The sequence below is a fragment of the Alsobacter sp. P4_H11 genome (genome assembly GCF_056400925.1).
Genome location: NZ_JBFUKI010000008.1, coordinates 220940 through 275939, shown reverse-complemented (window position 1 = coordinate 275939; position 55000 = coordinate 220940). Strand labels below are relative to the sequence as shown.

General features: G+C 69.2%; 52 protein-coding genes and 1 tRNA gene (2 of these 53 cut by a window edge). 27 read left to right on the top strand and 26 right to left on the bottom strand.

Annotation, left to right across the window (positions count from 1 at the left end):
• The 4 genes in view from argH to AC1DSZ_RS16445 are tightly spaced (at most 32 nt apart) and all read left to right on the top strand, a layout consistent with a single transcriptional unit that may run on beyond the window.
• Positions 1-1395, top strand: the 3' portion of a protein-coding gene (gene argH, locus AC1DSZ_RS16460) for an argininosuccinate lyase (protein WP_476839420.1). It extends 51 nt beyond the left edge of the window; only the last 1395 of its 1446 coding nucleotides appear in the window; the start codon falls outside the window, past its left edge; the stop codon is at positions 1393-1395.
• Positions 1392-2285 (top strand): amino acid ABC transporter permease, encoded by an 894-nt coding sequence (locus tag AC1DSZ_RS16455; protein ID WP_476839419.1) that lies wholly within the window; start codon positions 1392-1394, stop codon positions 2283-2285. Before argH ends, AC1DSZ_RS16455 begins: the two co-directional genes overlap by 4 nt.
• The gene (locus AC1DSZ_RS16450; protein ID WP_476839418.1) at positions 2282-3046 is read left to right on the top strand and encodes an amino acid ABC transporter ATP-binding protein; all 765 of its coding nucleotides are present in this window, start codon (positions 2282-2284) and stop codon (positions 3044-3046) included. Before AC1DSZ_RS16455 ends, AC1DSZ_RS16450 begins: the two co-directional genes overlap by 4 nt.
• 32 nt (positions 3047-3078) lie before the next feature.
• Positions 3079-3924, top strand: coding sequence for an ABC transporter substrate-binding protein (locus AC1DSZ_RS16445; RefSeq protein WP_476839417.1), 846 nt, complete (start codon positions 3079-3081; stop codon positions 3922-3924).
• A 187-nt stretch (positions 3925-4111) separates the two neighbouring features.
• On the opposite strand, the gene AC1DSZ_RS16440 is transcribed toward AC1DSZ_RS16445, so the two are convergent.
• From AC1DSZ_RS16440 to AC1DSZ_RS16395, 10 genes are all read right to left on the bottom strand, one after another.
• Positions 4112-5305, bottom strand: a complete 1194-nt coding sequence (locus AC1DSZ_RS16440; protein ID WP_476839416.1) for an NAD(P)/FAD-dependent oxidoreductase — start codon at positions 5303-5305, stop codon at positions 4112-4114.
• Between the two features lie 4 nt (positions 5306-5309).
• Positions 5310-6284, bottom strand: a complete 975-nt coding sequence (locus tag AC1DSZ_RS16435; RefSeq protein ID WP_476839415.1) for an ABC transporter ATP-binding protein — start codon at positions 6282-6284, stop codon at positions 5310-5312.
• Complete coding sequence (locus AC1DSZ_RS16430) at positions 6281-7297, bottom strand: ABC transporter ATP-binding protein (RefSeq protein WP_476839414.1); 1017 nt, start codon at positions 7295-7297, stop codon at positions 6281-6283. Before AC1DSZ_RS16430 ends, AC1DSZ_RS16435 begins: the two co-directional genes overlap by 4 nt.
• On the bottom strand, positions 7294-8163 hold the full coding sequence (locus AC1DSZ_RS16425) for an ABC transporter permease (protein WP_476839413.1): 870 nt from the start codon (positions 8161-8163) through the stop codon (positions 7294-7296). The genes AC1DSZ_RS16430 and AC1DSZ_RS16425 overlap by 4 nt, the downstream gene beginning before the upstream one ends.
• On the bottom strand, positions 8160-9101 hold the full coding sequence (locus AC1DSZ_RS16420; protein ID WP_476839412.1) for an ABC transporter permease: 942 nt from the start codon (positions 9099-9101) through the stop codon (positions 8160-8162). The genes AC1DSZ_RS16425 and AC1DSZ_RS16420 overlap by 4 nt, the downstream gene beginning before the upstream one ends.
• Positions 9102-9107: 6 nt before the next feature.
• A complete protein-coding gene (locus tag AC1DSZ_RS16415) occupies positions 9108-10649 on the bottom strand; it encodes an ABC transporter substrate-binding protein (protein ID WP_476839411.1) in 1542 nt (513 codons plus the stop codon).
• A 144-nt stretch (positions 10650-10793) separates the two neighbouring features.
• Positions 10794-11951, bottom strand: coding sequence for an NAD(P)/FAD-dependent oxidoreductase (locus AC1DSZ_RS16410; RefSeq protein ID WP_476839410.1), 1158 nt, complete (start codon positions 11949-11951; stop codon positions 10794-10796).
• Entirely contained in the window at positions 11948-13318 is a 1371-nt protein-coding gene (locus AC1DSZ_RS16405) for an FAD/NAD(P)-dependent oxidoreductase (RefSeq protein ID WP_476839409.1), read from the bottom strand. The genes AC1DSZ_RS16410 and AC1DSZ_RS16405 overlap by 4 nt, the downstream gene beginning before the upstream one ends.
• Complete coding sequence (locus AC1DSZ_RS16400; protein WP_476839408.1) at positions 13305-13616, bottom strand: (2Fe-2S)-binding protein; 312 nt, start codon at positions 13614-13616, stop codon at positions 13305-13307. Before AC1DSZ_RS16400 ends, AC1DSZ_RS16405 begins: the two co-directional genes overlap by 14 nt.
• Position 13617: 1 nt before the next feature.
• Complete coding sequence (locus AC1DSZ_RS16395; RefSeq protein ID WP_476839407.1) at positions 13618-14310, bottom strand: SDR family NAD(P)-dependent oxidoreductase; 693 nt, start codon at positions 14308-14310, stop codon at positions 13618-13620.
• Between the two features lie 172 nt (positions 14311-14482).
• Between AC1DSZ_RS16395 and AC1DSZ_RS16390 the strand changes: the two genes are divergently transcribed.
• From AC1DSZ_RS16390 to AC1DSZ_RS16325, 14 genes are all read left to right on the top strand, one after another.
• Positions 14483-15421, top strand: coding sequence for a LysR substrate-binding domain-containing protein (locus AC1DSZ_RS16390; protein ID WP_476839406.1), 939 nt, complete (start codon positions 14483-14485; stop codon positions 15419-15421).
• Positions 15422-15560: 139 nt separating this feature from the next.
• Positions 15561-17075: an FAD-dependent oxidoreductase gene (locus AC1DSZ_RS16385; protein WP_476839405.1), complete on the top strand. Its 1515-nt coding sequence runs from the start codon at positions 15561-15563 to the stop codon at positions 17073-17075.
• A gap of 28 nt (positions 17076-17103) precedes the next feature.
• Positions 17104-18660 (top strand): ABC transporter substrate-binding protein, encoded by a 1557-nt coding sequence (locus tag AC1DSZ_RS16380; RefSeq protein ID WP_476839404.1) that lies wholly within the window; start codon positions 17104-17106, stop codon positions 18658-18660.
• 4 nt (positions 18661-18664) lie between these two features.
• The gene (locus AC1DSZ_RS16375) at positions 18665-19624 is read left to right on the top strand and encodes an ABC transporter permease (RefSeq protein WP_476839403.1); all 960 of its coding nucleotides are present in this window, start codon (positions 18665-18667) and stop codon (positions 19622-19624) included.
• 10 nt (positions 19625-19634) lie between these two features.
• Complete coding sequence (locus AC1DSZ_RS16370) at positions 19635-20459, top strand: ABC transporter permease (protein ID WP_476839402.1); 825 nt, start codon at positions 19635-19637, stop codon at positions 20457-20459.
• A 26-nt stretch (positions 20460-20485) separates the two neighbouring features.
• Positions 20486-21427 carry an ABC transporter ATP-binding protein gene (locus tag AC1DSZ_RS16365; protein ID WP_476839401.1) on the top strand — a complete coding sequence of 314 codons (942 nt, stop codon included), beginning with the start codon at positions 20486-20488 and terminating at the stop codon, positions 21425-21427.
• A complete protein-coding gene (locus AC1DSZ_RS16360) occupies positions 21417-22442 on the top strand; it encodes an oligopeptide/dipeptide ABC transporter ATP-binding protein (protein WP_476839400.1) in 1026 nt (341 codons plus the stop codon). Before AC1DSZ_RS16365 ends, AC1DSZ_RS16360 begins: the two co-directional genes overlap by 11 nt.
• Before the next feature lie 3 nt (positions 22443-22445).
• Positions 22446-23318, top strand: a complete 873-nt coding sequence (locus AC1DSZ_RS16355; RefSeq protein WP_476839399.1) for a pyrroline-5-carboxylate reductase family protein — start codon at positions 22446-22448, stop codon at positions 23316-23318.
• A 28-nt stretch (positions 23319-23346) separates the two neighbouring features.
• Complete coding sequence (locus tag AC1DSZ_RS16350; RefSeq protein ID WP_476839398.1) at positions 23347-25407, top strand: oxidoreductase; 2061 nt, start codon at positions 23347-23349, stop codon at positions 25405-25407.
• Positions 25408-25417: 10 nt separating this feature from the next.
• Positions 25418-26341 (top strand): 2-hydroxyacid dehydrogenase, encoded by a 924-nt coding sequence (locus AC1DSZ_RS16345; protein ID WP_476839397.1) that lies wholly within the window; start codon positions 25418-25420, stop codon positions 26339-26341.
• A gap of 121 nt (positions 26342-26462) precedes the next feature.
• Positions 26463-27218, top strand: coding sequence for an ABC transporter substrate-binding protein (locus AC1DSZ_RS16340; RefSeq protein ID WP_476839396.1), 756 nt, complete (start codon positions 26463-26465; stop codon positions 27216-27218).
• Between the two features lie 72 nt (positions 27219-27290).
• On the top strand, positions 27291-27947 hold the full coding sequence (locus tag AC1DSZ_RS16335; RefSeq protein WP_188517215.1) for an amino acid ABC transporter permease: 657 nt from the start codon (positions 27291-27293) through the stop codon (positions 27945-27947).
• Positions 27944-28675, top strand: coding sequence for an amino acid ABC transporter ATP-binding protein (locus AC1DSZ_RS16330; protein WP_476839395.1), 732 nt, complete (start codon positions 27944-27946; stop codon positions 28673-28675). Before AC1DSZ_RS16335 ends, AC1DSZ_RS16330 begins: the two co-directional genes overlap by 4 nt.
• Before the next feature lie 7 nt (positions 28676-28682).
• Positions 28683-29975 carry an NAD(P)/FAD-dependent oxidoreductase gene (locus AC1DSZ_RS16325; protein WP_476839394.1) on the top strand — a complete coding sequence of 431 codons (1293 nt, stop codon included), beginning with the start codon at positions 28683-28685 and terminating at the stop codon, positions 29973-29975.
• 282 nt (positions 29976-30257) lie between these two features.
• On the opposite strand, the gene AC1DSZ_RS16320 is transcribed toward AC1DSZ_RS16325, so the two are convergent.
• Together AC1DSZ_RS16320 and AC1DSZ_RS16315 are read right to left on the bottom strand one after the other, a co-directional pair.
• On the bottom strand, positions 30258-30467 hold the full coding sequence (locus AC1DSZ_RS16320) for a cold-shock protein (RefSeq protein WP_188517705.1): 210 nt from the start codon (positions 30465-30467) through the stop codon (positions 30258-30260).
• Between the two features lie 328 nt (positions 30468-30795).
• Positions 30796-31425 (bottom strand): hypothetical protein, encoded by a 630-nt coding sequence (locus tag AC1DSZ_RS16315; RefSeq protein ID WP_476839393.1) that lies wholly within the window; start codon positions 31423-31425, stop codon positions 30796-30798.
• A gap of 251 nt (positions 31426-31676) precedes the next feature.
• Between AC1DSZ_RS16315 and AC1DSZ_RS16310 the strand changes: the two genes are divergently transcribed.
• Positions 31677-32096, top strand: coding sequence for a DUF1236 domain-containing protein (locus AC1DSZ_RS16310; protein WP_476839392.1), 420 nt, complete (start codon positions 31677-31679; stop codon positions 32094-32096).
• Between the two features lie 154 nt (positions 32097-32250).
• On the opposite strand, the gene AC1DSZ_RS16305 is transcribed toward AC1DSZ_RS16310, so the two are convergent.
• A tRNA-Glu gene (locus tag AC1DSZ_RS16305) sits at positions 32251-32326 on the bottom strand.
• 111 nt (positions 32327-32437) lie between these two features.
• On the opposite strand from AC1DSZ_RS16305, the gene AC1DSZ_RS16300 reads away from it, so the two are divergent.
• Positions 32438-33481 carry a DMT family transporter gene (locus AC1DSZ_RS16300; RefSeq protein WP_476839391.1) on the top strand — a complete coding sequence of 348 codons (1044 nt, stop codon included), beginning with the start codon at positions 32438-32440 and terminating at the stop codon, positions 33479-33481.
• 4 nt (positions 33482-33485) lie between these two features.
• Here AC1DSZ_RS16300 and recJ read toward each other — a convergent pair whose 3' ends face one another.
• The gene (recJ, locus tag AC1DSZ_RS16295; protein WP_476839390.1) at positions 33486-35282 is read right to left on the bottom strand and encodes a single-stranded-DNA-specific exonuclease RecJ; all 1797 of its coding nucleotides are present in this window, start codon (positions 35280-35282) and stop codon (positions 33486-33488) included.
• Between the two features lie 155 nt (positions 35283-35437).
• Positions 35438-38899 (bottom strand): DNA polymerase III subunit alpha, encoded by a 3462-nt coding sequence (gene dnaE / locus AC1DSZ_RS16290; protein ID WP_476839448.1) that lies wholly within the window; start codon positions 38897-38899, stop codon positions 35438-35440.
• A gap of 350 nt (positions 38900-39249) precedes the next feature.
• Here dnaE and AC1DSZ_RS16285 point away from each other — a divergent pair, with 350 nt between their 5' ends.
• The gene (locus AC1DSZ_RS16285; protein WP_476839389.1) at positions 39250-39825 is read left to right on the top strand and encodes an RBBP9/YdeN family alpha/beta hydrolase; all 576 of its coding nucleotides are present in this window, start codon (positions 39250-39252) and stop codon (positions 39823-39825) included.
• Here AC1DSZ_RS16285 and AC1DSZ_RS16280 read toward each other — a convergent pair.
• The 8 genes from AC1DSZ_RS16280 to queA form a co-directional block, all read right to left on the bottom strand.
• Positions 39822-40526: an ABC transporter ATP-binding protein gene (locus tag AC1DSZ_RS16280; RefSeq protein WP_476839388.1), complete on the bottom strand. Its 705-nt coding sequence runs from the start codon at positions 40524-40526 to the stop codon at positions 39822-39824. The genes AC1DSZ_RS16285 and AC1DSZ_RS16280 overlap by 4 nt on opposite strands.
• Before the next feature lie 4 nt (positions 40527-40530).
• The gene (locus AC1DSZ_RS16275) at positions 40531-41808 is read right to left on the bottom strand and encodes a lipoprotein-releasing ABC transporter permease subunit (RefSeq protein WP_476839387.1); all 1278 of its coding nucleotides are present in this window, start codon (positions 41806-41808) and stop codon (positions 40531-40533) included.
• 10 nt (positions 41809-41818) lie between these two features.
• Entirely contained in the window at positions 41819-43141 is a 1323-nt protein-coding gene (proS, locus tag AC1DSZ_RS16270) for a proline--tRNA ligase (RefSeq protein WP_476839447.1), read from the bottom strand.
• Between the two features lie 680 nt (positions 43142-43821).
• Complete coding sequence (locus AC1DSZ_RS16265; RefSeq protein WP_188517134.1) at positions 43822-44052, bottom strand: DUF1467 family protein; 231 nt, start codon at positions 44050-44052, stop codon at positions 43822-43824.
• 36 nt (positions 44053-44088) lie between these two features.
• Positions 44089-44493 carry a methylmalonyl-CoA epimerase gene (gene mce, locus AC1DSZ_RS16260; RefSeq protein WP_476839386.1) on the bottom strand — a complete coding sequence of 135 codons (405 nt, stop codon included), beginning with the start codon at positions 44491-44493 and terminating at the stop codon, positions 44089-44091.
• 31 nt (positions 44494-44524) lie between these two features.
• Complete coding sequence (locus AC1DSZ_RS16255) at positions 44525-44821, bottom strand: FAD assembly factor SdhE (RefSeq protein ID WP_476839385.1); 297 nt, start codon at positions 44819-44821, stop codon at positions 44525-44527.
• 200 nt (positions 44822-45021) lie between these two features.
• Entirely contained in the window at positions 45022-46176 is a 1155-nt protein-coding gene (tgt, locus tag AC1DSZ_RS16250; RefSeq protein ID WP_476839384.1) for a tRNA guanosine(34) transglycosylase Tgt, read from the bottom strand.
• Positions 46173-47267: a tRNA preQ1(34) S-adenosylmethionine ribosyltransferase-isomerase QueA gene (gene queA, locus AC1DSZ_RS16245; protein WP_476839383.1), complete on the bottom strand. Its 1095-nt coding sequence runs from the start codon at positions 47265-47267 to the stop codon at positions 46173-46175. Before queA ends, tgt begins: the two co-directional genes overlap by 4 nt.
• Before the next feature lie 89 nt (positions 47268-47356).
• Here queA and AC1DSZ_RS16240 point away from each other — a divergent pair, with 89 nt between their 5' ends.
• On the top strand, positions 47357-47608 hold the full coding sequence (locus AC1DSZ_RS16240) for a ribbon-helix-helix domain-containing protein (RefSeq protein WP_476839382.1): 252 nt from the start codon (positions 47357-47359) through the stop codon (positions 47606-47608).
• Position 47609: 1 nt separating this feature from the next.
• Positions 47610-47828 carry a type II toxin-antitoxin system RelE/ParE family toxin gene (locus AC1DSZ_RS16235; protein WP_476839381.1) on the top strand — a complete coding sequence of 73 codons (219 nt, stop codon included), beginning with the start codon at positions 47610-47612 and terminating at the stop codon, positions 47826-47828.
• An 87-nt stretch (positions 47829-47915) separates the two neighbouring features.
• Here the strand turns inward: AC1DSZ_RS16235 and AC1DSZ_RS16230 are convergent, their stop codons facing one another.
• The 3 genes from AC1DSZ_RS16230 to coaD are packed head-to-tail and all read right to left on the bottom strand — an operon-like array spanning position 47916 to position 49538.
• Entirely contained in the window at positions 47916-48380 is a 465-nt protein-coding gene (locus AC1DSZ_RS16230; RefSeq protein ID WP_476839380.1) for a peptidylprolyl isomerase, read from the bottom strand.
• Between the two features lie 52 nt (positions 48381-48432).
• Complete coding sequence (locus AC1DSZ_RS16225; RefSeq protein WP_476839379.1) at positions 48433-48987, bottom strand: peptidylprolyl isomerase; 555 nt, start codon at positions 48985-48987, stop codon at positions 48433-48435.
• Between the two features lie 32 nt (positions 48988-49019).
• The gene (gene coaD / locus AC1DSZ_RS16220; RefSeq protein WP_476839378.1) at positions 49020-49538 is read right to left on the bottom strand and encodes a pantetheine-phosphate adenylyltransferase; all 519 of its coding nucleotides are present in this window, start codon (positions 49536-49538) and stop codon (positions 49020-49022) included.
• A 147-nt stretch (positions 49539-49685) separates the two neighbouring features.
• On the opposite strand from coaD, the gene AC1DSZ_RS16215 reads away from it, so the two are divergent.
• The 4 genes from AC1DSZ_RS16215 to AC1DSZ_RS16200 all read left to right on the top strand — a co-directional run.
• Positions 49686-51500, top strand: a complete 1815-nt coding sequence (locus AC1DSZ_RS16215) for a potassium/proton antiporter (protein WP_476839377.1) — start codon at positions 49686-49688, stop codon at positions 51498-51500.
• 81 nt (positions 51501-51581) lie between these two features.
• Positions 51582-54323 (top strand): DUF2339 domain-containing protein, encoded by a 2742-nt coding sequence (locus AC1DSZ_RS16210; protein WP_476839376.1) that lies wholly within the window; start codon positions 51582-51584, stop codon positions 54321-54323.
• Between the two features lie 69 nt (positions 54324-54392).
• Entirely contained in the window at positions 54393-54860 is a 468-nt protein-coding gene (locus AC1DSZ_RS16205; protein ID WP_188517124.1) for an Lrp/AsnC family transcriptional regulator, read from the top strand.
• A gap of 91 nt (positions 54861-54951) precedes the next feature.
• A protein-coding gene (locus tag AC1DSZ_RS16200; RefSeq protein ID WP_476839375.1) for an exodeoxyribonuclease VII small subunit crosses the window boundary here: on the top strand, positions 54952-55000 show its 5' portion. The gene runs 227 nt beyond the window's last position; 49 of the gene's 276 nt are visible here — the first part of the coding sequence; the start codon lies at positions 54952-54954; the stop codon falls past the right edge of the window.

The window sequence follows — 55000 nt, the reverse complement described above, 5'->3', positions numbered from 1 at the left end:
CCGGACCTGATGCGCCTGTCGCGCGCCGATTCCAGCTTCTTCCGGCTGACGGCTTACGATGTCGAGGCGTCGCGGGCGCATGCGCGCGAGCTGGAGCGCGCCGGCCTGCTGACGGGCGCCGAGTGCGCCGCCATCGTGGACGCGCTGGGCGCCATCGCGCGCGATTTCCATGCGGGCGCGCTGTCGCCCGCGCCGACCGACGAGGACGTGCACACCTTCGTGGAGCGCGAGCTCGTGGCGCGGCTCGGCGCGCTCGGGGGCAAGCTCCGGGCCGGGCGCTCGCGCAACGACCAGGCCGCCAACGACCTGAAGTTGTATCTGCGGGATGGCGCGCGGCATTTGGCGGCGGCGCTGCTGGGCCTGCAGGACGCCCTTGTCGGGCAGGCCGAGCGGCACGTGGAGACGGTGGCGCCCGGGTTCACGCATCTGCAGCCGGCGCAGCCGGTGACGTTCGCGCACCAGTTGCTGGCGCACGCCCAGACGATCCTGCGCGACGTGGACCGCCTGCGCGACTGGGACCGGCGGCACGCCACCTCGCCGCTGGGCGCGGCCGCGCTGGCCGGCTCGGCCATCGCGCTGCGGGCGGATCTCTCGGCGGTTGAGCTTGGCTATGACGCGCCCTGTGAGAACTCCATCGACGCGGTGGGCAGCCGCGACCACGTGGCCGAGTTCGTGTTCGTTGCCGCGATGGCCAACGTACACTTGTCGCGGCTGGCGGAGGAGATTTTCCTGTGGTCGTCGCGGCAGTTCGGCTGGGTCGAGCTGCACGATTCCTACGCCACCGGCTCGTCGATCATGCCGCAGAAGAAGAACGCCGACATCGCCGAGCTGACGCGCGGCCGGGCGGCGCGGCTGATCGGCGATCTCGCGACCACGCTGACCATGCTCAAGGGCCTGCCCTTCGCGTATAACCGCGACCTCGTGGAGGACAAGCGCGCCGCCTTCGACGCGCTGGATTCGCTGCTGGCAGTGTTGCCCGCACTGGCGGGGCTGGTCGCCACCATGACGGTGCGGACGGACCGGCTCGCGGCCCAGTCCACGGATGGCTTCACGCTCGCGACCGAGGTCGCAGACTGGCTGTCGCGCCGGGGCGTGCCCTTCGCGGAGGCGCACGAGATCACGGGCGCGCTGGTGCAGTTTTGCGAACACAAGAGCGTGGGGCTGCAGGACCTCTCGGCCGCGGACTTCGCGGCCGTGGACGCGCGGCTTGAGCCTTCGCTCATGGACGTCCTTACCCCGGAAGCCGCCGTGGCGGCGCGCTCCGGACCGGGCGGCACGTCGCCGGAGCGGGTGCGCGAACAGCTCGCTCGACTGCGGACGCGGCTCGACGAGCAGCGCGCCTGGAGCACGGCCTATGCGGGGCCGCGCTATCTCGATCCGCGCGAGGCGCCATGACGGCCCCCGCGCTTTCCGGCGCCCCCGCCGCCAACCCATACGAGATCGCGCATCTCACGCATGTGCGGCCGAAGCACTATGGTCGCTGGCTGGCGGCCGCGGTGGTGCTGGTCGCCTTCGCGGCCATTCTCCGGGCCTTCGCGCAGGGGCAGATCGCCTGGCCTGTGGTGGGGCAGTTTCTCACCGCGCCCGCGATCCTGAGCGGGCTCGTAAACACGATCGCGATGACCGTGTGGGCCATGGCGCTCGGCATCGCGCTGGGCGTGCTGTTCGCCGTGATGGTGATGTCGCCCAACCCGGTGCTGCGCGGCCTGGCGCAGTTCTACATCTGGTTCTTCCGCGGCACGCCGCTGCTGCTGCAACTGCTGCTGTGGTTCAACCTCGCGCTGGTGTTTCCGCGCATCGGCATTCCGGGCCTGCTGGACTGGCGCACCGTGGACGTGATGACGCCCTTCGTGGCGACGCTGCTGGGGCTCGGCATCAACCAGGGCGCCTACACGGCCGAGGTCGTGCGCGGCGGCATCCTGTCGGTGGACCCCGGCCAGACGGAAGCCGCCAAGACGATCGGGATGACGCGGCTGACGACGCTGCGGCGCATCGTGCTGCCGCAGGCCATGCGGGTGATCATCCCGCCGATCGGCAACGAGGTGATCAGCATGGTGAAGCTGACCTCGGTGGCGAGCGTGATCCAGTACGCCGAGATCCTGCGCAACGCGCAGACGATCTACTTCGCCAATGCGCGGGTGATCGAGCTCCTGATCGTGGCCGCCATCTGGTACCTGGCGGTCGTCACGGTGCTGAGCATCGGGCAGTTCTTCCTGGAGCGCCGCTATGCGCGCGGGGGCCTCACCCGCGCCCGGCCGGCGAGCAACCGGAGCGCCGCAGCATGACGCCGATGGTGGTCGCGCTCGACGTGAGCAAGCATTTCGGGCCGCTGAAGGCTCTCGACGGCGTGTCGCTGGAGGTCGCCCGCGGCGAGGTGGTGTGCATCATCGGGCCGTCCGGCTCGGGCAAGAGCACCTTCCTGCGCTGCCTCAACCAGCTGGAGCGCATCGACGGCGGCGCGATCTGGGTGAACGGCGAACTCATCGGCTATCGCCGCGAGGGCGACCGCCTCCACCCCCTCGCCGACCGCGAGATCGCGCGCCAGCGGCTGGCGAGCGGCATGGTGTTTCAGCGGTTCAACCTGTTCGGGCACATGACGGTGCTGCAGAACATCATCGAGGGCCCCGTCACGGTGCTGCGCCGGCCCAAGGCGGAAGCCGTCGCGGACGCGATGGCGCTGCTCGACAAGGTGGGCCTGTCCGACAAGCGCGACAGCTACCCGGCCGAGCTCTCCGGCGGCCAGCAGCAGCGCATCGCGATCGCGCGCGCGCTGGCGATGAAGCCGGAGCTGCTCTTGTTCGACGAGCCCACCTCGGCGCTGGACCCGGAGCTCGTCGGCGACGTGCTGGCGGTGATGCGCGACCTCGCCAAGGGCGGCATGACGATGATCGTGGTGACGCACGAGCTCGGCTTCGCCCGCGAGGTGGCGAACCGCGTCGTGTTCATGGACAACGGCAAGGTCGTCGAGCAGGGCCCGCCCGCAACGCTGCTGTCCACCCCCACGCACGCCCGGACGCGCGAGTTCATCGCCGCCGTGCTTCCCTGATCCCAACCACCATCCCGAACCGGAGACACCGCATGAAACCGATCGCCACCCTCTCGTTGGCCGCCGCCTTGGCGGCCGCCACGGCGCTTCTGCCGGCCGCGCCCGCCAGCGCCCAGACCGCGCCGCCGCGCATCAAGGAGGCCGGGAAGCTGATCATCGCGACGTTCCCGAACTACGCGCCGATCACCTACAAGGACCCGGCCACCAACACGCTGACGGGCTTCGACATCGACCTCGGCGAGGCGATCGCCAAGACGCTGGGCGTCAAGGCCGAGTGGCAGGAGATCGCCTTCGCGCAGATGCTGCCGTCGCTGCAGACGGGCCGCGTCGACATGGTGATGGCCGGCATGAGCGACCTGCCGACCCGCCGCGAGGTGGCGGATTTCGTCGACTACATGGGGTCGGGCGCGCAGTTCCACACGATCACGGCGCTGGCCGGCGAGATCAAGACGCCCGAGGACCTGTGCGGCAAGACCGTGGGGGCGAGCCGCTCCACCAACTGGCCGCAGCAGATCGCCGACTGGAGCAAGGCCAATTGCGAGGGCAAGGGCAAGCCGGCCATCAACGTGGTGGGCACCGAGGGCTCGGTGGACGCCCGCACGCAGCTGAAGACGCAGCGCCTTCAGGCCGCCGTGCAGGGCAACGAGACGCTGCCGTGGTTCCAGAAGCTGGAGCCGAACACCTATGTGCCGCTCGGCAAGGCCTTCACGCTGTCGCTGGTCGGCATCCCTTTCACCAAGGCCGAGAGCGCCTTGCGCGATTCCGTGAAGGTCGCGCTGGAGAAGCTGCAGGCGGACGGGACCTATGACGCGCTGCTGGCCAAGTACGGCCTGCAGGACAACGCGCTGAAGCCGATCTCGCTGAACAAGGGCGAATGAGGCCAATCGGGAAAACGACAATCCCCAATCCTGAAAGCTCGGCCAGTCCATCGCTCAACGCCCCTCATCCTGAGGAACATCGCCCCTTGGCGATGTGTCTCGAAGGACGAGGGACTCCAGCAAGCTGAGTGGTCGTACGCTCTGGAACCCTCGTCCTTCGAGACGCAGGCCCAAGTGGGCCTGCTCCTCAGGATGAGGGTATCGAGGGTGTTTCAACGACTGTCCGGCCAGGCTCCTCAGGATTGGGGGATCCTTTTGACGGGCTTCTCGTTTCGGCGAACCGCCCGATCGAGAGGCGGCCGATGTCGACGCGGGGCGCGCCTGCCGTGACGATGTCGGCTACGGCCTCGCCCACGGCCGGCCCGAGCTGGAAGCCGTGCTGCGAGAAGCCGAAGGCGTGGATCAGGCCCGGCGTCGTGAGGCTCGGCCCCAGGCAGGGCAGATGGTCGGGCATGTCGCCCTCCACGCCCGCCCAGGCGCGCAGAACCTGCGCGTTGGCGAGACGGGGCGCGACCCGCACCGCGCGGGCCAGCACGGCGGCGCAGACCTCGGCCAGAGGGCGGGCCCGGCCGGCCTCCATGTCGACGATGGACTCCCCGCCGCCAATCACCACCGAGCCTTGCCGCGTCTGCCGCAGCGCGACGCCGCCGCCGCAAATGCCGATGGCGCGGTCCATGAAGGCGGGCAGCGGCTCCGTCACCATCGCGGTGGGGGCGATCGGCTCCAGCGGAACGGCCTCGCCGAACTGCGCCGCAACGGCCGCGCCCCAGGCGCCGGCGGCGTTCACCAGCCAGCGCGCCCTCACCGGGCCGCCCTCCCCGGCCGTGACCAGGAAATCGTCCCCGTCCCGCGCGATGGCGGTCACGGCGGCGTGCTCGCGCATGTCGGCGCCGAGCCGGCGCGCAGCCTGCGCGAAGGCAGGCGCGACAAGGCGCGGGTTGGCGTGGCCGTCGTCGGCGCACAGCGACGCGCCGACGACCTCGGGACCGAGCCACGGGTGGCGCTCGCGCACCGCGTTGGCGCCCATCAGCTCCAGCGCGAGGCCGTGCTCGCGGGCCTCGACGGCGTAGCCCTCCAGGAAGTCCATGTCGGCTGCCGAGTAGGCGAGCTTGAGGTGGCCGGAGGGCGTGAACTCGCCATCGGTCCCGACCAGCTCGGGCAACTGGTCCCACAGCGCGCGGGCGCGGCGGGAGAGCGGCATCTCGGCCATGTGGCGGCCCTGGCTGCGGACGCCGCCGAAATTGACGCCGCTCGCACCGGCCCCAAAGGCGCGCTTCTCGAACAGCGCCACCGACACGCCGCGCGACGCGAGGTGAAAGGCCGCGCAGCACCCCGCGATGCCGCCGCCCACGATCGCAACGTCGACCGTGCGGCCGGCCATCGGCCTACTCCGGATAGAGATGGCAGGCGACCTCGCGGCCCGGCGCTGCCGTCCGCAGGGCGGGCGAGACCGTTTTGCAGATGTCCATCGCAAAGGGGCAGCGCGGGTGGAAGTGGCAGCCGGATGGTGGGTTGACGGGCGACGGCGGCTCGCCTTCCTGGAAATTCATCGCGACGGCGTGGTCGGGATCCGGCGACGGTGAGGAGGCCTTGAGCAGCTGCGCGTAGGGGTGCAGCGGCTCGTCGAAGATGGCCGGCACCGGGCCGCTCTCCACCACCCGGCCGAGATAGAGCACCACGACGCGCTTGCAGAAGTGCCGGACGACGCCGAGGTCGTGCGAGATGAACACGAAGGCGAGGTTTCGCTCGGCCTTCAGGCGCTCCATCAGCACAAGGATCTGCGCCTGAACGCTGACGTCGAGCGCCGAAACGGGCTCGTCGGCGAAGACGAGGTCCGGCCCGAGCGCCAGCGCGCGGGCGATGCCGAGGCGCTGGCGCTGCCCGCCCGAGAACTCGTGCGGAAAGCGATCGGCCGCCACCTTGGGCATGCCGACTTCGTCCAGCAGGCGCTCCACCACGGTGCGCACGTCCCGGCCGCGGGCGAGGCCGTGCACCCGCAGCGCCTCGCCCAGCGCCTCGCCGATACGCTGGCGCGGATCGAGCGCGGAGGCTGGATCCTGAAACACGATCTGCATGCGCCGGCGCAGGGCGCGCAGGTCCCCCTTGGCGGCGCCGAGCACGTCGACGCCGTCGAACCGCACGTCGCCGCTGTCGGCGTCGATCAGGCGCAGCGCCAGCCGGGCGACCGTGGACTTGCCGCAGCCGGACTCGCCGACGACGCCGAGCGCCTCGCCCTTGCCGACCTCGAACGACACCTTGTCGACGGCGCGCACCGCGACGGTCTTGGGCACCGGCCAGCCCTTGCGCGAGACGAAGGTCTTGGACAGGTCGCGGATCTGGAGCAGCGGTTCGCCGGTCATGCGCCCGCCCTCACCCAGCAGCGCACCTCGTGGGCGGGATCGCCCGCCATGGGGACCAGCGGCGGCCGCTCGACGCATTTTTCGATTCGCAGCGGGCAGCGCGACTGGAAGCGGCACCCGGCCGGCATGTCCGGCAAGGTGGGGACCTGGCCGGGGATGGGCGCCAGCGCGGTGGCGCGGTCGACACGCGGCATCGCGTTCAGCAGCGCCTCGCTGTAGGGGTGCGTCGGGGCCTTGAAGAAGCTGCGCATGGGCGCGCTTTCGACGACGTCGCCGCCATACATCACCATCACGCGGTCGGCCACGGAGGCGACCACGCCGAGATTGTGGGTGATCAGCAGCACGGCGAGGCCGACCTGCTTCTGCAGGTCCGCCAGCAGCGCCAGCACCTGCGCCTGGATGGTGACGTCCAGCGCCGTGGTGGGCTCGTCGGCGATCAGCACGCGTGGCGAACAGGCCAGCGCCATCGCGATCATGACGCGCTGGCGCATGCCGCCGGAAAACTGGTGCGGATAGGCGTCCAGCCGCTCCTCGGCGGCCGGGATGCGGACGAGCTCCATGAGCTCGACCACGCGCTTGCGGGCGTCCCGCTTGGACATGCCGCGATGCTCGATCAGCGATTCGGCGATCTGGAAGCCGATGGGCAGCACCGGGTTCAGCGACGTCATCGGCTCCTGGAAGATCATGCCGATGCGGTCGCCGCGCATGGCCTCGCGGGCGGGCTCGTCGGCGGCCGTCATGTCGACGCCGTCCACCACGATGCGGCCGGCCGAGACGCGGCCCACGTTCCCCGGCAAGAGGCCCATGATGGAGAGCGCCGTGAGGCTCTTGCCGCAGCCGGACTCGCCGACCAGCGCCAGCGTCTCGCGCGGGCCGACCGTGAAGGAGACGTCGCGCACGGCGTCGAACCAGCGCCCGGCGATGCGGATGGATGTGGTGAGGCCTTCCACCGTGAGGGCGTTGGCGGGCGGGGCGTCCGCGCCGGGCGCGGCAGCATCGAGCGCGAGCGTCATTGCGGGGCCCTCGGGTCCGTGGCGTCGCGCAGGCCGTCGCCGATGAGATTGAGGGCGATCATGACAAGCAGAATGGCGAGGCTCGGAAACACCGAGAGCCACCAGCCGTCCAGCAGGTTGTCAAAGCCCTCGCGCACGATGCCGCCCCAGGTGGCGGTGGGCGGCGGCACGCCGAGGCCGATGAAGGCCAGCGTCGATTCGGTGCGGATCGCGGTGGCGAGCCAGAGCGAGGCCATCACCACCACCTCGTCCATGATGTTGGGCAGGATGTGGAGGAACATGATGCGCAGGTCGCCATAGCCGAGCGCCCGGCAGGCGTCGACGAAGTCGCGCTCCTTCATGGCCAGCGTGGAGCCGCGCGCCACGCGGATAAACGCCGGGATGGCGGTGATGGCGATCGCCAGGATGAGGTTGCGCAGGCTGGGCCCGAGCACGGCGACCAGCATCAGGCCCATGATGAGCTGCGGGAAGCTCAGCAGCACGTCGGTGGCGGCCGTGATGGCCTTGTCGATCTTGCCGCCGTAGTAGCCCGAGATGACGCCCACCACGGTGCCGAACACCACGCCCGCCAGCGTCGCCACGAAGCCGACGAAGAGCGAGATGCGCGCGCCCCAGATGACGCGCGAGAGCACGTCGCGGCCGAACGCGTCCGTGCCGAACCAGTGCGCGGCGGCGGGGCCCTCCAGCACCATCATGACGTCCTGTGCGTCGGGATCATAGGGAGCGACCCATTTGGCCAGGGCGGCGACCAGGATCAGCGCGACCACCATCACGAGGCCGAGCGCGAGCCCGCCCGAGCGGGTGGCGCGGCGCCAGGCGGAGGGCGCGGCCAGCGAAACGGGCGCGGGGGCGGCGACGTCGCTCATGCGGTTTTCACCCGGGGATCGACGAGGCCGTAGGTCAGGTCGGTGAGGATGTTGGCGACCACGATCGCGAAGGCCGACACCACCATGAGCCCCTGCAGCAGCGCGTAGTCTCGCTGGTTCAGCGCCGTGACGATGAGCTTGCCGAGGCCCGGGCGGTTGAACACGATCTCGGTCACGACGGCGTTGCCGATCAGGACGCCGAGGTAAAGCCCGATCACCGTCACGATGGGGATCAGCACGTTGCGCAGGGCGTGGCGCCAGACCACGATCCGCTGCGGCAGGCCCTTGGCGCGGGCGGTGCGGATGTAATCCTCGCCCAGCGCCTTCAGCATGCCCGAGCGGGTCACGCGGGTGACGTAGGCGACCATGATCAGCCCGAGATTGAAGGCCGGCAGCACCAGCGCGCGCAGGCGCTCCAGCGGGTCCGAGGCGTTGGCGGTGGAGATCACCGGGAACCAGCGCAACTGCACGGCGAAGGCGATCAGGAGCAGAATGCCCGACACGAAGGCCGGGAAGGAGAGGCCGGCCAGCGAGAAGATGCGGGCGAACCAGTCGGCGAAGCCGTCGCGCTTGCGCGCCGCCATGACGCCGAGCGGCACCCCGATCGCGACCCCGATGGCGAGCGCCGCCAGCGTGAGCTCGATCGTGAAGGGCAGCACGGCGCCGACATCCGTGATGATCGGCCGGTTGGTGACGAGCGAGCGGCCCAGGTCCCCGTGGAGGATCTGGACCATGAAGTCCCAGTATTGGGACCAGAGCGGCTGGTCGAGGCCCAGCCGCTCGCGCAACGCCGCGCGCGCGGCCGGGCTCGCCTGGTCGCCCAGGATCACGATGGTGGGATCGCCAGGGACGATCCGCACCAGCACGAACACGAGCGTCAGCACGGCCCAGAGCGTCGGGACCGCGAGGGCCAGGCGCTTGGCGACGAAGCGCAGCATCGAGGCTTACTTCTTGGTGGTCGCTTCGGTGATCACCGGGCCGAGATGGATGGCGTCCTTGAGGTCGTAGCCGAAGCTGACGTTGGTCTTGTGCGCCCAGACCTGCAGCTGCTCGAACAGCGGCACGGAGCACACCTCCTCGACGATCTTCTTCTGCGCCTCGGCCCAGAGCTCCTTCTGCTTGTTGAGGTCCGGCTCGCTGCGGGCGGCGTCGATCTCCTTGTCGGCCACCGCGCAGTGGGAGAAGTTGGTGACGGCCGTCGGCGTGCCGACGATCGACTTCGAGGAGTAGAACTGCGTCAGGTACACGTCCGCGACCGGGAAGCGGGCGGCCGAGTAGTAGGACACGCCGCTGAGGTCCTTGCGGATGTTGGCGTGGTAGGTCTGGTGGTCGACCACCTCGAGCTGCAGGTCGATGCCGGCCTGCTTGAGCTGGTTCTGCACGATCTGCATGGAATTCAGCATGGTGGGCAGGCTGGTCTGCACCGACTTCAGCTGCACGCCGTTCTCGAAGCCCGCCTCCTTGAGCAGCGCCTTGGCCTTGGCGACGTCATGCGGGAACAGCGGCGCCTTCACGGTGCCGAGATAGCCGTTCGGCACCACCGAGGTGGGCTCCTCGGCGACGAGCTCGCCCTTGAACTGCACCATCTGGGCGCGGTTGATCGCATAGGCGACGGCCTGGCGGACGCGCTTGTCGTCCAGCGGCTTCATGGCCATGTTCAGGTGAATCACCGAGAGCTCGGCCGGACGCAGCACGTCGACGACGACATCCTTTTCCTTCTTGAAGCGCTCGGCCCATTTCTGGTCCTGGCGGCCATACACGATGTCGAGCTCGCCGGACGTGAAGGCGAGGTCGCGGGCGCTGTCGGCCGGGATGAACCGGTAGACGATCTTCTCGAGCTTGGGCGCGCCGCGGAAGTAGCTCTTGTTGGCGACCAGCGTCAGGCTCTCGTTGGGCTTGTACTCCTGGAACGCGAACGGGCCGGTGCCGATCGGCTTCAGGCGGAAGTCGGCGCCCAGCGCCTCGACGGCCTTTTTCGAGACGATGTTGCCGCCATGGTAGTTGGTGACGAGGCCCAGCAGCGACGGGATCGCCTGCTTCAGCTTGATGCGGACCGTGGACGGGTCCACCGCCTCGATGCTGTCGATCGCGCCGTAGTCGGCCGCGAAGGACGAGGTCTTGGAATCGGCGGCGCGCTTCAGCGAATACACGACGTCCTCGGAGGTCATCTCGCCGTAGTCGCCGTGGAACTTGACGCCCTTGCGCAGCGTGAAGGTCCAGGTGAGCTTGTCGGGCGAGGACTCCCACTTCTCGGCCAGATCCGGCTCCAGCGTCTCGAGGCTGGCGGAGCCCGGCTTGAAGCGCACGAGGCCGTTGAAGATCCACGACACCACGGGCTTGTCCTGCGTGGTGGTGGCGCGATGCGGATCGAGCTGGCCGACGTCGGCGGCGGCCATGCCGATGTTCAGCGTCTGGGCGTAGGCGCCCGGAGCCGTGGAGGCCAGCAGCGCGAACGCGGTCGCGGCGGCGATCAGATGCAACTTCATCGTCGAGTTCCCCTGTTTTACTGAGCCCGTTCGCAGGCGTGGCGCCTGTTTGCGGGCTTGCCGGATCGAGCCGGTCAACTCTTGTGCGCGAGATCGTACGCGCGTTCCGGCATTGGCGGCTAGTGCCGACGCGGCCAGTTCGCATCAATGCTCGGTATGCGTGTGCTCCTCGATGGTGGAGGCGACGCCGCCTGTCGTGAAACGCTCGATCGCGAAAGGCTCGATCGGGGTCGGCGTGCGGCCCTGGGTGACGAGTTCGGCGATGATCTCGCCCATGGCGGGCCCGAGCTGGAAGCCGTGCCCGGAGAACCCGAACGCATGCACCAGCTGGGGCGTGGTGGAGGAATGGCCGATCACCGGGATGCGGTCCGGCGTCTGGCCGTCGATGCCCGTCCAGGTGCGGATCACCTGCGCGTTGGTGAGGGCGGGCACGAGATCCAGCGTGCGGCTCATGCCGCCGAGCGATTCGTCCGCGAGCGGGCGGGATCGCGCGATCTCGGCGTCGCCCCAGCCGCGGCCGCCGCCGAAGATGACGTTGCCGCGCCCGGTCTGGCGCAGGTAGACGTCGCCGCCGCAGACTCCGATGGAGCGGCTGACGAAATAGGGCAGCGGCTCGGTGACCAGCATGTTGGGCATCAGCGCCTCGACGGGCGCGTGCTCGCCGAACCATGACGCGACCGTGCCGCCGAAGACGCCCGCGGTGTTGACCAGCCAGGCGCTCGCGACCGTGAGGTCGCCGGCCTCAACCTCGAAGCCGGTCTCGGTGCGCCGCGCCTCCGTGACGCGCCGGTGCTCGTGGATCTCGGCCCCGAGCCTCCGGGCGAGACGCGCGAAGGCCGGGCCGACGACGCGCGGGTTGGCCTGCCCGTCCTCGGGCGACAGCGAGGCGCCGACAACCTTGTCGCCCAGCCATGGGATCTCGCTGCGCACGCGGTTGGCGCCCAGCATCTGCAGGTCGAGGCCGTAGTCGCGGGCGTTGCGGGCGTAGGTCTCGAGTTCGGCGAGGTCGGCTTCCGAGCGCGCAAGCTTGATGTGGCCGGAGACGTCGAACTCGACGTCCTGCTCCAGCATGGCGGCGAGGCCATCCCAGATCCGGCGCGAGCGGCGGGCGAGCGGGAGCTCGTGCAGGTTGCGGCCCTGCTGGCGCACGCCCCCGAAATTGACGCCGCTGGCCCCTGCCCCGCAGAGGCCGCGGTCCAGCACCGCCGCCGTCAGGCCGGCCTTGCGCAACGCCACCGCGGCGGCGCAGCCCGCGATGCCGCCGCCGATGATGCAGACGTCCACGGCGAGGCGCGCGCTCACGAGAAGCCTCCGAGCACCGGGATGGGCTTCACGGGCGGCTGGCCCCTCAGGCGTCCGGCGTCCTCCACCGGGCAGCCGCGCTCCCGCGCGACCAGCTCGGCCGCCGCGTGGCCGCAGACGCGGCCCTGGCAGCGGCCCATGCCGATGCGCGTGAAGGCTTTCACCCGGTTGACCTCGGTCGCGCCCTTGTGGCGCACGACGTCGCGCAAGGCGCCGGCCGTGACGCCCTCGCAGCGGCACAGGATCTCGTCGTCCGCCACAGCGGCGACGAGGTGATCGGGATACGGATAGGCGGCTTCCAGCGCGGCGCGGAACCGGGCCTGCCGGGCGAGCGCCGCATCGAGGCGAGCGATCTCGGCGGCGTCCACGGCGCGGCCAAGATCCTGCAGCACCGTGAGCGCCACGCGGCGGCCCTGCATTTCGGCGACGTCGGCCCCGCCGATCCCCGCGCCGTCGCCGGCGAGATAGACCTCCGCACGGCTGGAGCGGCCGTCCGGCGCGCGCACCGGGGCCCATTGGCGGGTCAACGGGTCGAACGCGAAGGCGCAGCCGGCGAGATCGGCGAGCTGGCTCTCGCTGCGCAGGCCGAACGAGGCACCGACGGCGTCGCAGGCGACGCGATGCTCGGCGCCTTTTTGGTCGGTCCAGCAGAGCGCGGCGACGCGGCCCTCGCCCTCGACCCGGATGGCGCGCACGCCGCTGGCGCGCCGGGCGTCGCCGAGGGCGTTGCGGGCCACGTAATAGAGGCCTTTCGCCAGGGTGGCGGGCTGCGCCAGCATGCCGGCGGCGGAACGGAGCTTGGCCGAGAAGGGCGTCACGTCGAGCACGGCGACCACCTGCGCGCCGGCCCTGGCGTATTGATGCGCGATCAGGGGCAGCAGCGGGCCGGCGCCCACGAAGGCGACGCGGCGGCCGATCGAGACGCCCTGCGCCTTGAGGGCGATCTGGGCGCCGCCGAGCGTGAACACGCCGGGGGTGGTCCAGCCCGGAAAGGGAATCACCCGGTCCATCGCGCCGGTGGCGAGGATCAGCCGGTCGAAAGGCTGATGCGCGAAGGCGCCGGCCCGCAGCGTGTCGAGCCGCCCCTCGAAGACGTTCCACACGAGCGTGCCGGCGCGGTGGTCGATGCGCTCGCCCAGGGTGGGCAGGATGGCGTGGACGGCCTGCGCCTTGCCCGCCTCCAGGCCGTAGATGGCGGCGCAGGGCCGCTCGGCGCCGGGCGGCGGCTGGCGGTAGATCTGGCCGCCGGGACGCTCGGCCTCGTCGAACAGGACTGGCCGCACGCCGGCCAGCGCCAGCGTCTCGGCGGCGCGGAGGCCCGCCGGGCCCGCGCCCACGATGGCGATCACGGGATCAGACACGCGCATCTCCGTCGATCACCACCGCCATGCCGTTCTGCACGAGCGTCGTGCAGGCGCGGACCCGGCCGCCATCGGCGAGCGTCACCCAGCAATCCTGGCACGCCGCCATGAAGCAGAAGCCGGCCCTGTGCGCCTCGCTGAACTCGAAGCGGCGCAGCGCCGGCCGGTTCAGCAGGATCGCGGTCATCAGCAGGTCGCCGGCCTGCGCGGTCGCGGGCGCGCCGTCGATCGTGAAGGACAGCGGCGGCCCTGCCCGGGAGGCGAGGCGATGGAACAGGGGCGCATCGGCGGCGGGTTCGGTCATTTCAGATCATGTGCTCATAGCGGCAGTTCACGAGGAGCTCGGCGACCGAGGCCGAGTTCGGCAGTTGCACCACGAGCGCGACGATTCGGGCGAGGTCCTCGGGCCTGGTCATGGCCTCGTGCGGAACGTCGGTGACGCTGGCCACGAGATCGGTGTCGACGAAGCCGGGGCAGAGCGCGGTGGCGCGGATGCCGTGCTCCCAGCCGAGGCGTCGCACCGCGTGGGTCAGCGCAACGACGGCGTGCTTGGACATCTGGTAGCCGACATTCAGCCCCATGACGCGCTTGCCGGACAGGGACGCGACATTCACCACCCTGCCCTGACCGGACGCCTTCAAATGCGGCAACGCGGCCTGGATGACGCGAAACGGCCCTTTGACGTTGACGTCGAAGAGCTGGTCGAGCGCGTCGTCGGTCCCGTCCTCCAGGCCGACGAAGGGGGCGATTCCCGCGTTGTTGACCAGCACGTCGACGCCGCCGAAACGCGCCGCCGTTGCGTCCGCCCAGGCCTTTGCGGACGCACGATCGCGGGCGTCGTAGCCGCAGACGAGCACGTCCGGGCCCTCGGCGAGATCGGCCGGAACGGTCTCCGGCCGCCGGACGCCCAGCGACAGCGCGAAGCCCGCGCGGCCGAGTTCACGGGCGACCGCGAGGCCGATCCCCCGGTTGGCTCCCGACACCATCGCGACACGCATGCAACGCCCTCCGGGGCGCAACCTGCCCGGTCCGACCCGATCCCGTCAATTGCAAGGCCTGCGCCAGCACAACCGCGAGGCCCACGCCAGAACAGCCTGAACGCGCATCGCCACGCCGCGACGCGTCGTATAGATACGGCTTCGGCGCGGAACGCGGGGTCGAGCGAACGCTGTGAATATCCGACAACTCGAAGCCTTTCGGGCCGTGATGATCGCCCGCTCCACCACAGGCGCTGCGGAGCTGCTGGACGTATCGCAGCCGGCGGTGAGCCGGCTCATCGTCCAGCTCGAGGCGTCGCTGGAGCTCACCCTGTTCGATCGCTCGTCCGGCCGCCTGGCGCCGACGCCCGAGGCTCTGCTGCTGCACGAGGAGGTAGAGCGCACCTTCGTGTCGGTGGACAAGATTCGCGAGCTGGCGCGCGAGATCAAATCGGCCGAGGCGGGCAGCCTGAACCTGGCGTCGTTTCCCCTCATGGCGCTCGGCTTCCTTCCCAAGGCCATCCGGGCGTTCAACGAATCCCATCCGCGCACGCGCATCTCGCTGAACGTGCAGATGTCCCCGAAGGTGGAGGAATGGGCGGCGGCCCAGCAGATCGACCTCGGCTTCGCCGAATACCCGATCGAGCCGGGCAAGTTCGAGCGGACCGGCATCGAGGTGGAGGAATTCGCCCGGTTCAGCTACCTGCTGGCCGTTCCGGTCGGGCACCGGCTCGCCGGGCGCGCCGTGGTGGGGCCGCGCGACCTGGAGGGCGAGCGGTTCATATCGCAGACCCGCAACACGGTCGGGCGCATCCTGATGGACCGCCTGTTCGACAAGGAGGGCGTGCAGCGCGAGCTCGTACTCGACACGCAGGTCGTCGCCGGCGTGGCCACCTTCGTGTCCTACGGGCTTGGCGTGGGCTTCATCGATCCGTTCACGGCGCTGGACTTTGCGGATGGCCGGATCGCGCCGGTTCGCTTCGAGCCCAGCGTGGAAATGCGCATCGGCATGCTGCACCCTACCCACCGCCCCATGTCGCGCATCGCACGGGATTTCGCCGGGCTGCTGCGTCAGCGCCGCCGCGAGACGGTCGCCGAAGTGGAGCGGATGCTTGGCCGCGGACCGGTATAACGAAAACGCATACACGACGTAGCTGTACGCATTTGACGGCATACACAAAGCGGTCACACTGCGGGGGTCTCATCCCGGAGTTGCAGCCTCGTGCGTTCTGCCCGCCTCCTCCAACACTGCCGAAAACAGGCCTGACGAGATGGCTCGCCCGCCGCTCGCAGCCCTGGATGGAACCGACTACGACGTCGTCGTGGTCGGCGGCGGCGTCAACGGCGCGAGCGCGGCGCGAGAGTTGTCCGCAGCCGGCTATTCGGTGCTGGTGGTCGACAAGGGCGACTTCGGTTCCGGCGCGTCCTCCCGATCCAGCCGGCTGCTGCATTGCGGGCTGCGGTATCTGGCGCCCGGTCGCTCGATCCTCGACTTCGTCCGCCATCCTGGCCGGTTCCGCGTCGCCCTGCGCATGGCCAAGCTCGCTATGGAGGCGCGCAGCGAGTTCGTGAAGGCCAGCCCGGACCGGGCCGTGGCGATGAACCTCCATTTCCCGATCTACCGGGACGGGCCCTACAAGGGCTGGCAGGTCGACGCCGCGTTCCGGCTCCTCGCGGCGCTCGGCCCCAAGGACCTGCCGCTCGAGTATGAGCGCCTCGGCCCCGCCGAAGTCGCCAAAGCGCCGCTGATCCGTGGGCTGCGAGACCAGGACAAGCTCGCCGGCGTGGCGCGGTTTCGTGAGTACCAGTTCGACTGGCCCGAGCGCGTCTGCGTGGACGCCGTGCTGGACGCCGAGCGGGCCGGCGCGACGGCGCGCAACCATACAAGCGCGGCGCTGTCCCGGCCGGGCCCCGATGGCGCATGGACGGTGGAGCTTACCGACATGCGCGAGCAGGCCGCGCCCGTCAGCGTGCGGGCGAAGTCGGTCGTCGTAATGGCGGGCGTCTGGATGGACGGGCTGCTGAAGGGCGCCGCGCCGCAGGCCGGGCGCAAAATCTTCGGCACGAAAGGCTGCCACATCGTCGTGCAACTCCCGGAGGAGTGTCGGGGCCTTGGCGTGGCGACGCTCAACAGCCGGGGCGAGCCGTTCTACTGCATCCCTTGGAAGCATCTGCACTATTTCGGCCCAACCGAGACCGAGTACCGAGACGACCCGGACCGGGTGTTCGTGGATGACGCCGAGTGCGACTTCCTGCTGGCCGAGGCCAACCGGTTGCTTCCTGCGCTCGGGCTCACACGCGGGGATGTGCGCTTCACCTGGGCGGGCGTTCGCCCGCTCACCTATGACGAGGCGGTTCCGTTCGGCAATCGCTCGCGGGTGCTGCACGACCTCAGCCAGGATGGAATGCCGAACGCCTTCGCGATGACGGCCGGACCGGTGATGACGCATCGCTCGGCCGGCCGCGAGGTCGTTGCCGCGGTGGCGCACAAGTTGCAACCTGGGCGAGCGGCAGGGCGAGCCGATGCTGCGACCCACCGGTCGGGCGATCGCCTGGCCCATGCCGAGACCCTGGCGGACGTGCTGTTCCGGCGCACGGGCGAGGCCTGGAGCGGGCCGTTCGACGACGCGCTGATCGCCAGGGCGGCGACGGAGGCCGGCTCCCTGCTGGGATGGGATGAAGACCGGACGCGGCGCGAGATCGCCGCCTACCGGGACGAAGTCGAGGCGATCTTCCGGCCGGGAACCCGGGCGATCGACGCGTGGAGCAAGGCGCCGGCGGCGTGAAAGCCGGGCGCTTCTGGAGGAGGGACTGATGGACGAGCACAAGCTGAGCCGCCGGGCGGCGTTGAAGATCGGGGCCGGCGCGGCCGCGCTGGCGGGCCTGCCGTGGATGAATTCCAGCGCCTTCGCGGCGGACGAGCTGCGCGCCGGCATCGCGGGTTTCAACGTGATCAACACGCTCGACCCCGCCAAGGCCAGCCTCGTGCCGGAGTTCCTGGTGATCTACGGCGCCTTCAACGGCCTGCTGAAGTTCAACGAGAAGATGGAGATCGTCCCCGATCTCGCCGAGAGCTACACGGTGGTCGACCCGACCACGACCGAGTTCAAGCTGCGCAAGGGCGTGAAGTTTCACGACGGCGGCGAGATGACAGCCGAGGACGTGAAGTTCTCGATCGAGCGCCTCATGGACGAGAAGCTCGCCTCGCCCAACCGCGGCAAGGTGACGGCCATCTCGGCCATCACGGTGGTGGACCCCTACACGGTCCGCATCGCCACCAAGGCGCCCTATGCGCCGCTCCTGAACTACCTCACCAACACCCGCACGGGCACGCAGATCGTCTCCAAGAAGGCAGTCGAGGCGGCCGGCGCGGAAGGCTTCGGCCGCAAGCCGGTGGGCACCGGCGCCTTCATGGTGAAGGACTGGAAGTCCAACGAGAGCGTCGAGATGGTGGCGTTCGACGGCTATTTCGGCGGCAAGCCGGCCATCCGCAGCGTGAAGATCCCGATCATCGCCGAGGAGTCGAGCGGCATGACGGCGATCCTGGGCAACCAGGTCGACCTCACCAGCACGGCCCCCTTCGCGGACGTGCCCGGGCTGGAGAAGCGCACCGCCGAAGTCACCGTGCTGAAGCAGCCCGGCCTCAACACCCGCTACTTCGCCCTGAACGTGAAGAAGGCGCCGTTCGACGACGTCCACTTCCGCCGCGCGGTCTCGATGGCGTTCGACCGCAACGTGCTCGTGAAGGCCGCGATCTTCGGCGAGGGCGTCGCCATCCCGGGCGTGCTGCCGCCGTCGCTGTGGCCCGAGGGCAAGGGGTTCACGTCCGAATACACGACGTTCAACCCCGCCAAGGCCAAGGAAGAGATGGCCAAGTCGAAATACGGCGCCGGCACGGAAGCGACCGTGATCATTTGGGGATCCAACTGGTGGCGCCGCACCGGCGAGATCATGGTCGGCATGGTCAACCAGACGCTGGGCACCAAGTTCCAGCTCCAGGCCATGGAGTTCAACGCCGCCTTCGCGAAGGCCAAGGCGGGCGACTACGACGCGCTGGTGTTCGGCTGGCTCGGCCTGGTCGACGCCGACGAGTACCTGGGCGAGATCCTGGGCTCCAAGGGCTTCCGTAACATCCAGGGCTACAGCAGCCCGAAGATGGACGCGCTGCTCGAGAAGGCCCGCGGCGAGATGGATCCGCTGAAGCGTCGGCAGGTCTATCGCGAAGCCGACATGCTGGCCGTCGAGGACATGCCGGTGCTGCCCTGCTTCTGCTCGAACGTGCACAACCTCGTGCGCCCGAACGTGAAGGGCTTCTCGCAGCTTCCCTACTCCAACTTCGCGGACCAGTTCGCGAAGATGACGGTGGGCTGACCCGATGGCGCGCGCGATCAGCATCGGCCGGGTTTCGAGCAGGCTCGGCGGGGTCGCCCTGCTGGCCCTGCTCGGCTCCGCGACGGTGTTTTTCGTGATGCGCGCCGGCCAGGGCGACCCGGCCATCTCGGTGCTGGGCGACCAGGCGACGCCGGAGGCCATTGCGGCCTTCCACAAGAAATGGATGCTGGATGACCCCTTGGTCATCCAGTTCTGGCGGTGGCTGTCCAGCGCCATGCTGGGCGATTTCGGCCTGTCGATGACGGTGGCGGGCGGCACGCCCATCATGGGGCTGATCGGCTCGCGGCTGCCCAACACGCTGTTCATCGGCGCCTATGCGCTGGTGATCGCCGTGAGCGTGTCGCTGTTCGCCGGCACGATCTCGGCGCTGCGGCACGGCAAGTTCACCGACACGGCCGCCACCTCGATCGCGGTGCTCGGCATCTCGATGCCGGATTTCTGGCTCTCCTACGTGCTCGTCTACGGGTTGGCGCTGGGGCTCGGCGTGTTTCCGTCCTACGGCTTCACACCGCCGACGCAGTCCCTCACGGGCGCGCTCTACAGCGGCTTCCTGCCGGCGCTCGCGATCGCGGCCCCGATGGCGGCGGCCTTCACGCGCATCCTGCGCACGGCGCTGCTGGAGACGCTCTACCGCGACCATGTGCGGGTGGCCCGCTCGCTGGGCTACCGCGACGCCTTCGTGTTCATCCACTTCGTGCTGCGCAACGCGCTGATCCCCTACGTCACGGTGATCGGCCTGCAGATCCGCTACCTGCTCGGCGGCACCGTGGTGGTGGAGCGCATCTTCGGCATCCCGGGCGTCGGGGCGCTGATGGTCGACGCCGCCTTCGGGCGGGATTACCCGCTCGTGCAGGCCTGCGCGCTCACCTTCCTGCTCAGCGTGCTGCTGGTGAACTTTGTCGTGGACCTCATCTGCGCCGCGCTGAATCCGCGGCAGAACTGAGGGGGACGCCATGAAAGCCATCATCGCCAACCGCCTCGCCCTCGTGGGGGCCATCATCACCGCCATCGTGCTCGTGGGCGTGATCGTCGGGCCGTGGCTGTCGCCCTATTCGCCCACGGACGCCGACTTCATGGCGCTGCTGGATCCGCCCAGCGGGTCGCATCCGTTTGGCACCGACTCGTTCGGCCGCGACGTGCTCACCCGCATCCTGTACGGCGCGCGCGTGTCGCTCACGGTTAGCATCAGCGGCGTGCTGGCGGGCGCGCTGATCGGCACCACGGCCGGCCTCGTGGCGGCCTATTTCGGCGGTTGGTGGCAGGCCATCCTGATGCGGGTATCGGACCTGCTGTTCTCGTTCCCGAGCTTCGTGCTGGCGCTGTTCCTGATGGTGGTGCTCGGCTTCGGGGTGGTGAACATCGCGGTCGCGATCGCGCTGATCTATGCGCCCATCTTCGCGCGGCTCTCCCGCAACATGGCCGTGCTGGTGAAGGACGAACCCTGGGTGCAGGCCGCCGCGCTGATGGGCCAGTCGACCTGGAGCATCATCACGCGCGAGATCCTGCCCAACATCGCCGCGCCCGTGTTCGTGCAGGTGGCGCTCGCGGTTGCGTTCGGCATCGTGATCGAGGCGGGCCTGAGCTTCCTGGGTCTCGGCGTGCAGCCGCCCAACCCCTCGCTCGGCTCCATCATGGCGGACGGCCGCGAATATTTCAGCCGGGCGCCCTGGGTGCTTACCCTGTCGGGTGTGGCCATCTCGGTCGCGCTGCTCGGCCTCAACCTGCTCAGCGACGGCGTGCGCGATCTCATGGATCCCAAGCTGAGGGCCCGCCTGTGAACGCGTCCCCGCCCCTGCTGGAGGTCATGAACCTCCGCACCTCGTTCGCGGTCGGCCAGCGCCGCGTGAAGGCCGTGCGCGGCGTCAGCTTCACGATCGGCGACGAGGAGGTCCTCGGCCTCATCGGCGAGTCGGGCTCGGGCAAGACCGTGACCGGCATGTCGCTGCTGCGGCTGCTGCCGGACCACGCCGCGATCGAGGCGGACGCCATTCGGTTCCGCGGCGACGAACTGACGGCGCTCGACGAGGAGGCCTTCCGCAAGCTGCGCGGCGTGCAACTGGCGATGATCTTCCAGGACCCGGTGGGCTCGTTCAACCCGGCCAAGACCATCGGCTGGCACCTCGATCACGCCATCCTGCGCCGCTCGGAGACGGACGGGAAAGCCTGGCGCGCCGAGGCCGAGAGCCTGCTGCAGGATGTCGGCATCCGGGCGCCCGAGCGCGTGCTGTCGTCCTATCCGCACCAGCTCAGCGGCGGCATGCTGCAACGGGCCCTGATCGCGATGGTGATCGCGCTGCGGCCGGCGCTGATCATCGCGGACGAGCCGACCACCAACCTCGACAATCTCGTCGAACGCCAGATCCTGGAGCTGATCCGGGTGCACCAGCGCCGGCTCAAGGCGTCCGTGCTGTTCGTCACGCATGACCTCGCTATCGCGGAGGACATCTGCGACCGGATCGCCGTGATGTACGCCGGCGAGATTGTCGAGATCGGCCCGGCCGACGCCGTGTTGCGCAATCCGCAGCATCCCTATGCGGCCTGCCTGCTGCAAACCTCGATCTCGCTGGAGCAGCGGCAGGAATACCTGTTCGAGCTCGCGGGCGAGCCCGGCGGCAAGATCCCGGACGAGGGCTGCGCCTTTGCGGGCCGCTGCCCCAAGGTCATGCCGCAGTGCCGGACCATTCACCCCGACATGCGGGCCGTCGGCCCGGACCACCAGGCAAGGTGCCTTCTCCATGGCGACTGAGCCGAGCGCCCTCCCCGGCCAGGCCGGGCCGACCATGCAGCTGCGCGACATCGTGCTGGATTTCCGCACGCGCTCGGGCTTCGGGCAGGACAAGGTGTTCCGGGCGCTGGACGGCGTCAGCCTCGACATCGCGCCGGGGCAGATCGTCGGCCTCGTCGGCGAGTCGGGCAGCGGCAAGACCACGCTCGGCAAGACCATGCTGGGCGTGCATCGCCCAACCTCCGGCGCCATCCACTATCGCGGGACCGACCTCGCGGCGGCGGCGCCGAGCGCCTGGAAGCCGTTCCGGCGCGACCTGCAGATGGTGTTCCAGGACCCGCTCTCGTCCTTCAACCCACGCTTCACGCTGGGCAGCTCGCTGGCGCTGCCACTGGCGCTGCACAAGGTCGTGCCGAAGGCGCAGATCGCCGACGAGGTGGCGTCGCTGCTCACCCGGGTGGGCCTGACGCCGGACCACGCCAAGCGCTATCCGCACGAGCTCTCGGGCGGGCAGTTGCAGCGCGTCGCGATTGCGCGCGCGATCAGCGTCCGGCCACGCTTCATCGTCGCCGACGAGGCGGTGTCGAAGCTTGACGTCTCGGTGCGTGCGCAGGTGCTCAACCTGCTGAAGCGCATGAACCGCGAGACAGGCGTCGGCCTCGTGTTCATCACGCACGATCTCGGCGTGGCGCGCTTCCTCTGCGACCGGATCGCCGTGATGTATTTCGGCCGGATCGTCGAGGAAGGGCCGACCGAGGCCATCTTCGAGGAGCCGAAGCATCCCTACACGTTAAGCCTGCTGCGGGCGCGCCAGCACGACCGGGCGCCCGTCGCCAGCGACGCCGACGAGGCCGGGCTCGTGATCCCTGATCCCGCCAAGGCCTGCCACTACGCGCCGCGCTGCGCGCGTCGGCTGCCGCAATGCCTCGTGGAGCGCCCGCGCTTGCTTGAGCCCACGCATGCCTACGCGTGCTTCAACCCGGTCCCGGCCGCAGCCGCCGCGCCCGTCCACGCGCCAGCCGCCATGAAGGCCTGAACGATGGCGGATGCTTCATCCTCTCGCGCGACCCTCACGGTCGGGCTCGTCGGCCTCGGGCGGATCGGAACGGTGCTGCTGATGGCGCTCGGCCGGTTCGCCCCGGACGTCGCCGTTCTGGCGACCGGACGGGACGCCGGAAGGGTCGCGGCCGCCGTGAGGGATTGGCCGATGGCCCGGGCGGTCGACGCTGAGGAGCTCGCCTCGAAGGCAGACATCGTGGTGCTGTGCCTGCAGCCCCAAGGCTATCATGCGTGGATCGACGCGCACGCGACGGCGATGCGGGCCGACGCCATCCTGGTGAGCGTGACCAACGCGGTCACGCTGGAGGATCTCGGGCGCTGGTGCGCCAATCCGGTGATCAAGATCATCCCCTCGCCCGCCCATGCGGCCGGCCGCGGCGTGTGCCTGCTGACCCCGGGGCCACGGGCCACGGCCGACCAGGTCGAGCGCATGCGGGCTCTGCTGGCGCGGTTCTGCCGGCCGGCGCTGACCGATCCCGCCGACAGCCGGATCGCGTCCAATCTCGCCGGCTGCGCGCCCGCGATCCTGGCGGCGTTCTGCACGTCTTTCCTCGACGCGAACGCGGCGCGCTCCCGGGCGCTCAATCCGGCGGCGCTGCGGGCCATGATGGCCGAATCCGTCGGCGCGCTTGCGGCGCTGCTCGACGAAGGGGCCAGCTTTGAGGACGTCGTGCGCCGGACGGCGACGCCGGGCGGCACGACGGAGGCCGCGATCGAAGCTCTCGACGCCGACGGGCCCGCGCTGTGCGCGCGCGTCGTCGACGCCACGTTCCAGCGGGAAGCCCAGCTTCTCGGCATTCCACCACGAGGACGATCCAACACGGCAGCGCCGGAGACCCCCGTCCCGGGCTGAACCGCCTTCAACCATTCGGAGCGCATCGATGTCGTTCGCCCAAGCGAATCCCGCGCCGGCCGCCGCCGCGCGCGACCCCTTGCTGCAACCTCTTCGCATCAAGAACCTGGTGCTGAAGAACCGCGTGATGAGCACCAGCCACGCCTCCGGGATGGAGGAAGGCGGCATGCCCAAGGAGCGCTACCAGCTCTACCACGAGGAAAAGGCCAAGGGCGGCATCGCGCTGAGCATGTTCGGCGGCTCGTCCAACGTGGCGCCGGACAGCCCCAACATCTTCCGCCAGCTCAATGTCGGCACGGACGAGATAATTCCGTGGCTGCAGGAATTCTCCGACCGCATGCACACGCACGGGGCGGCCCTGATGGTGCAGATCACGCATCTGGGCCGGCGCGGCGAGCCCTACGCGGACAAGTGGCTTCCGACTATCGCGCCCACCGCCATGCGCGAGACGCTGCACCGCAGCTTCCCCAAGGAGATGGACGAGCACGACATCAGGCGCGTCGTGAAGGCCTATGCGGCCGCGGTGCGCCGCTGCAAGGAGGGCGGGTTGGACGGCGTCGAGACGCTGGCGGGCGGCCACCTGATCGGCCAGTTCCTGTCGCCCTCGACCAACCACCGCACCGACAAATATGGCGGCTCGCTGGAGAACCGCTGCCGCTTCGGCCTCGAAGTGTTCGAGGCGATCCGCCGGGAGGTGGGCGACGACTATATCGTCGGCATGCGCTACGTCATCGACGAGGGCGAGACCGGCCTGCAGATGTCGGACGCCATCAAGGTGGCGCACATCTTCGAGCGCACCGGCATGCTCGATTTCTACAACGCCATCTATGGCCGCATGGACACCGAGCGGGCGCTGGCGGTGGCCAACATGCCCGGCATGGCGTCGCCAATCGCGCCGTGGCTGCAGCAGGTCGGCGCGTTCAAGCGCGAGGTCGGGCTGCCGGTTTTCCACGCCGCCCGCATCTCCGACATCGCGACGGCGCGGCACGCCATCCGCGAAGGCCTGCTCGACATGGTGGCGATGACGCGGGCGCACATCGCCGACCCGCACATCGTGCGCAAGATCGAGGCCGGCGAGGAAGACCGCATCCGCCCCTGCGTAGGGGCGACGCATTGCCAGTCGCCGTTCCGGCCGCACTGCTTGCACAACCCATCCTCCGGCCGCGAGAAGGACCTGCCGCACGCCATCGCGCGCTCGGACCGGGCCGGCCGCAAGGTCCTAGTGGTCGGCGGCGGACCGGCCGGCCTGGAGGCAGCGCGAGTGTCGGCCGAACGCGGGCACGAGGTCGTGCTGCTGGAAGCCGGCGCCAAGCTGGGCGGACAGTTGCTGCTGGGCGAGCGCGCCAGCTGGCGGCGCGACCTCATCGGCATTGTCGGCTGGCGGGCGGAGGAGATCCGGCGCCTTGGCGTGCGGGTGGAGCTCAATCGCTACGCCGAGGTCGAGGACGTGCTCGCCGAGGACCCGGACGCCGTGATCGTGGCGACCGGCGGCGTGCCGGACATCGACTGGATCGACGGGGCCGAGCACTGCACCAGCGTGTGGGACGTGATCGGCGGCGCGACGCGGCTGGGCGCCGAGGTGGTGGTGTATGACGGCACGGGCCGCCACCCCGGGCCTCAGGCGGCGGAGCTCGCCGCGCAGGAGGGGCGCAAGGTCCAGTTCGTATCCATCGACGCCCAGATCTCGCAGGAGCTCACCTATGCGGAGCGCGTGATCTGGAAAAAGCGGATCTACGAGCTCGGCGTGCCCATGACGTTCGACCACGAGATCGTCAAGGTCGAGCGGCGCGGCAATCGCATCGCGGCGACGTTCCGCAACCTCGCTTCGGAGCAGCTCATGGAGCGCGAGGCCGACCAGATCCTGGTGGAGCACGGAACGCGCCCGGCCGACGATCTCTACCACGCGCTGAAGCCGCACTCGCGTAATGACGGCGTCACGGACATCGACGCCTTGCTGGCGCTGCGGCCGCAGCCGCTTGATTTGCGCCCGGAGGCCCGCATCGAGCTGCACCGCATCGGCGACGCGGTGGCGAGCCGCAACGTGCAGACGGCCGTGCTCGACGCCATGCGGCTATGCCGGGCGTTGTGAGGAGCCGGCCGTGACCACCGTCCGCTACATCGATTGCACGGCGCTGATGCAGGAACTGCTCGCCGCTCATCCCGAGGCCGCGGCGCAGATCGACGTGTTCGTCGGCGATCCCGACCGGGCGCAGCTCGCCGCCATGCTGGCCGACGCCGAGGTGGCGATCAACGGGCACACCACGATGGACGCCGAGATCCTCGCCGGGGCGCCTCGGCTGCGCTCGATCGTGTTCCTGGGTAGCGGGCCGAGCAGCTACATCGACATGCAGGCGGCCGAGCGGGCCGGCGTCGCGGTGCATCGCATCGTCAACTACGGCGACCGCGCCATCGCGGAGCACGCGTTCGCGCTCGTGATGGCGGCCGCCCGGGACGTGGCCGCGATGGACCGGCAGGTGCGGGCCGGCCTGTGGTCGGCCGCCGAGGGCGTGGAGCTTGGCGGAAAGACGCTGGGCGTGATCGGGCTCGGCGGCGTCGGGCGCGAGATGGTCCGCATCGCGGCAGGGTTCGGGATGAACGTCGTCGCGTGGAGCCGCGGCGGCGTAGACCCGGCGCTACCCTGCGCGGCGCCCGGGCTGGACGAGCTTCTCGCGGCGTCGGACGTCGTGTCGCTGCACCTGGCGTTGACGCCGGAGACGCGCGGCTTCCTCGACGCCGGGCGGCTGGCGCGCATGAAGCCGGGCTCCGTCCTAGTCAACACGGCGCGCGGCGGGCTGGTGGACGAGGCCGCGCTCGTGGCAGCGCTGCAGTCCGGTCATCTGCGCCATGCCGGGCTGGACGTGTTCGACGCCGAGCCGCCGCCCGCCGGCCATCCCTTCACGACGCTGCCGAACGTCACGCTGACCGCGCACGCGGCCTACAAGACGCGCGAGGCGACGCAGCGGCTGCTGGCGGCGGCGCTCGCCATCGTGGCGGCCGAGCGGCTCCGGTTCGGCAATGCATAAACTACGCGGAAAACTGAGCTTTTCGGTTTTGCCGCCGCTCCCGACGTGCGACATTTTGTGTATCGTGAATTCAACCAATCGGAAGCGACCCGAACGTCGCACAACTCAGGGGGCGTTGTTCATGAGCATCAAGCGTTTCGTCACCGGCCTCGCGGCCGCCGCACTTCTGCTGGGCGCCCTGCCCGCCTCGGCGCAGCAGACGCTGAAGGTCGGCTCCACGCCGACGGGCGTGCCGTTCACCTTCCTGGACACCAAGACCAACACCATCCAGGGCATCATGGTCGACCTGATCACGGCAGTCGGCAAGGAAGCCGGCTTCGGGGTGACGATCGAGCCGATGCAGTTTTCGACGTTGATCGCCGGCGTGCAGGCCAACAAGATCGATATCATCGCGGCCGCGATGTACATCACGCCGGCCCGCAAGGAGGCCGTCGACTTCTCCGCGCCGGTCTACACCTATGGCGAGGGCCTGATGGTGGCCCGCACCGATGCGAAGGACTACACGAAGCTCGAGGACCTGAAGGGCGAGACCGTGGGCGCGCAGGTCGGCACCGCCTATGTGGAGCCGCTGAAGAAGAGCGGCCTCTTCGCGGACGTGAAAATCTACGACACCATCCCGGACATCATGCGCGACGTGAACGCGGGCCGCATCAAGGCCGGCTTCGCCGACCTGCCGATCGTGGCCTACAACCTCCAGCTCGGAAACTTCCCCGAGGTGCGCCTCGCCAAGAACTACAAGTCCACCATCGTGGGCTCGGTCGGCATCGGCGTGCGCAAGGGCGACGGCGAGTTGCTGAAGAAGATCGACGCCGCGCTGGCGAAGCTCCAGGCCGACGGCACGGTCAAGAAGATCCTCGCCAAGTGGGGCCAGGAATAAGGCGCTCTTTCACCCTTTGTCCCGGGCGCGGCGGCGTCCGGGACGCGCCGTTTCGCCTCAGCCGAGTCAAAGATGCAACGCTTTATCCAGGACTCGATCGAGTTCCTGCCCATCCTCCTGCTGGGCGTGAAATACACGCTGCTGGTCACGTTCGGGTCGCTGCTGCTGTCCAGCGTGCTGGGCCTGCTCTGGGCGATGATGCGCGTGTCCGGCGTGAAGGCGCTGGATCGCACGTCCAAGACCGTGATCAACGTGATCCGCGGCATCCCGATCATCGTGCAGCTATTCTACATCTACTTCGTGCTGCCTGACTTCGGCATCGCGCTGTCGGCCGTGAGCGCCGCCATCATCGGGCTCGGCATCGCGTATTCGGCGTACCAGGCGGAGAACTTCCGCGCCGGCATCGAGGCCGTGGACCACGGCCAGGTTGAGGCCGCGCAGTCGCTCGGCATGGGGTGGTTCATGACCATGCGCCGGGTGATCCTGCCGCAGGCGGTGAAGATCGTGCTGCCGCCCTATGGAAACATCATGATCATGATGCTGAAGGACAGCTCACAGGCGTCCACCATCACGGTCGCGGAGCTCGCCCTGCAGGGCAAGCTGATCGCTTCCTCGACCTTCAAGAACTCCACCGTGTTCACGCTGGTCGCCGTGCTCTACCTCGTGATGAGCATCCCGCTGATCCTGCTGGTCGCCCGGCTGGAGAAGAACATGGGGACGCGGCGATGATCGAGCTGCGCGACGTCCACAAGAGCTTCGGCCCCAACCACGTCATCCGCGGCATGTCGGCGGAGGTGAAGAAGGGCGAGGTCGTCTGCATCATCGGCCCGTCCGGCTCCGGCAAGTCCACCATCCTGCGCTGCATCAACGGGCTGGAGACCTATGACCGGGGCGACATCCTGGTTGAGGGCATCCGGGTCGACCGCGCGCAGCGTTCCATCGTGGACATCCGCACGCGGGTCTCGATGGTGTTCCAGCGGTTCAACCTCTTTCCGCACCGCACCGCGCTCGAGAACGTCATCGAGGGCCCGATCTTCGTGAAGAAGGAGCCGCGCGACGCCGCGATCGCGCATGGACGCGAGCTCCTGGCCCGCGTTGGGCTGGCCGAGAAGGAGAACGCGCACCCGCCGCAGCTCTCCGGCGGCCAGCAGCAGCGCGTCGCGATCGCGCGCGCGCTGGCGATGCGGCCGCACGCCATTCTTTTCGACGAGCCGACCTCGGCGCTGGACCCCGAGCTCGTCGGAGAAGTTCTCTCGGTGATGCGCGCCCTCGCCGAAGAGGGCATGACCATGGTGGTTGTGACGCACGAGATGGCCTTCGCCCGCGAGGTCGCGGACCGCGTTCTCTTCATTGACGGCGGCGTGATCGTCGAGCAGGGCCCTGCCCGCGATCTCCTCACCTCCCCCCAACACCCGCGCACGCAGGACTTCCTGCGCCGCGTCCTGAACCCGATCTGAGGTAGCGATGAGCGCCCAACCCTTCCCGCTCGACCCCTCCCTCTGGCACGCGACCGCCGTCCCGGCGCCGGACTGCCCGCCGCTCGACAAGGACGTCACCGTGGACGTCGCCATCGTGGGCGGCGGCTATGCGGGCCTGTCCACCGCCCTCCACCTCGCCGAGCGCGGCGTGAGCTGCGTGGTGCTGGAGGCGCGCGAACCCGGCTGGGGCGGCTCCGGCCGCAATGGCGGGCAGGTCATTCCGGGCCTGAAATACGACCCCAACGAACTGATCGCGAAGTTCGGCGAGGAGGCCGGCAAGGCCCTGACGGCTTTCGCGGGCTCCACGGCCGACACCGTGTTCGAGCTCATCGCCAAGCACGGCATGAACGTGCCGCATGTGCGCAACGGCTGGATCCAGGGCGCGCACATGGCGTCCATGGTGGAGACCGCCAAGAAGCGCTCGGCCGAATGGGCCCGCCTGGGCGCGCCGACCGAATTCCTCGACAAGGCGCGGACCACCGACCACCTCGGCACGGATGTCTACCTCGCCGGCTGGATCGACAAGCGCGGCGGCGCGGTTCAGCCGCTCAGCTATGCGCGCGAGCTGTGCCGCGCGGCGCAAAAGGCCGGCGCGGTCGTGCACGGGCAGAGCCCGGTCCAGGGCCTCGCCCGCGAGGGCGGCAAGTGGAAGGTGAAGACCGCCCAGGGCGCGACGGTGACGGCCGGCAAGGTGGCGCTGTGCACCAACGGCTACACGGGCGACTACTACCCGAAGCTGGCCCAGACCGTGATCGCGCCGAACTCCTACCAGGTCGCGACCGAGCCCCTGTCCGACAACCTGCGCAAGAGCATCCTGCCCTACGGCCAGGTGACCTCCGACACGCGCCAGCTGCTGCTCTATTTCCGGCTCGACCACGAGGGCCGCCTGCTGATGGGCGGGCGCGGGCCGTTCCGCGAACCGACCGACAAGAGCGACTGGGCGCATCTGGAGCGCGTGATCGCCCGCCTATACCCGGCCGTGAAGGACACGCCGATCCAGTTCCGCTGGTGCGGACGCGTGGCCGTGACGCGGGACTTCCTGCCCCACCTGCACGAGCCGGAGCCCGGCATGATCGTGAACATCGGCTGCCAGGGACGCGGCGTCGGGCTCGAATCCACCATGGGCAAGGCGTTGGCCGCCTATCTGGCGACCGGAGACCGCAAATCCCTGCCCTTCCCGGTCACGCCCGTGAAGACCATCCCGTTCCACGGGCTCAACCGCGCCTATGTGGCGGCCGTGGTGGCGTATTACCGGATGAGCGACGCGGGGCTCGCCTAGCCAGCCCGCGGCGGTCGCGCAGCTTGGCGCGGCCGCCGCGATGGCTCGCCTGTTTGGGCTGCCGCCGCGTAGGGGCGCGACGGCGTGATCACACGCACGAAAAAGCCGCCAAGGGTTGCCCCGAGGCGGCGATCCGCTTCACCGAACTGTTTGTGCGCCGGTACATCCATGGTCGGACGAACGGCTCGGCGATGTTAGCAAGCGCCGCCGCGGCAGCCTGGCCCACGCGGGGTCAAACCGAGCCGGCGAGCCATGCTCGCCAGCCGGGCGGCGCCTGAAAGCTCAGGCCGCGGCGATGTTGCCGACGGCGATCTTGCCGCTGCGGCGGTCGGCCTCGGTGTCGAAGGAAACCTTCTGACCCTCAACCAGCGCACGCATGCCAGCGCGCTCGAGAGCGGTGGCGTGAACGAACACGTCCTTGCCGCCGTCGTCCGGGGTGATGAAGCCGAAGCCCTTCTGGTCGTTGTAGAACTTCACGGTGCCGTTCGTCATAGAAGTAGTCCTTTGCGCAAATGTCCGCGACGACGAGAAGCGCGTCAGCGCCGCCGCATATAGTCGAATTTTGGAGAATGTCTGAACGTGCGCCCGGCTATGCCAAGGGCAACGGCCCGATTGTCCGGCCAAAGTCGATGAAGCTGTATAGCGGGTCCTATAAAGACTTGCAACCACTTTCGAGAAAAACTTGAGAGCCTAAGAATTTTCTGAACGTGCGCCTCGAATTCTACCACTCTGCGAAAGACGTTTTCAACGCCTGGGAAAGACACGCCCCGGCAGGGCGATCGATTACAGGCCCGGTCCGCTCTCACAGATCGCAACCGGGCTAGCAGTCGACCTTGCCGGGGCTGATCGGGCATCCATCCCGGGAGCAACCCTTGCTCCAGAGGGTGAAGCACTGGTCCCGCGGTACGTTCGGTGGCGGGCCGGCGACAACCGGTTCTGGCGTAGAAGCCTCCGAACCAGCGCGGCGCGATTTGCGGGCGACCGGCCGCAACGCCCGCCACGATAGTGGCGCCGCCGAGCCCTTGTTGCGGCTGAGGCCTGACGACGGTCTCGCGCCGCTGTCTTCGGAGGCCGAGGTCGTCGAGGCGCTCGCCTCAGCCAATTCGCCCGTTTCGAGTTGCGCAATGATCCGCCAGGTTTCGGGAACCGCTGGGCTGGCGAATACGAAGCTCGTGTGTTCGTCCACCAGGCTTTGGGACCGGACCTGGTCCCCCGGCCTCCAGGCCAAGGGTTCGCTCTCTTGAATCCAGACCTCGGCCAAGGGAGCGACAACGCTGCCGAGATCCACGGCGTCGCCGGCCACGGATGGGTCAGAACGAACTTGCGCGGTCTCGATCTGGTCGGGAGCGGCGACCACGAAGGTCGCCAGCAGCGCGGACGCGACCGCCAGCGCCGCCCACGTGGAAGGAGCAAGCCCCAGAGACCCGAAGATGTGTGATCTGGCCGCCATCTGACCCCCAAGGATCGGACGGGCAACGCTCACACCAGTCGGTTGGGTCCTTTCGGCCTGACAGTTTCAATCAAGGAGACCACAAGAAATCACGTGGCGAGAGCGGGCGCGTTCAACAAAGCCTGCCGGAGCCAATCAATGAACCTTCGCCTTGCCAGCGTGAACTCGCCAATTCAATTGGCTCTTGAACGCAACGAACCGGAGACGTGGCAGTTCAGCCTCCAGCACATCAGTGCTTTTTGGAGGAATTCATGAAAGCTATTCTGTCCGCAGCGGCACTTTGCGTCTTCATCATGCCCGGCGTCGCCCTTGCCCAAAATAGCGGCGTCGCCGCTGGCGCAACCACCGGCGCCGTCGGCGGCGCGATCGTTGGAGGGCCCGTCGGAGCGGTCGTGGGCGGCGTCGCCGGCGCAATCGTCGGCGGCACGCTCGACACCGCCGATCGCCCCCGGGTTCAGGAATACGTCGTCCAGCAACGCCGTCCCTCGGTCGTCTACGATCAGGAGGTTGCGGTCGGAAGCGCCCTCCCCCAGACCGTCGAAACCTACGAAGTGCCCGACACCGTCGTGACCACCACGAAACAGCGCACCGGCTGGCACTACGCGGTGGTCAATAACCGGACCGTGATCGTGGACAACAGGACCCGCAAGATCATCGAAGTCCTGAACTAAGCCGAGAGAGGGGGGGGCGGGCATCGCGCCCGCCCCGCTTGAATCCGGGCAGGGCTGGGCCGCATTCGACGAGTTGGCTCAGCGCCAAGCTCACGTCGCTATGATCGCGCTGCGGATGGCCAGAAAAGAGACGGCTAAGTTGCCGAGAATGCGCTGGCGCGCCCAACGGGACTCGAACCCGTGTTTTCGCCGTGAAAGGGCGACGTCCTAGACCGCTAGACGATGGGCGCAGCGCGAGGGGGCTTATAGGCGGGATCGCGGCGGGCCACAAGCCCGTCTGGCGATCTTTGGATAGGCTGTCGTGGCCCCTCCTCATGGGCGGTGGAAACCGCTAGAGAACCTTGCTGAAAACGAGCCAGGGCGAGGAAACGGTGGAGCAGGACGGTGGGCGCGCGGGCGCCGGGGCCGCGGCGGACAACGCTGCGGCGGGCGTGGATCATCGGCTCGCTCCGACCGGACCGGGAGCCGCGCCCGAATCGGCCGCGACCGCCTCACCGGCTTCGGAGCCGGCAAGCGGCTCGGCGGGCCTCGGCATCCTGATGATGCTGGTCGGCATCTTCCTGTTCGTCTGCAATGACGTGATGGGCAAGTGGCTGGTGTCGACCTACACGGTCGGGCAAGTGCTGCTGATCCGCAGCCTGTTCGCGCTGGTGCTGCTGGCGCCGATGATCATGCGCGAGGGGCTCGGGCCGATCATCCGCCCTGCCCGCCCCGGCCTGCAGCTGCTGCGCATTCTGTTTTCCACGCTCGAGGTCGCGGCCTTCTACTGGGCCGTGGCCTATCTGCCGCTCGCCGACGTGGTCACCTTCTACCTGTCGGGGCCGATCTGGGTGACCGCGCTGGCAGGCCCGCTGCTGGGTGAGAAAGTGGGCTGGCGGCGCTGGACGGCGGTGCTGGTGGGCTTCCTCGGCGTCGTGATCGCGATGCGGCCGTCCGAAGCCGCCTTCGGCCTGCCGGCGCTCGTGGCGGTTTCCGGGAGCCTGCTCTTCGCGCTCCTGATGATCACCACACGCAAGCTGCGCGACACGAGCGGCACCGTGCTGGTGACCTGGCAGGTCGTCGGCGCGCTGGTCTTCGGGGCCGTGCTGGCGCCCTTTCATTGGGTCACGCCGACGCCGCGCGACTTTGCGCTGCTGGGCATGCTGGGCGTCGTCGCGACGGTTGCGCATATTTGCGTGAACAAGTCGCTGAAGCTGGCCTCGGCGGCCGTCGTGGTGCCCTACCAGTACACGCAGATCGCCTGGGCGGTGCTGCTGGGCTGGCTCGTGTTCGGCGACGTGCCGGAGGCCGCCGTTTTCGTGGGCTCGGCCGTGATCGTGGCGGCGGGCTTTTACATCTTCATGCGCGAGCAGAAGCTGGCGCGGGCCGGGCGGACTTCGAGCTAACGCGTCAGGCCCGGCCTTCGGGGCGTCCCATGTCGGTGAGGCGGAGCTGGACGCGTTCGGCGCCCTGCCAGCGGTCGACGGCCAGTTGGCCGGCCGCGTGGATCGTGCTGCCCCGCGCCTCGAACAGCGCCTTGCCGAGCGGCTGCTCGGCCGCTCCGAACGCGATGCCGTCCAGCGTGGAGCCGTCGCCGGCCTTGAGGCGCACGCGCACATGGCCGCGGCCGACCTCGGTCGCCTCCACGAGGCGGTGGGACGGCAGGGCGAACATGGGCTCCGGGTGGCCGGAGCCGAACGGGCCCGCCGTCTCGATGCGGGTGATCAGGTCGGTGCGCGCGCCGCCCGCCATGATGGCGGCGTCGATCGCGAGGCCCCGGTCGGCCCGCGCGGTCGCGATCGCAGAGCCGAGCCTGTCTTCCAGAAAGGCCGCGAGGTCGGGCAGGCGCTCGCGCGCGATGGTGGCGCCCGCCGCCATGGCGTGGCCGCCGCCCTTGACGGCGAGGCCCGCCTCCACGGCGGCGCGCACGGCGCGGCCGACATCGACGCCCGGGATGGAGCGGGCCGAGCCGGTGCCGAGGCCGTTCTCCCCGAATGCAAACGCGAAGGCCGGCCGGCCAAAGCGCTCCTTCAGGCGCGAGGCGACGAGGCCGACGACGCCGGGGTGCCACTCGGGCGAGCCGACGGCCACGAAGGCTGCGCCGTCCTCCTCCATGCCGACCTGGCCGAGCGCGAGGCCGACGCCCTCGGCCACCATGGCCTGCTCGATAACTTGGCGCTCGCCGTTGAGACGGTCCAGCGTGGCCGAGATGGACTGGGCCTCCATCTCGTCGACGGTCATCAGGAGGCGGGCGCCGAGCGCGGCATCGCCGATGCGGCCGCCGGCGTTGATGCGCGGGCCGAGCAGGTAGCCAAGATGGTAGGGCCGCGGCGGGCCGTCCAGCCGGGCGACGTCGCACAGGGTGCGCAGGCCGACGCGGCCGCGCGCCTTCATGATGGCGAGACCCTGGCGCACGAAGGCGCGGTTGAGGCCGACCAGCGGCACGACGTCCGCGACTGTGCCGAGCGCCACGAGATCGAGCATCTCCATCAGGTCCGGCTCGCGCCGGCCGTTCCAGAAGCCGCGGCGGCGGAGTTCGCGATTTAGAGCGACGAGCGTGACGAAGACGACGCCGGCGGCGCAGAGGGCGCCGAGGCCGGAAAGGTCGTCGAGGCGGTTGGGATTGACGATCGCGGTCGCGACCGGCAGCTGCTCGGGCGCCTGATGGTGGTCAATCACCACGGCGTCGAGGCCGAGCCGCCGCGCTTCGGCCAACGGCTCGTGGCTGGTTGTGCCGCAATCTACCGTCACGAGCAGGCCGGCGCCGGCGGCCGCGAGCTTGGCGATGGCGTCCACGTTCGGGCCGTAGCCCTCGATCAGGCGGTCAGGAATGTGGATGATGGTCTCAAGGCCGCAGCTCTCCAAATAGGAGCCCAGCAGGGCCGCCGAGGCCGCGCCGTCGACGTCGTAGTCGCCAAAGATCGCGACCTTCTCGCGCCGCGTCACCGCGTCGGCGATGCGGGCCGCGGCGGCGTCCATGTCGATCAGCGAGGACGGATCCGGCAGGAGGTGGCGAAGGCGCGGCTCCAGGAAGCCGGGAGCGTCGGCGGATACGACGCCGCGGCCGGCGAGGACGCGGGCGAGCACGTCGTCGAGGCCATGCTCCTGCACGATGGCGAGCGCGCGCGCCTGTCCGGCGTCATCGAGCCGATCACGCCAGCGCCGGCCGGTGGCCGAGCGCTCGACGCCGAGAAAGGGTCGGTTCATGCGCCGGGTTTAGCGGATCGGCGTGAGTCTGTGAATCCTCCGCGTGTGGGCGTCCACCGGAAACGGCGTCGCGTATGGACAGCGAGCCTCCGGCCCGCATGAATCTGCGCCAGCGTGGCGAGCCGGAGGCTCGCGCGTCCAGGCGGCGCCCGCCTTTAAGCGAACTCCACCGCGACGACGCCGGGGACGGCCTTCAGCGCGCCGGCGATCTGCGGCGTGGCCTTGTAGCGGCCAGGCAGCTTCACCTCCACCTCGCGCTGGCCGTCGTCCAGCATCAGCACCAGCGCGATCTCGCCGTCGCCGCGTTCGCGCAGGCGCTCCTGGATGCTGCGCACGGGCTTGTCGTCGCGCAGGAAGACCCGCATCGAGCTCTTCAGCTTCTCGGCCGCGACATCCAGCGGTTCGGCCGTGCCGATGCGCGCCCTCACCTCCTCGCCCTCGGCGGACGCCTGCAGGGTGAGCACCACGGCGCGGCCGGGCTCCAGCAGGTCGCGGTACTGGTTGAGGCCCTCCGAGAAGATGATCGCCTCGAAGTGGCCGCTCTGGTCCGACAGCGAGAAGATGCCCATCTTGGAGCCGGACTTGGTGCGTCGCTCGCTCCTGTCGAGCACGGTGGCGGCGACGCGGCCCATGGAGGCCCCTCCCCGCACCGCGCGGGCGAAATCGGCCCAGCGCTGGACGCGCAGGCGCTCCAGCACATGCGCGTACTCATCCAGCGGGTGGCCGGTGAGAAAGAAGCCGATGGCGTCGTATTCGCGCTGCAGGCGCTCGGACGGCAGCCACGGCTCGTAGTGGGCGACGCGGATGGGCTCCACGTGGCCGTCGCCGCCGAAGAAATTGGCCTGGCCGGCTGTCGCCTCCTCCTGGGCGCGGTTGGCCTGCGCCATGATGGCGTCCAGCGCGGCGACGCAGCGGGCGCGGTCGCGCTCGATGTCGTCCAGCGCGCCGGCCGCGATCAGGCTCTCCAGCGTGCGCTTGTTCACGATTCGCGGGTTGAGGCGCCGGGCGAGGTCCGAGAGGTCGCGGAAGGGGCCGCCCTCCCGCCGGGCCGCCACGATGCTCTCCACGGCCTGCACGCCGACGCCCTTCACGGCCGCGAGCGCGTAGCGGATCGCGAAGGCCCCCTTCCCGTCCGGGTGAACCTCGAAGGTGACGCCCGAGCGGTTGACGTTGGGCGGCTCCACCAGGATGCCGAGGCGCTGCGCCTCGCGGCGGAATTCCGACAGCTTGTCGGTGTTGGACATGTCGAGCGTCATGGACGCGGCCAGGAACTCGACCGGGTAGTTCGCCTTCAGGAAGGCGGTCTGGTAGGCGACCAGCGCGTAGGCGGCGGCGTGGGACTTGTTGAAGCCGTAGTCGGCGAACTTCGCCAGGATGTCGAAGACCTCGTCGGCCTTCTGCTGCGGCACGCCCTGCTTCACGGCGCCAGACACAAAGCGCACGCGCTGCGCGTCCATCTCGGCCTTGATCTTCTTGCCCATGGCGCGGCGCAGGAGGTCGGCTTCGCCGAGCGAGTAGCCGGACAGGATCTGCGCGGCCTGCATCACCTGTTCCTGGTAGATGATGACGCCTTGCGTCTCCTTGAGCACCGGCTCCAGCAGCGGATGGATGAAGTCCGGCTCCTCCTCGCCGTGCTTGCGGGCGCAATAAACCGGGATGTTCGCCATCGGGCCCGGCCGGTAGAGCGCCACGAGCGCGATGATGTCCTCGAAGCGGTCGGCTCGCATCTCGACCAGCGCCTTGCGCATGCCGGCCGATTCCACCTGGAACACCGCGACGGTCTCGCCCCGGCCCAGCATCTCGAAGGTCTTCTTGTCGTCGATCGGGATCGCCGAGAGGTCGATCGTGATGTTGCGCTGCTTCAGGAGGTTCACGGCGGTCTTGAGCACCGTGAGGGTCTTCAGGCCGAGAAAGTCGAACTTCACCAGGCCGGCCGGCTCCACCCATTTCATGTTGAACTGGGTGACCGGCATGTCCGACTTCGGATCGCGGTAGAGCGGCACGATCTGCTCGAGCGGGCGGTCGCCGATTACGATGCCGGCCGCGTGCGTGGAAGCGTGGCGGTAGAGGCCCTCCAGCTTCTGCGCAACGGTGAGCATGCGCTGAACCACGGGGTCCTCGGCGGCGGCGGCCTGCAGCTTGGGCTCGCCCTCGATGGCCTGCGCGAGCGTCACCGGGTTGGCGGGATTTTGCGGCACCAGCTTGGTGAGCTTGTCGACCTGGCCGTAGGACATCGACATCACGCGGCCGACGTCGCGCATGACGCCGCGGGCCAGCAGGGTGCCGAACGTAATGATCTGGGCGACGCGATCCTGGCCGTAGCGCTTCTGGACGTAGCGGATGACCTCCTCGCGCCGGTCCTGGCAGAAGTCGACGTCGAAGTCGGGCATCGACACGCGTTCGGGGTTCAGGAAGCGCTCGAACAGGAGCCCGAAGCGCAGCGGATCGAGGTCCGTGATGGTGGTCGCATAGGCGACAAGCGAGCCCGCGCCCGAGCCGCGGCCCGGGCCGACCGGGATGTCCTGCGACTTCGCCCAGGTGATGAAGTCGGCCACGATCAGGAAGTAGCCGGGATATTTCATGCGCTCGATCACCGAGAGCTCGAAGTCGAGCCGCTCGCGATACTCGTCCTCCGTCATGCCGGGCGCGATCCCATGCGCGGCGATACGACGGGCGAGGCCCTCATGCGCCTGACGGCGCAACTCTGCGGCCTCCTCGGCGACGACGAGGTCCGGATCCTCGTGGTCGCCGGTGGTGAAGCGCGGCAGGATCGGCTTGCCGGTGCGCGGCCGGAAGCTGCAGCGCATGGCGATTTCCACCGTATTGGCGGCGGCTTCCGGCAGGTCCTTGAAGATCTGCACCATCTCGGCGCGGGTCTTGAAGCCGTGGTCCGGGGAGAGCCGGCGGCGATCGGGGTCGGAGACGAGCCGGCCCTCCGCGATGGCCAGCAGGGCGTCATGCGCCTCGTAGTCGTCGGACTTGGGAAAATAGGGTTCGTTGGTTCCAACCAGAGGCAGGCGCTTGTTGTAGGCGAGCTCGATCAGTTCGCCCTCGACGGCGGCCTCGTCCTCCGTGCCGTGCCGCTGGATCTCGACATAGACCCGGTCACCGAAGGCCGCCGCCAGCGCATCGAGGCGCGAACCGGCGAGGTCGAGCTGGCCGGCCGCGATGGCCTTGTCGATCGGGCCGTCCGGTCCGCCGGTCAGCAGGATAAGCCCGTCGCTGAGGCGCAACAGCTCATCGAGTTGGACATGCGGCGGCTCGCCCGGCGCCGGGCCCATATAGGCGCGAGACCCCAGCAGCATCAGGTTCTCGTAGCCCTTCGCGTCGGCGGCGAGCAACACGAGGCTCGGGCGCACGGGCTGGGTGGCGTTGCGGTTCGGCTTCTCGTCGCCGAACTCGACCGAGAGCTCGATGCCGGTGATCGGCTGCACGCCGGCGCCGGAGAGCTTTTCGGAGAATTCCAGCGCGCCGAAGAGGTTGTTGCTGTCCGTCAGGGCCAGCGCCGGCATGGCGTCCTTCAGCGCGAGCTTCTTCAGGTCGTCGATGCGCAGCGCCCCTTCCAGCAGCGAAAAGGACGAATGCACGTGCAGGTGCACGAATCCGACGTCACCCAGAATGCGACTCACGCGAAGCTCTCCCCGAACAGGCCGGCATCATCGGCTTCGCGGCTGCCCGGGTCCAGCCGCCACGCCGACGCGGCTGGGGACGACGGACCGGACAGGCGCAGCTCAGGCGCCGGCGAGCTTGGAGAACACCAGCACGGCCGTCGCGAAGGAGCCGAGCGCGGCGATTTCGGCGATGTCGGAGATGATCGTGCGAACCATGGCGGAACTCCCTGTTCATCGAATGCACCAAGCATGTTCTTTATTTGTTCCTGTTGCAAGCGCCTTGTGGCTGCCTCCACGCCGTCGCAAACTGAAAGCCGGCGGCAGGGTTAACCGCCGGCCTGGAAGGAATGAACGGCATGGCGGGCGCGCTGGACGCATACGAGGTTCTGGTGCTGCCCGGCTGGCACGGCTCCGGGCCAACCCACTGGCAGAACCATTGGGAGCGGGCTTTTCCGGCCATGCGCCGGGTCCAGCAGGCGGACTGGGAGCAGCCCGTCTATTCGGACTGGCTGCCGCCTTTGCGGGCGGCCGTGGCGCGGGCCGAGCGCCCGGTGGTTCTGGTGGGGCACAGCCTCGGAACGTCGCTGACCATGCTGTTCAGTCTGCGCGACGGCGCGCCGGATCTCGTCGCCAAGATCGCAGGCGCGTTCCTGGTTGCGCCGACCGATCGCGACATGCGCGACGGGATCCCGGGCGGCCCGGTGGGCTTCGGACCCATGATCCTGAAGCCGTTCCCCTTCCCGTCCACCGTGGTGGCGAGCGACGACGACGAGTATGTGTCGATCGAGCGGGCGCGCGTGTTTGCGCAGGCGTGGGGCTCGCGGCTGATCGAGATAGGCGCGCGCGGCCATATCGGCTCGGAGGCCGATCTGGGGCTCTGGCCGGAGGGGCTGGTGCTTTTCGGCGAGTTTCTGGGCGGCCTGCGCCTCTAGGCGAGTTCCACCACGACGCCGTCACGGATGGTGACGCGCCGGTCCATCTGGGCGGCGAGATCGAGGTTGTGGGTCGCGATGATGGCCGCGAGCCCGGTTTCCTTCACCAGCCGGGTGAGGATGTCGAAGACGTATCGCGAAGTCTTGGGGTCGAGATTGCCGGTGGGCTCGTCGGCCAGCAGCACGCGCGGCGCGTTGGCGACCGAACGGGCGAGCGCGACGCGCTGCTGCTCGCCGCCCGAGAGTTCGGACGGGCGGTGCTTCAGCCGCTCGCCGAGGCCGAGATAGCTCAGCAGGTTGGCGGCGCGCTCGGCGGCGTCCCGCTTCGGCAAGCCACGGATGAGTTGCGGCAGCATCACATTCTCGAGCGCCGAGAACTCCGGCAGGAGGTGGTGCGACTGGTAGACGAAGCCGATTGCGTTGCGGCGCAGCGCGGTGCGCTGGTCGTCGGCGAGCGTCACGGTCGGGACCTTGTCCACATAGACCTCGCCGCCGTCGGGCTTCTCGAGCAGGCCGGCGATCTGCAGCAGCGTGGACTTGCCGGTGCCGGACGGCGCGATCAGGGCGACGGACTGGCCGGCCCAGACGGCGAGATCAGCGCCGCGCAGGATCTCGAGCGCGCCCTCGCCCTGCATGAAACGGCGCTGCACGCCGTAGAGGTACAGCGCGGGATAGTCGTCCGGGGCGGCGCCGTTGCTCATGCGGTCATTCGTAGCGCAGCGCCTCGACCGGATCGAGCCGGGCGGCGCGCCAGGAGGGATAGAGCGTGGCGATCAACGACAGCACCAGCGCCAGCGACACGATGGTGACGACCTCGCGCGGGTCGACCTCGGACGGCAGGCGACTGAGGAAGTAGAACTCGGCCGGGAACAGATTGGTGTTGGTCATCCGCGAGATGAAGCCCCGGATGGTCTCCACATTCATGCTCACCAGCAGGCCGAGCAGGAAGCCCGCGAAGGTGCCGACCACGCCGATGGCCGCGCCCGTCAGCAGGAAGATGCGCATGATGGCGCCGCGCGTGGCCCCCATGGTGCGCAGAATGGCGATGTCCTGGCTCTTGTCCTTCACGAGCATGATCAGGCCCGAGATGATGTTGAGCGCGGCGACCAGCACGATCAGCATCAGGATCAGGAACATGACGTTGCGCTCGACCTCCAGCACGCCGAAGAACGTCTTGTTGCGCTGGCGCCAGTCGGACAGGATCATCGGGCGGCTGATGGACTTCTCCAGCGCGGCCTTCACCTCGTCGATGCGGTCGGGAACCTGAAGGAAGACCTCGATGGCGGTGACGTCGTTGTCGCGGTTGAAATAGGCCTGCGCCTCCGCGAGCGGCATGTAGACGAAGCCGGCGTCGAACTCGGACATGCCGACCTCGAACACCGCCACCACCGGGTAGCTCTTGATGCGGGGCGCAACGCCGAAGGGGGTCTCGGCGCCCTTCGGCGCCGTGAGCGTGAGCGTGTCGCCGACGCGGATGAAGAGCGACTCGGCCAGGCGCCGGCCGATCGCGACGCCGCCGGCCGTGTCGAAATTCTCGAGCTGGCCTTGCCGCACCGTGCCGCCGATGGCCGGGATCTTCGTGATGTCCTGTTGGCGCACGCCACGCACGAGGACGCCATTGGCCCCGCTCGGCGATGACGCGAGCGCCTGCCCTTCCACCATCGGGAAGGCGAACTTCACGCCCGGCGTGCCGTTGGCCTGGTTGGTGACGTCGACGAAGTCGGTCATCGGCTGGTCGACGCCGGCGATGAAGACGTGGCCGTTGATGCCGACGATCTTGTTGAGGAGCTCGGACCGGAAGCCGTTCATCACCGAGAGGACGATGATGAGCGTCGCCACGCCCAGCATGATGCCCGCGAAGGAGAAGCCGGCGATCACCGAGATGAAGCCCTCTTTGCGGCGCGCGCGGAGGTAGCGCAGGGCCACCATCCACTCGAAGCCCGCGAAGGGGCGCGTGCCGCGCAGGGCGTCAGCGTCTTTCATGCGGCCCGTCTCAGGCCGTCAGCCGGGCGACGGCGTCCTCGATCGACGCGAGCGTGCGCTCGCCCGTCGCGCGGCGCTTCAACTCCACCTTGCCGTCCGCGAGGCTCTTGGGGCCGACCACCACCTGCCAGGGCGCGCCGATGAGGTCGGCGGCCGCGAATTTCGCGCCCGGCCGCTCGTCGCGGTCGTCATAGAGCACGTCGAGCCCGCGGGCGCCAAGCGCGCGGTAGAGCGTGTCGCAGGCCGCGTCCGTGGCGCTGTCGCCGACCTTCAGGTTCAGCAGCGCGACGTTGAAGGGCGCGATGGAATCGGGCCAGACGATGCCGTTGTCGTCGTGGAAGGCCTCGATCAGCGCCGCCACCAGCCGCGACGGACCGATGCCGTAGGAGCCCATGTGCACGGGGCGCTCCTGCCCGTCCGGGCCCGTAACCTTGGCGCCCATCGGGTCGGAGTATTTCGTGCCGAAATAGAAGATGTGGCCGACCTCGATGCCGCGCGCCGAGACCTGCCGCTCGGCCGGCACCTGCGCGAAGGCGGCGGCGTCGTGCATCTCGCTCGTGGCCGCATAGGGCGTCGTGTAGGCGTCGAAGATCGACTGCAGGCCCGCTGCGTCGTCGAAGTCCGTGTCGGCGCCCGGGACCGGCAGGTCCAGAATCGCCTTGTCGCAGAACACTTCGCTCTCGCCCGTGGAGGCCAGGATGATGAATTCGTGGCTAAGGTCGCCGCCGATGGGGCCTGTGTCGGCGCGCATCGGGATGGCGGTGAGGCCGAGCCGCTGGAAGGTGCGCAGATAGGCGGCGAACATCCGGTTGTAGGAGTGGACCGCGCCCTCCTTGTCGATGTCGAACGAATAAGCGTCCTTCATCAGGAACTCGCGCGAGCGCATCACCCCGAAGCGGGGGCGGACCTCGTCCCGGAACTTCCATTGGATGTGGTAGAGGTTGAGCGGCAGATCGCGATAGGAGCGCACCGAGCCGCGGAAGATCTCGGTGATCATCTCCTCGTTGGTGGGGCCGAACAGCATCTCGCGCTCGTGCCTGTCCTCGATGCGCAGCATCTCCTTGCCGTAGGCCTCGTAGCGGCCGCTCTCGCGCCACAGGTCGGCCGACTGGATGGTGGGCATCAGGAGTTCGATCGCGCCGGCGCGGTTCTGCTCCTCGCGCACGATGGCGCTGATCTTGTTCAGCACGCGCAGGCCCATCGGCAGCCAGGCGTAGATGCCGGCGGCTTCCTGACGAATCATGCCGGCCCGCAGCATGAGGCGGTGCGACACGATCTCGGCCTCGCGGGGAGGCTCGCGGAGAATGGGCAGGAAGTAGCGGGAAAGGCGCATGGCGTTCCAAAAGCGTGGTGCGAGCAGCATGAATCGCGCGGACGCGCTGGGCGGGCCGCCGCACCATCAAAACCATCGCCGCCCAAAACACAAGCGACCGAATCCGGCGGCGGAAAGGCGGCGAACGAACCAAAGCGCGAGACGCTGCATCTTTTCGCGTCGGCGGTTGCACAAAGAGATGACAGACCGTTTTTGCTACGCTATGAGTCTTCTACACAACAACAGGCCCACCCCGAACCAACGGGGAAGGGTTCGTGGTCCAAGTCTTGGGAGGAAGACGACCAAAAGCTCGAGAAGGGCAGTGAGCATTCGGATTGACCGGCGCCGTAACGGCTGACGAGATCTGGGGTTCAAAACAAGAAAAACTACCAAAAAGGCAAGACGCAAGTCTTGCCTTTTTTCTTTTGTGGCTGGGCTATGCCGTTCAACTGCCAAGCAGATCTTGGGCCTGAGCTTCCCCTAGGCTGGACCCGACTTTGCGGTCGGGCGTCGTTGCGGCGAAGAGGGGCAGTCGAAATTTACCGGTTCGCGCGGCTTACCGTGTCACGCTCGAAGTACAGTCCAAAGGGCGTTGCGAAGTGCGGGGCCATTGCATGACTTCGCGCGGCGCGCCGTTCGGGCCGCATCACGGCGCCTTCAAATGTGGCGCCGACGCCTGATTTTGTGGCGCGGTCGCGCGCTCACCAATCCACCACCACAATCACGTACCAGGCGAGGCCGAACACCGGCAGAGCCAGCAGCGTGGTGAGCAGCAGCTTGAAGCCCATGCGCGGCAGCATGGGGGCGCCGGGCTCGGTGCCGTCCGACACCGTTCCATCCTCGTGCTGGCTGCGCACGCCGATCGGCAGCACCGCAAACAGCGTCAGCCACCAGATGATGAAGTACAGCGCCAGGCCGCCCGTGATGCTCATGTGGTGCTCGTGGTTGCGGCGGCTGGCGGGCGCGGCTCAGGCCTGCTCGAGTTCGACCAGCGTGCCGTTGAAATCCTTGGGATGCAGAAACAGCACCGGCTTACCGTGGGCGCCGATGCGCGGCGTTCCGTCGCCCAGCACGCGCGCGCCGGTCGCCTTGAGGCGGTCTCGGGCGGCCAGGATGTCGTCCACCTCGTAGCAGACGTGGTGGATGCCGCCGTCGGGGTTCTTTTCCAGGAACTTGGCGATGGGAGAGGCTTCGCCCAGCGGCTGGAGAAACTCGATCTTCGTGTTGGGCAGGTTGACGAACACCACCGTGACGCCGTGCTCGGGCTGGTCGGTCGCGGGCGACACGTCGGCGCCGAGCGTGTCGCGATAGAGGCGCGAAGCGGCCTCGATGTCCTTCACGGCGATCGCAACGTGGTTGAGCCGGCCGATCATGCGCTATCCCCCTCGTGCGGCGTGGGCCGCGTCAGACGTTGATCGGCCCCAGATGGGTGTGGAACGCCTTGATGCGGCGAAACACCGGCGTGTCGTAGTTCGCCGGCGTCGGCGCCTCGCCGGTGAGCCACATCAGGATGTCGCGATCCGGGGCCTCGATGAGGTGCTCGTAGATGTCGAGCTCGGCGTCGGTCAATTGGTCGATTTGCGCATCCGCGAACTGGCCCATGATGAGGTCCATCTCGCGCATTCCGCGGTGCCAGGAGCGAAACAGCACCTTGCGGCGACGCGGGTCGAGATCGGCGCTGGTGCGGGTGGTGCCGGTCATGGCGAGGCTCCGTGGTGGTTGCGGCCTGTATAGCGGCGCAGCCCGCGCCTGTCATGGCGCACGGCGCCGCGGGCTCTCCCTTCTCCCCGGCACGGGGAGAAGGTGGCCGAGCGAAGCGAGGTCGGATGAGGGGATGACGAACACCCTCACCCCAGCCCTCTCCCCGTGCCGGGGAGAGGGGGCGCGTTTGCGCTCGTCCCCTACCCGGCCCAGGGCTCCAGATCGCCGCGCGCCCAACCGTCCTTGGTTTCAGCCGCGAAGTCGTCGTAGCGGCCGTCCGCGATGGCCTTGCGCATGCCGGCGGTGAGGTCCTGGTAGTAGGCGAGGTTCACCCAGGTGAGCAGCATCATGCCGAGGATCTCGCCGGCCTTCACGAGGTGGTGCAGGTAGGCGCGGCTGTAGTCGCGCGCGGCCGGGCAGCTCGACTGCTCGTCAATAGGGCGCGGATCGTCGGCGTGGCGGGCGTTGCGCAGGTTGATCTTGCCCATGCGCGAGAAGACCTGCCCGTGCCGGCCGGCGCGGGTCGGCATCACGCAGTCGAACATGTCGACGCCGCGGCGCACGGCTTCGATGAGGTCGTCGGGCGTGCCGACGCCCATGAGATAGCGCGGCTTCTCGCGCGGCAGATGCGGCTCCACGGTCTCGATCATGGCCAGCATGACGTCCTGCGGCTCGCCCACCGCAAGGCCGCCGATGGAATAGCCCTTGAAGCCCATGGCGGCGAGCGCCTTGGCGCTGCGGACGCGCAGATCCGGAACCGCCCCGCCCTGCACGATGCCGTAGAGCGCCTTGCCGGGTTGGTGGCCGAAGGCCGCGCGGGAGCGCTCGGCCCAGCGCAGGCTGAGCTCCATGGCGCGCTCGGCCTCGGCGTCCGAGCAGGGGAGCTTCACGCATTCGTCGAGCTGCATCTGGATGTCGGAGCCGAGCAGGCCCTGGATCTCGACCGAGCGCTCGGGCGTGAGCACGTGCTTGGCGCCGTCTACATGCGAGCGGAAGGTGACGCCGTTCTCGTCGAGCTTGCGCAACTGCGCTAGCGACATGACTTGGAAGCCGCCCGAATCCGTCAGGATCGGGTACGGCCAGTTCATCATCTTGTGAAGGCCGCCGAGTCGCGCGACGCGCTCCGCGCCGGGGCGCAGCATGAGGTGGTAGGTGTTGCCGAGCACCACGTCGGCGCCCAGCGCCTTCACCTGCTCGGGATACATCGCCTTCACGGTTCCGGCCGTGCCTACCGGCATGAAGGCCGGCGTGCGGATAACGCCGCGCGGCATGCGGATTTCGCCCGTGCGGGCCTTGCCGTCCGTCGCCGTCAGCGTGAAAGAAAAGTCCTCGACGGGGGTGTCGACGAGGCTCATGAGCGGTTCTCCGGCGCGGCCGGGAACAGCAGGCTGGCGTCCCCGTAGGAATAGAAGCGATAGCCGCTCGCGATGGCGTGCGCGTAGGCGGCGCGCATGGTCTCGAGGCCGCTGAAGGCGCTCACGAGCATGAACAGCGTCGAGCGCGGCAGGTGGAAATTGGTCATCAGCGCGTCCACGGCCCGGAAGCGGTAGCCGGGGGTGATGAAGATCGAGGTCTGGCCCTGCCAGGGCTCGAATTGGCCGTCCTCGGAGGCGGCGCTTTCCAGCAGGCGCAGCGAGGTGGTGCCGACGGAGATGATCCGGCCGCCTGCGGCGCGCGTGGCGTTCAGAGCGTCGGCGGCTTCCGGGCTGATCATGCCCCATTCGGCGTGCATCTTGTGGTCGGCGGTGTCGTCCGCCTTCACGGGCAGGAAAGTGCCGGCGCCGACATGGAGGGTCAGCCGGGTCAGCCCCACACCGCGGGCCGCGAGGCGCTCAGTGAGTTCCGGCGTGAAATGAAGGCCGGCCGTGGGCGCCGCCACCGCGCCCTCGTGCTCGGCGAACAGCGTCTGGTAGTCGCTGAGGTCGCGCTCGTCCTCGCCGCGCTTGGCAGCGATATAGGGCGGCAGCGGAATGTGGCCGACGCGCGCGATGGCCTCGTCCAGGGCCGGGCCCGTGAAGGCGAAGCGCAGCAGCACCTCGCCGCCCTCGCCTTTCTCCACCACCTCGGCGTCGAGGCTCGCCAGCAGGCAGGCCATGCTCTCGCTCGCCTCACCGAAGCGGACGCGCTCGCCCACCGCGAGCCGCTTGGCCGGCCGCACGAAGGCGCGCCAAAGGTCCGGCCCCTCGCGCAAATGCAGCGTCGCCTGGATGTGCGCGACCGCCTCGCCGCGCACCCGCACGCCGTCCAGCCGCGCCGGGATCACGCGCGTGTCGTTGACCACCAGCCGGTCGCCAGGCTGCAGCAGATCGGGCAGGTCGCGGACGACACGGTCCTCCAGCGCCGCGCCGGGGCGCACTACAAGCATCCGCGCGGCGTCGCGCGGCTGCGCGGGGCGCAGGGCGATCGAGGCTTCGGGGAGGTCGAAATCGAAGAGGTCGACTTTCATGAGTTCTCTTGAGGTGGAGGCATCAGGTCTGTCCCGGGCCCCTTGCGTACGTCAAGCCGCGCCTCCATCATCGACGCTGGAGTATGGAAATGCCGACCCTCAAAATCCCGCTCTCGCCTGAACTCGACCGTCGCATCAGAACGGCCGTGCACGATGGCGGCTATGGCTCCGAGGGCGAGGTGCTCGAAGAGGCTTTGCGGCTCTGGGAAGAACGGCAGGATGTTCTCGACAGCGAAGAGCGCCGCCTGAAACAAGCCTACGACGAGGGCTTGGCGAGTGGTCCGGCTCGGAAGATCGACCCGACTAACTTGGTTTCGGAGTTCAAGGCCCGAGCCCGCTGAGGTGGGTGACGTTTATCTCACACCGCGTGCAGACGATGATCTCTTCGGGATTTGGAAGTCCATCGCGCTAGACAACACGACGGCGGCTGAGCGGCTGATCCAGAACCTCTTGAGCAAAATGCAGCTTGCGGCCGACAACCCGCTCATGGGCGCGCCCATACCTGCCCTGAGCGCGACGGCCCGCATCCTGATCGAAGGACGCTATATCGCCCTTTTATGAGCCACGCGACGACGGGATTACCGTCGTCGCAGTCGTTCATGGAATGCGCGACCCGGAACGCTGGCTGCGCTGACGAGTCGGGCAGCCTCAGGCCGCCTGGTCGCCCATGCGGGCGGTGACGATCTTGTCCGGATCCTTCACGGGCTCGCCGCGCTTGATCTTGTCGACGTTCTCCATGCCCTCGGTCACCTTGCCCCAGACCGTGTACTGGCGGTCCAGGAAGCCGGCGTCGTCAAAGACGATGAAGAACTGGCTGTCGCCGGAGTTCGGATCCTGCGCGCGGGCCATGGAGCAGACGCCGCGCTTGTGCGGCTCGGCGTTGAACTCGGCCTTGAGCTTCTGGCCGGAGCCGCCCATGCCGGTGCCGGTCGGATCGCCGGTCTGGGCCATGAAGCCCTCGATCACGCGGTGGAACGGCACGCCGTCATAGAAGCCCGAGCGGGCGAGCTCGGCGATGCGGGCGACATGGCCGGGGGCCAGGTCGGGGCGCATCTCGATGACGACGCGGCCCTGGGTGGTTTCGAGAATGAGGGTGTTTGCGGGATCGGCCATGCGTGGCTCCTTTCGCCCGTTCGGGGGTTTCGGCGTTCGTTGAGGCGTTGGTCTACTTGGCGTCGGCCGCGAGCTTCAGGCTGACGATCTTGTCCGGGCTCTTCACGAGGCCGTTGGCGTTGGGGTCGCCCTTCTTGATCTTGTCCACCACGTCCATGCCGGAGGTGACTTCGCCGAACACCGTGTACTGGCCGTTCAGGAAGCTGGCGTCGCCGAAGCAGATAAAGAACTGGCTATTGGCCGAGTTCGGCGAATTCGAACGCGCCATGCCGAGCGTGCCGCGCTTGAACGGCTCGCGCGAGAACTCGGCCGGCAGGTTCGGCAGGTCGGAGCCGCCCGTGCCGGTGCCGGTGGGGTCGCCGGTCTGGGCCATGAAGCCGTCGATCACGCGGTGAAACACGATGCCGTCGTAAAAGCCGCGCTTGGCCAGCGCCTTCACCTGCTCGACATGCTTGGGCGCCAGGTCCGGCCGCAGGCGGATCGTCACCTTGCCGTCCTTGGTGGTGAGCACCAGCGTGTTCTGCGGGTCGGCGGTCTGCGCCGAAGCGGGCGCGGCGGCAGCCAGCGCGGCGGCGAAGGCAAGGGCGACCACGTGACGTCTGTTCATGGATCCTCCAGAGAAGTGTTGGCGCCGGCCCGTCAGGCTTTCGCGGGGAACTTGGCGCGAAGGCGGGCGGCGACGCCGGCGGGCACGAAGCGGGATACATCGCCCCCCATGGAGGCGATCTGGCGCACGAGCGTGGCCGTGATGGGGCGGACCATCGGCGAGGCGGGCAGAAACACCGTCGCGATGTCTGGCGCCATGGCGCTGTTCATGCCCGCCATCTGCATTTCGTAGTCGAGGTCCGTGCCGTCGCGCAGGCCGCGGATCAGAAGCGTGGCGCCCTCGCGGCGGGCCGCGTCGATGGCGAGGTCGCCGAAGGTGACGACGCGCATCGCCGCGCCGGTCTCGGTCGCCAGAGACTGGAACTCCGCCTCGATCATCTCCCGGCGGGCCTCGACCGAGAACAACGGCGCCTTGCCCGGATGCACCCCGATGGCGACCACGAGCGTCTCGGCCAGCCGGCAGGCGTGGCGGACGACGTCGAGATGGCCGTTCGTGATGGGATCGAACGAGCCGGCGTAAAAGGCCGTGCGGGGCGCGCGGATCGCTGACATGCGCAAGCCTTATCGCGCGGGCGATGGGCGGGCAAGCCGGGCCGGAGATTTGGCGCAGCCACGGCGCCGCGACGAGATCGGGCCGAAATGCCGGAATTCGATCCCGTGAGGCTTGTTCCGGTCGGAACCACCCCCGATAGTGCTGGCATGCAAGCTCTTTTTCACGCCCACGCGACGCTTCTCTTCGCCTCCGCGGCGGCATTGATCGGTATTTTGTCCAGCCTGGCGGCGTCGCGTTTCGGCGTTCCGATCCTGCTCGTATTTCTCGGGGTCGGCATGCTGGCCGGCGACAGTGGGCCCGGCGGCGTCGCGTTCAGCGATTACGGCCTCACCTATTTGATCGGCTCGGCCGCGATCGCGATCATCCTGTTCGACGGCGGCTTGCGGACCCGCGCCGGGACCATCCGCTCCGTGCTGGGGCCGGCCGGGGTGCTCGCGTCCGTGGGCGTCCTGCTCACGGCCGGCATCACGGGCGCGGTGGCCAAGGCGCTGCTCGGCCTGGAGTGGACGCCGGCGCTGCTGATCGGCGCCATCGTGGCCTCCACGGATGCAGCCGTGGTGTTCTTCCTCCTGCGCACCGGCGGCCTGCAACTGAAGCGGCGGGTGGGCGCGACGCTGGAGGTGGAATCCGGCACCAACGACCCCTTCGCGGTGCTGCTGACCGTGGTGCTGGTCGAGATCGCGGCCGGCGGGCCCGGCGTCGATGCCGCGCACGTGATCATGGCGGTGATCCGCGAAGCCTCGCTGGGCGTGTTTATCGGCGGGCTCGGCGGGTTCGGGCTCGTTTTCGTGCTGAACCGGCTGAGCCTTCCGGCCGGGCTGCACCCGGCCTTCGTGGTGACGGCGGCGCTCGTCGTGTTCGCGTTGGCGCAGATCATCGGCGCGAGCGGGTTTCTGGCCGCCTACGTGGCGGGGCTGATCGTCGGAAACCGGCCGGTGCGGGCCTACGCGTCCATCGCGAGCTTCCACGACACCGCGACGTGGCTTTGCCAGATCGCGCTGTTCACCCTGCTGGGCCTGCTTGTTTCGCCGAAGTTGATCCTGCCGGTGCTCGCGCCGGCGCTCGCCCTGGCCGTGGTGCTGATCATCGTCGCGCGACCGCTGGCGGTGTTCCTGTGCCTCGCGCCGTTCAGGTTCTCGCGACGCGAGATGACCTTCATCTCCTGGGTCGGCCTGCGCGGAGGCGTCTCGATCTTTCTCGCCACGATCCCGACGCTGGCCGGGATGCCGGGGGCCGAGATCTATTTCAACGTCGCCTTCGTGGTGGTCGTGGTGTCGCTGATCGTCCAGGGCTGGACCATCGGCTATGCGGGACGCCGGCTGGGCGTCGCCTTGCGCGATCCCGCCCCGGAGGTGCAGCGCATCGAGATCGACCTGCCCGGCCAGCTCGACGCCGAGCTCGTCGGCTACCCGCTGCTGGAGCAGAGCCCGGCGGCGCGCCACCGCGCCCTCCCCGCCTGGGTGAAGCCCGTGCTGGTGGTGCGCGACGGCAAGATCCTCGAGCCGGCGGAAGCCGGCGCCCTGCAGACGCGCGATTACGGGTACTTCCTCGCACCGACCTCGCGGCTGGCGCGCCTCGACCGCTTCTTCGCCGTGGACGGGCTGGCGCCCGCGGCCGAGGCCATGGCCGAGTTCCCGTTCGACGGCAGCCTCAGCATCGGGGCCATCGCGGACCTCTACGGGCTCGACGTCGGCTCGGACGAACGGGCGATGACGGTAGCCGAGCTCTTCGCGCAGCGGCTCGACGACGCGCCGCAGGAGAATGACCGCATCGACCTCGGCGCCGCGAGCCTCATCGCGCATGACGTGGTGCACGAGAAGGTGCGCCTCGCCGGCCTGATCCTGGAGGCGACCGAGGAGGACGAGGACCTCCCGACCCCGAAGCCCTGGTGGGAACAGGCGCTCGCGAAGCTCCGCCTTGCGATCCGCGGCTGGCGGGTGCGCAAGCACACCGCGTCCTGATGCCCGCCATGGCAGCGATGGGCCTCCTCGGCTAGGCTGGAGCTTGGCCGCACCTGATTTCAACTCGCTCCGGATGGCGTCATGGAATTCGTTCTTCTCGCGTTGATCGCGCTCGCGATCCCGGTGCTCGGCCTGGTGGCGTTCTTCCGGACGCTGTCTCTCGCCAACCGCGTGCTGCTGCTGGAAGGACGCCTGGCCGAAGCGGAGCGGCGCCTCGCCCTGGGCCCGGCGCCCGCCGCGGCCGCCACGGAGGCGGTCGCCGAGACCGCGCCGGAAACGCCTGAGGTGGCCGCCGCGGCCCTGATCCAGCCGGCCGAGGAGCTCGAGCCGCTTGCCGTCACGGAGCCGGTGGCCTTCGAAGCCGCCACGGCGCCGGAGCCGGTTCCAACGCAGGCCACCCCCGCCCCGGCGCGATCGCTGGAGGAAACCATCGGAACGCGCTGGGCCGTGTGGCTCGGCGGGCTCGCGCTGGCGCTCGGTGGGCTGTTTCTGGTGCGCTATTCCATCGAACAGGGGTTCTTTGGGCCCGGCGCCCGGATCGTCGCCGGCGCGCTGTTCGCGGCAGCTCTGGTGGCCGTCGGCGAGCGGCTGCGGCGGTCCGAGCGGGCGCTGGGCGCCGGGGCTTTCGTGATCCCGTCCGCTCACGCGCCCAGCGTGGTCACCGCGGCTGGCGCGATGACGGCCTTCGCGACCGTGTACGCAGCGCACGCCCTGTACGGGATGGTCGGTCCCGCGCTCGGCTTCGTGCTGATGGCCGTTGTGGCCCTCGCAGCTTTGGCAGCCTCCGCGCTGCACGGCCCTGCCCTCGCGAGCCTCGGTCTCGTGGGCGCCTTTGCGGTCCCGCTGCTGGTGGATTCGAGCAATCCCCAGCCCTGGCCGGTCGTGCTCTACCTGATCGTGGTGGCGGCGGCGGGCTACGCCCAGGCCCGGATGCGCCGCTGGCGATGGCTCGCCCGCGCGGTCGCGATCGGGGCGGGCCTGTGGGGTCTCGCCTTCATGACGGTGAGCGTCGACGAGCGCTCCGCCATGGTGGCGCACATCATCATCCAGACCGCGCTGGCAGCCTTCATGCTGGTGATCGAGCCCTATCGCGAGGCGGCCGACGACGATGCGGCGCCGGACCGGCTCGCGTTGGCGGTGCTGGGCGGCTTTGCGGTGCTGGCCGGCTTCGGCCTGCAGCAATCGGGCCTCGGGGCCCTGAGGCCGGTGCTGGGCGGGGCAGTGTTCGCGATCGAGCTCGGCGCGGCGCTGATGGTCGCTCCCGCGGCCGGGGCGGCGCTGTTCGCGGCCGGCGTTGCGGGCGCGATGCTGTGGGGCTGGCCGGTGATCGCCGAGTCTCTCGCCGAGAGCCCGACCGTGCTGCCGGGCGGCCCGTCGCGGCCGCCGATGCCCGAAGCGCTCTGGCTGTTCCTGGTCTGCGGAGCGCTAAGCGGCGCTGCGCTCGGCGCACTCACATGGGCGCGTCTCATGCGCGGCGTGGCCCTGCCTCGGCTCGCGTCGGGGTTCTATGCGGCAGCCGGCACGGTGGGGCCGCTACTGTTGATGACGCTCGCATGGTGGAGCGTTTCGGATTTCGACCGCTCCATCCCGTTCGCGCTGGCGGCCGGCGCGCTGGGCGCCGCCTTCACGCTTGCGGCCCGGCTCCTGAAGGAGCGGCGCGACGAGAGCGGCTGGGCCGCGCTGGTGGGCTATGAGGCCTTCGCGGCCGGCGCTCTCGGCGCGCTGGCGCTCGGGCTCACGATGGTGTTCGACAAGGGCTCGCTCACCGTGGCGCTGGCGCTGGCGGCGCTGGGCGCGGCCTGGGTGACGACCCGTGAGCCGCTTGGCCTGTTGCGCTACGGCGTGGGCGCGCTCGGCGTCGCGGTAGCGCTGCGGCTCGGCTGGAACACCGTGCTGCTGCGCGGAGACATCGGCCCGCCGGTCTTCAACTGGCTGCTGTGGGCCTATGGCGTTCCGGCGCTCGCCTTTGGGCTCGCGACGCGGCTGCTGCGTCGCCAGCGGGACGACCAGGTGGTGGCGCTCACGCAGGCGCTGACGCTCGCCTTCTCGGCGCTGCTGGTCTTCTTCGAGTTGCGGCATGCGCTCACGGGCCGGCTCGATTCGCCGCGCACCGACCACCTCGAAGTCGGCCTTCAGGTGTTGGCGTCGCTGCTGTTCGCGATCCTCACCGTCAGCCTGGAAGCATTCCGCCGCAGCATGGTGCTGCGGCTGGCGAGCTACCTCTTCGGCGGGCTCGGGCTCGGGGGCGCATTGCTGGGCCTCACGATCTTTGAGAACCCCTTGTTTGAGGGACGCCCGGTGGTCGGCGGAGCGGTGTTCAACTCGCTGCTCCTCGCCTACCTCCTGCCCTCGCTCGCCGCCTTCGCGCTGGCCCGCATCGCGCGCGGACGCCGGGCGGCGTGGTTCGTGGGCGCCGCCTGGGCGGTGGGGGCCGGGCTGAACCTGCTGTGGATCGTTCTGGAGATCCGGCGGATCTTCCAGGGCCCGAGCATCCGCATGTTCCGGCCCACGAGCGACGCCGAGCTCTACACCTACTCGGCCGCATTCCTGCTCGTCGGCCTCGCCCTGCTCGCCTATGGGGTGCTGCGCCAGTCGCGCACGGCGCGGCTCGCTTCGGCGGCCTATATTCTGCTGGCTGTCGGCAAGGCGTTTCTGTTCGACATGTCCGGCCTCACCGGCCCGTTGCGGGCGCTGTCCTTCATCGGGCTCGGCGCGGTCCTGGTCGGCATCGGGCTCGTGTACCAGAAGTGGATCTTCGGCCGGCCGCCGGCGCCGAGCGCGCCGGCCGCCGGCGACCCTGAGCCCGAGCCGACGCCGCCTTGAGCGGTGCTGCTTCCCTCCGGGCTGGTTCTTCGCATAAGCTTGCGCAAATTCGGCTCGGGGGCGGCCACGATGCGACTACAGGAACTGGATGCGCGCGATCGTGCGATCCTGAAGCTGCTGCAGCAGGATGGCCGCATCACCAATGCGGATCTCGCCGAGAAGGTGCACCTGTCTCCGTCCGCCTGCTTGCGGCGGGTGAAGATCCTGGAGGAATCCGGGCTGGTGAAAGGCACCGTGATGCTGCTCGACGAGGCGGCCGCGGGACTGCCGGGCGCGGCCTTCGTGTTCGTCACGCTGGACCAGCAGGGCCGCCAGAGCCTCGACGTTTTCGAAGCCGCGGTGGCGCGCCACCCCGAGATCCTGGAATGCTATCTGCTGGCTGGCACGGCCGACTACCTGATCCGGGTGGTTTTCGCCGACACGGCGGATTTCGAGCGCATCCACCGCAGCGTGCTCACCACCCTTCCGGGCGTCGTGCGCGTGCAGTCGACCCTGGCGCTGCGCACCGTGAAACGCACCACGGCGCTGCCGATCTGACGCAAGCGCGGCCTTCGCTGTCGGAGCCGCAAGGCTTGCAACCGTGCACGCGCCGGTCGATATACAGCCCGCACCGCAGGGGAGTTTTCTCGTGACCGACGCCGCACAGCCGAGCGCAGCCGCCGCCGGGGCCGACATCG

Coding starts and splice junctions, on each gene's coding strand:
- AC1DSZ_RS16455 (WP_476839419.1), top strand. CDS start 1,392: ATGACGGCCCCCGCGCTTTCCGGCGCCCCCGCCGCCAACCCATACGAG.
- AC1DSZ_RS16450 (WP_476839418.1), top strand. CDS start 2,282: ATGACGCCGATGGTGGTCGCGCTCGACGTGAGCAAGCATTTCGGGCCG.
- AC1DSZ_RS16445 (WP_476839417.1), top strand. CDS start 3,079: ATGAAACCGATCGCCACCCTCTCGTTGGCCGCCGCCTTGGCGGCCGCC.
- AC1DSZ_RS16440 (WP_476839416.1), bottom strand. CDS start 5,305: ATGGCCGGCCGCACGGTCGACGTTGCGATCGTGGGCGGCGGCATCGCG.
- AC1DSZ_RS16435 (WP_476839415.1), bottom strand. CDS start 6,284: ATGACCGGCGAACCGCTGCTCCAGATCCGCGACCTGTCCAAGACCTTC.
- AC1DSZ_RS16430 (WP_476839414.1), bottom strand. CDS start 7,297: ATGACGCTCGCGCTCGATGCTGCCGCGCCCGGCGCGGACGCCCCGCCC.
- AC1DSZ_RS16425 (WP_476839413.1), bottom strand. CDS start 8,163: ATGAGCGACGTCGCCGCCCCCGCGCCCGTTTCGCTGGCCGCGCCCTCC.
- AC1DSZ_RS16420 (WP_476839412.1), bottom strand. CDS start 9,101: ATGCTGCGCTTCGTCGCCAAGCGCCTGGCCCTCGCGGTCCCGACGCTC.
- AC1DSZ_RS16415 (WP_476839411.1), bottom strand. CDS start 10,649: ATGAAGTTGCATCTGATCGCCGCCGCGACCGCGTTCGCGCTGCTGGCC.
- AC1DSZ_RS16405 (WP_476839409.1), bottom strand. CDS start 13,318: ATGCGCGTGTCTGATCCCGTGATCGCCATCGTGGGCGCGGGCCCGGCG.
- AC1DSZ_RS16400 (WP_476839408.1), bottom strand. CDS start 13,616: ATGACCGAACCCGCCGCCGATGCGCCCCTGTTCCATCGCCTCGCCTCC.
- AC1DSZ_RS16395 (WP_476839407.1), bottom strand. CDS start 14,310: ATGCGTGTCGCGATGGTGTCGGGAGCCAACCGGGGGATCGGCCTCGCG.
- AC1DSZ_RS16385 (WP_476839405.1), top strand. CDS start 15,561: ATGGCTCGCCCGCCGCTCGCAGCCCTGGATGGAACCGACTACGACGTC.
- AC1DSZ_RS16380 (WP_476839404.1), top strand. CDS start 17,104: ATGGACGAGCACAAGCTGAGCCGCCGGGCGGCGTTGAAGATCGGGGCC.
- AC1DSZ_RS16375 (WP_476839403.1), top strand. CDS start 18,665: ATGGCGCGCGCGATCAGCATCGGCCGGGTTTCGAGCAGGCTCGGCGGG.
- AC1DSZ_RS16370 (WP_476839402.1), top strand. CDS start 19,635: ATGAAAGCCATCATCGCCAACCGCCTCGCCCTCGTGGGGGCCATCATC.
- AC1DSZ_RS16365 (WP_476839401.1), top strand. CDS start 20,486: ATGAACCTCCGCACCTCGTTCGCGGTCGGCCAGCGCCGCGTGAAGGCC.
- AC1DSZ_RS16360 (WP_476839400.1), top strand. CDS start 21,417: ATGGCGACTGAGCCGAGCGCCCTCCCCGGCCAGGCCGGGCCGACCATG.
- AC1DSZ_RS16355 (WP_476839399.1), top strand. CDS start 22,446: ATGGCGGATGCTTCATCCTCTCGCGCGACCCTCACGGTCGGGCTCGTC.
- AC1DSZ_RS16350 (WP_476839398.1), top strand. CDS start 23,347: ATGTCGTTCGCCCAAGCGAATCCCGCGCCGGCCGCCGCCGCGCGCGAC.
- AC1DSZ_RS16340 (WP_476839396.1), top strand. CDS start 26,463: ATGAGCATCAAGCGTTTCGTCACCGGCCTCGCGGCCGCCGCACTTCTG.
- AC1DSZ_RS16335 (WP_188517215.1), top strand. CDS start 27,291: ATGCAACGCTTTATCCAGGACTCGATCGAGTTCCTGCCCATCCTCCTG.
- AC1DSZ_RS16330 (WP_476839395.1), top strand. CDS start 27,944: ATGATCGAGCTGCGCGACGTCCACAAGAGCTTCGGCCCCAACCACGTC.
- AC1DSZ_RS16325 (WP_476839394.1), top strand. CDS start 28,683: ATGAGCGCCCAACCCTTCCCGCTCGACCCCTCCCTCTGGCACGCGACC.
- AC1DSZ_RS16320 (WP_188517705.1), bottom strand. CDS start 30,467: ATGACGAACGGCACCGTGAAGTTCTACAACGACCAGAAGGGCTTCGGC.
- AC1DSZ_RS16315 (WP_476839393.1), bottom strand. CDS start 31,425: ATGGCGGCCAGATCACACATCTTCGGGTCTCTGGGGCTTGCTCCTTCC.
- AC1DSZ_RS16310 (WP_476839392.1), top strand. CDS start 31,677: ATGAAAGCTATTCTGTCCGCAGCGGCACTTTGCGTCTTCATCATGCCC.
- recJ (WP_476839390.1), bottom strand. CDS start 35,282: ATGAACCGACCCTTTCTCGGCGTCGAGCGCTCGGCCACCGGCCGGCGC.
- AC1DSZ_RS16285 (WP_476839389.1), top strand. CDS start 39,250: ATGGCGGGCGCGCTGGACGCATACGAGGTTCTGGTGCTGCCCGGCTGG.
- AC1DSZ_RS16280 (WP_476839388.1), bottom strand. CDS start 40,526: ATGAGCAACGGCGCCGCCCCGGACGACTATCCCGCGCTGTACCTCTAC.
- AC1DSZ_RS16275 (WP_476839387.1), bottom strand. CDS start 41,808: ATGAAAGACGCTGACGCCCTGCGCGGCACGCGCCCCTTCGCGGGCTTC.
- proS (WP_476839447.1), bottom strand. CDS start 43,141: ATGCGCCTTTCCCGCTACTTCCTGCCCATTCTCCGCGAGCCTCCCCGC.
- AC1DSZ_RS16265 (WP_188517134.1), bottom strand. CDS start 44,052: ATGAGCATCACGGGCGGCCTGGCGCTGTACTTCATCATCTGGTGGCTG.
- mce (WP_476839386.1), bottom strand. CDS start 44,493: ATGATCGGCCGGCTCAACCACGTTGCGATCGCCGTGAAGGACATCGAG.
- AC1DSZ_RS16255 (WP_476839385.1), bottom strand. CDS start 44,821: ATGACCGGCACCACCCGCACCAGCGCCGATCTCGACCCGCGTCGCCGC.
- tgt (WP_476839384.1), bottom strand. CDS start 46,176: ATGAGCCTCGTCGACACCCCCGTCGAGGACTTTTCTTTCACGCTGACG.
- queA (WP_476839383.1), bottom strand. CDS start 47,267: ATGAAAGTCGACCTCTTCGATTTCGACCTCCCCGAAGCCTCGATCGCC.
- AC1DSZ_RS16240 (WP_476839382.1), top strand. CDS start 47,357: ATGCCGACCCTCAAAATCCCGCTCTCGCCTGAACTCGACCGTCGCATC.
- AC1DSZ_RS16230 (WP_476839380.1), bottom strand. CDS start 48,380: ATGGCCGATCCCGCAAACACCCTCATTCTCGAAACCACCCAGGGCCGC.
- AC1DSZ_RS16225 (WP_476839379.1), bottom strand. CDS start 48,987: ATGAACAGACGTCACGTGGTCGCCCTTGCCTTCGCCGCCGCGCTGGCT.
- coaD (WP_476839378.1), bottom strand. CDS start 49,538: ATGTCAGCGATCCGCGCGCCCCGCACGGCCTTTTACGCCGGCTCGTTC.
- AC1DSZ_RS16215 (WP_476839377.1), top strand. CDS start 49,686: ATGCAAGCTCTTTTTCACGCCCACGCGACGCTTCTCTTCGCCTCCGCG.
- AC1DSZ_RS16210 (WP_476839376.1), top strand. CDS start 51,582: ATGGAATTCGTTCTTCTCGCGTTGATCGCGCTCGCGATCCCGGTGCTC.
- AC1DSZ_RS16205 (WP_188517124.1), top strand. CDS start 54,393: ATGCGACTACAGGAACTGGATGCGCGCGATCGTGCGATCCTGAAGCTG.